At 66.3% G+C, this 54834-nt stretch carries 60 protein-coding genes (1 of these 60 only partly in view); 33 read left to right on the top strand and 27 right to left on the bottom strand.

Going from position 1 to position 54834, the window contains the following annotated elements; genetic code table 11:
* The 6 genes from V5A38_RS01360 to V5A38_RS01335 form a co-directional block, all read left to right on the top strand.
* Positions 1–1501, top strand: partial view of an FAD-dependent oxidoreductase gene (locus tag V5A38_RS01360; RefSeq protein WP_332323950.1) — the 3' portion only. Its footprint begins 440 nt before the window's first position; 1501 of the gene's 1941 nt are visible here — the last part of the coding sequence; the start codon falls outside the window, past its left edge; its stop codon occupies positions 1499–1501.
* The gene (locus V5A38_RS01355; protein ID WP_332323949.1) at positions 1498–2523 is read left to right on the top strand and encodes an electron transfer flavoprotein subunit alpha/FixB family protein; all 1026 of its coding nucleotides are present in this window, start codon (positions 1498–1500) and stop codon (positions 2521–2523) included. The genes V5A38_RS01360 and V5A38_RS01355 overlap by 4 nt, the downstream gene beginning before the upstream one ends.
* The gene (locus V5A38_RS01350; protein ID WP_332323948.1) at positions 2520–3833 is read left to right on the top strand and encodes an FAD-dependent oxidoreductase; all 1314 of its coding nucleotides are present in this window, start codon (positions 2520–2522) and stop codon (positions 3831–3833) included. Before V5A38_RS01355 ends, V5A38_RS01350 begins: the two co-directional genes overlap by 4 nt.
* Positions 3834–4008: 175 nt before the next feature.
* Positions 4009–4299: a hypothetical protein gene (locus V5A38_RS01345; protein ID WP_332323947.1), complete on the top strand. Its 291-nt coding sequence runs from the start codon at positions 4009–4011 to the stop codon at positions 4297–4299.
* Between the two features lie 2 nt (positions 4300–4301).
* Positions 4302–5084, top strand: a complete 783-nt coding sequence (locus V5A38_RS01340) for an SDR family oxidoreductase (RefSeq protein ID WP_332323946.1) — start codon at positions 4302–4304, stop codon at positions 5082–5084.
* On the top strand, positions 5081–5944 hold the full coding sequence (locus V5A38_RS01335; RefSeq protein WP_332323945.1) for a hypothetical protein: 864 nt from the start codon (positions 5081–5083) through the stop codon (positions 5942–5944). Before V5A38_RS01340 ends, V5A38_RS01335 begins: the two co-directional genes overlap by 4 nt.
* Positions 5945–5974: 30 nt before the next feature.
* Here the strand turns inward: V5A38_RS01335 and V5A38_RS01330 are convergent, their stop codons facing one another.
* The 5 genes from V5A38_RS01330 to V5A38_RS01310 form a co-directional block, all read right to left on the bottom strand.
* Positions 5975–7537, bottom strand: a complete 1563-nt coding sequence (locus V5A38_RS01330; protein WP_332323944.1) for a glycosyltransferase — start codon at positions 7535–7537, stop codon at positions 5975–5977.
* 30 nt (positions 7538–7567) lie between these two features.
* A complete protein-coding gene (mftC, locus tag V5A38_RS01325) occupies positions 7568–8527 on the bottom strand; it encodes a mycofactocin radical SAM maturase (RefSeq protein ID WP_332323943.1) in 960 nt (319 codons plus the stop codon).
* Positions 8517–8756: a mycofactocin biosynthesis chaperone MftB2 gene (gene mftB2, locus V5A38_RS01320; RefSeq protein ID WP_332323942.1), complete on the bottom strand. Its 240-nt coding sequence runs from the start codon at positions 8754–8756 to the stop codon at positions 8517–8519. Before mftB2 ends, mftC begins: the two co-directional genes overlap by 11 nt.
* Before the next feature lies 1 nt (position 8757).
* A complete protein-coding gene (mftA, locus tag V5A38_RS01315) occupies positions 8758–8901 on the bottom strand; it encodes a mycofactocin precursor MftA (RefSeq protein WP_332323941.1) in 144 nt (47 codons plus the stop codon).
* Between the two features lie 139 nt (positions 8902–9040).
* On the bottom strand, positions 9041–9460 hold the full coding sequence (locus V5A38_RS01310; protein WP_332323940.1) for a VOC family protein: 420 nt from the start codon (positions 9458–9460) through the stop codon (positions 9041–9043).
* A gap of 140 nt (positions 9461–9600) precedes the next feature.
* Here V5A38_RS01310 and V5A38_RS01305 point away from each other — a divergent pair, with 140 nt between their 5' ends.
* Positions 9601–10128, top strand: coding sequence for a YfcE family phosphodiesterase (locus V5A38_RS01305; RefSeq protein WP_332323939.1), 528 nt, complete (start codon positions 9601–9603; stop codon positions 10126–10128).
* A gap of 24 nt (positions 10129–10152) precedes the next feature.
* Here the strand turns inward: V5A38_RS01305 and V5A38_RS01300 are convergent, their stop codons facing one another.
* Positions 10153–11331 (bottom strand): aspartate kinase, encoded by a 1179-nt coding sequence (locus V5A38_RS01300; RefSeq protein WP_332323938.1) that lies wholly within the window; start codon positions 11329–11331, stop codon positions 10153–10155.
* Positions 11332–11485: 154 nt separating this feature from the next.
* Between V5A38_RS01300 and V5A38_RS01295 the strand changes: the two genes are divergently transcribed.
* The 3 genes from V5A38_RS01295 to V5A38_RS01285 all read left to right on the top strand — a co-directional run bounded on the left by V5A38_RS01295 (position 11486) and on the right by V5A38_RS01285 (position 14815).
* The gene (locus tag V5A38_RS01295) at positions 11486–11926 is read left to right on the top strand and encodes a hypothetical protein (RefSeq protein WP_332323937.1); all 441 of its coding nucleotides are present in this window, start codon (positions 11486–11488) and stop codon (positions 11924–11926) included.
* Positions 11927–12003: 77 nt separating this feature from the next.
* Positions 12004–13188, top strand: a complete 1185-nt coding sequence (locus V5A38_RS01290) for an MFS transporter (RefSeq protein ID WP_332323936.1) — start codon at positions 12004–12006, stop codon at positions 13186–13188.
* A gap of 79 nt (positions 13189–13267) precedes the next feature.
* Complete coding sequence (locus tag V5A38_RS01285) at positions 13268–14815, top strand: TrkH family potassium uptake protein (RefSeq protein ID WP_332323935.1); 1548 nt, start codon at positions 13268–13270, stop codon at positions 14813–14815.
* 36 nt (positions 14816–14851) lie between these two features.
* Here V5A38_RS01285 and citZ read toward each other — a convergent pair whose 3' ends face one another.
* Positions 14852–16003: a citrate synthase gene (gene citZ, locus V5A38_RS01280; RefSeq protein WP_332323934.1), complete on the bottom strand. Its 1152-nt coding sequence runs from the start codon at positions 16001–16003 to the stop codon at positions 14852–14854.
* Between the two features lie 104 nt (positions 16004–16107).
* On the opposite strand from citZ, the gene V5A38_RS01275 reads away from it, so the two are divergent.
* Positions 16108–17334 (top strand): TrkA C-terminal domain-containing protein, encoded by a 1227-nt coding sequence (locus V5A38_RS01275; RefSeq protein ID WP_332323933.1) that lies wholly within the window; start codon positions 16108–16110, stop codon positions 17332–17334.
* On the opposite strand, the gene V5A38_RS01270 is transcribed toward V5A38_RS01275, so the two are convergent.
* Genes V5A38_RS01270 through V5A38_RS01260 form a run of 3 tightly spaced genes read right to left on the bottom strand, consistent with a single transcriptional unit; the run spans position 17335 to position 18467 of the window.
* Entirely contained in the window at positions 17335–17634 is a 300-nt protein-coding gene (locus tag V5A38_RS01270) for a hypothetical protein (protein WP_332323932.1), read from the bottom strand.
* A 40-nt stretch (positions 17635–17674) separates the two neighbouring features.
* A complete protein-coding gene (locus V5A38_RS01265) occupies positions 17675–18298 on the bottom strand; it encodes a DUF99 family protein (RefSeq protein WP_332323954.1) in 624 nt (207 codons plus the stop codon).
* On the bottom strand, positions 18294–18467 hold the full coding sequence (locus V5A38_RS01260; protein ID WP_332323931.1) for a DUF5786 family protein: 174 nt from the start codon (positions 18465–18467) through the stop codon (positions 18294–18296). Before V5A38_RS01260 ends, V5A38_RS01265 begins: the two co-directional genes overlap by 5 nt.
* A gap of 105 nt (positions 18468–18572) precedes the next feature.
* Here V5A38_RS01260 and V5A38_RS01255 point away from each other — a divergent pair, with 105 nt between their 5' ends.
* The 3 genes from V5A38_RS01255 (at position 18573) to V5A38_RS01245 (ending at position 22071) form a co-directional block, all read left to right on the top strand.
* Positions 18573–19079, top strand: coding sequence for an LUD domain-containing protein (locus V5A38_RS01255; RefSeq protein WP_332323930.1), 507 nt, complete (start codon positions 18573–18575; stop codon positions 19077–19079).
* Positions 19076–21364 (top strand): LUD domain-containing protein, encoded by a 2289-nt coding sequence (locus V5A38_RS01250; RefSeq protein WP_332323929.1) that lies wholly within the window; start codon positions 19076–19078, stop codon positions 21362–21364. Before V5A38_RS01255 ends, V5A38_RS01250 begins: the two co-directional genes overlap by 4 nt.
* Positions 21365–21447: 83 nt before the next feature.
* Complete coding sequence (locus tag V5A38_RS01245; protein WP_332323928.1) at positions 21448–22071, top strand: MBL fold metallo-hydrolase; 624 nt, start codon at positions 21448–21450, stop codon at positions 22069–22071.
* Positions 22072–22145: 74 nt separating this feature from the next.
* On the opposite strand, the gene V5A38_RS01240 is transcribed toward V5A38_RS01245, so the two are convergent.
* Both V5A38_RS01240 and trxA read right to left on the bottom strand, forming a co-directional pair.
* Positions 22146–22295 (bottom strand): 50S ribosomal protein L40e, encoded by a 150-nt coding sequence (locus V5A38_RS01240; protein ID WP_332323927.1) that lies wholly within the window; start codon positions 22293–22295, stop codon positions 22146–22148.
* A 98-nt stretch (positions 22296–22393) separates the two neighbouring features.
* Positions 22394–22660: a thioredoxin gene (gene trxA / locus V5A38_RS01235; protein ID WP_332323926.1), complete on the bottom strand. Its 267-nt coding sequence runs from the start codon at positions 22658–22660 to the stop codon at positions 22394–22396.
* Positions 22661–22774: 114 nt separating this feature from the next.
* Here trxA and V5A38_RS01230 point away from each other — a divergent pair, with 114 nt between their 5' ends.
* From V5A38_RS01230 to hisE, 4 genes are all read left to right on the top strand, one after another.
* Positions 22775–22927 (top strand): preprotein translocase subunit Sec61beta, encoded by a 153-nt coding sequence (locus V5A38_RS01230; protein WP_332323925.1) that lies wholly within the window; start codon positions 22775–22777, stop codon positions 22925–22927.
* A gap of 144 nt (positions 22928–23071) precedes the next feature.
* Positions 23072–23935: a flavin reductase family protein gene (locus V5A38_RS01225; protein ID WP_332323924.1), complete on the top strand. Its 864-nt coding sequence runs from the start codon at positions 23072–23074 to the stop codon at positions 23933–23935.
* 107 nt (positions 23936–24042) lie between these two features.
* On the top strand, positions 24043–24636 hold the full coding sequence (gene pdxT / locus V5A38_RS01220) for a pyridoxal 5'-phosphate synthase glutaminase subunit PdxT (RefSeq protein WP_332323923.1): 594 nt from the start codon (positions 24043–24045) through the stop codon (positions 24634–24636).
* Complete coding sequence (gene hisE / locus V5A38_RS01215; RefSeq protein WP_332323922.1) at positions 24633–24965, top strand: phosphoribosyl-ATP diphosphatase; 333 nt, start codon at positions 24633–24635, stop codon at positions 24963–24965. The genes pdxT and hisE overlap by 4 nt, the downstream gene beginning before the upstream one ends.
* 246 nt (positions 24966–25211) lie before the next feature.
* Here hisE and npdG read toward each other — a convergent pair whose 3' ends face one another.
* The 3 genes from npdG to V5A38_RS01200 all read right to left on the bottom strand — a co-directional run bounded on the left by npdG (position 25212) and on the right by V5A38_RS01200 (position 27471).
* On the bottom strand, positions 25212–25880 hold the full coding sequence (npdG, locus tag V5A38_RS01210) for an NADPH-dependent F420 reductase (protein ID WP_332323921.1): 669 nt from the start codon (positions 25878–25880) through the stop codon (positions 25212–25214).
* A gap of 60 nt (positions 25881–25940) precedes the next feature.
* Positions 25941–26861, bottom strand: a complete 921-nt coding sequence (locus V5A38_RS01205; protein ID WP_332323920.1) for a TIGR01548 family HAD-type hydrolase — start codon at positions 26859–26861, stop codon at positions 25941–25943.
* A gap of 160 nt (positions 26862–27021) precedes the next feature.
* Positions 27022–27471: a UPF0146 family protein gene (locus V5A38_RS01200; protein ID WP_332323919.1), complete on the bottom strand. Its 450-nt coding sequence runs from the start codon at positions 27469–27471 to the stop codon at positions 27022–27024.
* A 39-nt stretch (positions 27472–27510) separates the two neighbouring features.
* On the opposite strand from V5A38_RS01200, the gene V5A38_RS01195 reads away from it, so the two are divergent.
* A complete protein-coding gene (locus V5A38_RS01195; protein WP_332323918.1) occupies positions 27511–28032 on the top strand; it encodes an archaemetzincin family Zn-dependent metalloprotease in 522 nt (173 codons plus the stop codon).
* Positions 28033–28081: 49 nt separating this feature from the next.
* Here the strand turns inward: V5A38_RS01195 and V5A38_RS01190 are convergent, their stop codons facing one another.
* Together V5A38_RS01190 and V5A38_RS01185 are read right to left on the bottom strand one after the other, a co-directional pair.
* A complete protein-coding gene (locus V5A38_RS01190) occupies positions 28082–29386 on the bottom strand; it encodes a M28 family peptidase (RefSeq protein WP_332323917.1) in 1305 nt (434 codons plus the stop codon).
* Positions 29387–29469: 83 nt separating this feature from the next.
* Complete coding sequence (locus V5A38_RS01185; RefSeq protein WP_332323916.1) at positions 29470–29937, bottom strand: hypothetical protein; 468 nt, start codon at positions 29935–29937, stop codon at positions 29470–29472.
* Positions 29938–30072: 135 nt separating this feature from the next.
* Between V5A38_RS01185 and V5A38_RS01180 the strand changes: the two genes are divergently transcribed.
* Together V5A38_RS01180 and V5A38_RS01175 are read left to right on the top strand one after the other, a co-directional pair.
* Entirely contained in the window at positions 30073–31209 is a 1137-nt protein-coding gene (locus V5A38_RS01180; protein WP_332323915.1) for an alanine racemase, read from the top strand.
* Positions 31210–31807: 598 nt separating this feature from the next.
* Positions 31808–32722, top strand: coding sequence for a YncE family protein (locus tag V5A38_RS01175; protein ID WP_332323914.1), 915 nt, complete (start codon positions 31808–31810; stop codon positions 32720–32722).
* Positions 32723–32734: 12 nt separating this feature from the next.
* Here V5A38_RS01175 and V5A38_RS01170 read toward each other — a convergent pair whose 3' ends face one another.
* Together V5A38_RS01170 and V5A38_RS01165 are read right to left on the bottom strand one after the other, a co-directional pair.
* Positions 32735–33403: a DUF2848 family protein gene (locus V5A38_RS01170; protein WP_332323913.1), complete on the bottom strand. Its 669-nt coding sequence runs from the start codon at positions 33401–33403 to the stop codon at positions 32735–32737.
* Between the two features lie 40 nt (positions 33404–33443).
* Positions 33444–33962: a redoxin domain-containing protein gene (locus tag V5A38_RS01165; protein WP_332323912.1), complete on the bottom strand. Its 519-nt coding sequence runs from the start codon at positions 33960–33962 to the stop codon at positions 33444–33446.
* A 93-nt stretch (positions 33963–34055) separates the two neighbouring features.
* Between V5A38_RS01165 and V5A38_RS01160 the strand changes: the two genes are divergently transcribed.
* The 3 genes from V5A38_RS01160 (at position 34056) to V5A38_RS01150 (ending at position 37180) form a co-directional block, all read left to right on the top strand.
* Positions 34056–35000 carry a prenyltransferase gene (locus V5A38_RS01160; protein ID WP_332323911.1) on the top strand — a complete coding sequence of 315 codons (945 nt, stop codon included), beginning with the start codon at positions 34056–34058 and terminating at the stop codon, positions 34998–35000.
* A gap of 146 nt (positions 35001–35146) precedes the next feature.
* Positions 35147–36397 (top strand): transposase, encoded by a 1251-nt coding sequence (locus V5A38_RS01155; protein WP_332323910.1) that lies wholly within the window; start codon positions 35147–35149, stop codon positions 36395–36397.
* A 90-nt stretch (positions 36398–36487) separates the two neighbouring features.
* Positions 36488–37180 (top strand): DUF547 domain-containing protein, encoded by a 693-nt coding sequence (locus tag V5A38_RS01150; protein ID WP_332323909.1) that lies wholly within the window; start codon positions 36488–36490, stop codon positions 37178–37180.
* On the opposite strand, the gene V5A38_RS01145 is transcribed toward V5A38_RS01150, so the two are convergent.
* The 5 genes from V5A38_RS01145 to V5A38_RS01125 all read right to left on the bottom strand — a co-directional run bounded on the left by V5A38_RS01145 (position 37135) and on the right by V5A38_RS01125 (position 42428).
* Entirely contained in the window at positions 37135–37323 is a 189-nt protein-coding gene (locus V5A38_RS01145) for a hypothetical protein (RefSeq protein ID WP_332323908.1), read from the bottom strand. The two genes, V5A38_RS01150 and V5A38_RS01145, sit on opposite strands and share 46 nt — an antisense overlap.
* 148 nt (positions 37324–37471) lie before the next feature.
* On the bottom strand, positions 37472–38530 hold the full coding sequence (locus V5A38_RS01140; RefSeq protein ID WP_332323907.1) for a dipeptide epimerase: 1059 nt from the start codon (positions 38528–38530) through the stop codon (positions 37472–37474).
* Positions 38527–39609: a DUF1611 domain-containing protein gene (locus V5A38_RS01135; protein WP_332323906.1), complete on the bottom strand. Its 1083-nt coding sequence runs from the start codon at positions 39607–39609 to the stop codon at positions 38527–38529. The genes V5A38_RS01140 and V5A38_RS01135 overlap by 4 nt, the downstream gene beginning before the upstream one ends.
* A 90-nt stretch (positions 39610–39699) precedes the next feature.
* A complete protein-coding gene (locus V5A38_RS01130; RefSeq protein ID WP_332323905.1) occupies positions 39700–40836 on the bottom strand; it encodes an enolase C-terminal domain-like protein in 1137 nt (378 codons plus the stop codon).
* Positions 40833–42428, bottom strand: coding sequence for a D-aminoacylase (locus tag V5A38_RS01125; protein ID WP_332323904.1), 1596 nt, complete (start codon positions 42426–42428; stop codon positions 40833–40835). The genes V5A38_RS01130 and V5A38_RS01125 overlap by 4 nt, the downstream gene beginning before the upstream one ends.
* A 150-nt stretch (positions 42429–42578) precedes the next feature.
* Between V5A38_RS01125 and V5A38_RS01120 the strand changes: the two genes are divergently transcribed.
* Positions 42579–44141: an FAD-dependent oxidoreductase gene (locus V5A38_RS01120; protein ID WP_332323903.1), complete on the top strand. Its 1563-nt coding sequence runs from the start codon at positions 42579–42581 to the stop codon at positions 44139–44141.
* A gap of 106 nt (positions 44142–44247) precedes the next feature.
* On the opposite strand, the gene V5A38_RS01115 is transcribed toward V5A38_RS01120, so the two are convergent.
* Both V5A38_RS01115 and V5A38_RS01110 read right to left on the bottom strand, forming a co-directional pair.
* Positions 44248–44565, bottom strand: a complete 318-nt coding sequence (locus tag V5A38_RS01115) for a hypothetical protein (RefSeq protein ID WP_332323902.1) — start codon at positions 44563–44565, stop codon at positions 44248–44250.
* On the bottom strand, positions 44562–45005 hold the full coding sequence (locus V5A38_RS01110) for a hypothetical protein (protein WP_332323901.1): 444 nt from the start codon (positions 45003–45005) through the stop codon (positions 44562–44564). Before V5A38_RS01110 ends, V5A38_RS01115 begins: the two co-directional genes overlap by 4 nt.
* A gap of 326 nt (positions 45006–45331) precedes the next feature.
* Here V5A38_RS01110 and V5A38_RS01105 point away from each other — a divergent pair, with 326 nt between their 5' ends.
* The 7 genes from V5A38_RS01105 to V5A38_RS01075 all read left to right on the top strand — a co-directional run bounded on the left by V5A38_RS01105 (position 45332) and on the right by V5A38_RS01075 (position 52330).
* The gene (locus tag V5A38_RS01105; RefSeq protein WP_332323900.1) at positions 45332–45832 is read left to right on the top strand and encodes a hypothetical protein; all 501 of its coding nucleotides are present in this window, start codon (positions 45332–45334) and stop codon (positions 45830–45832) included.
* 82 nt (positions 45833–45914) lie between these two features.
* Positions 45915–47684 (top strand): ABC transporter substrate-binding protein, encoded by a 1770-nt coding sequence (locus tag V5A38_RS01100; RefSeq protein ID WP_332323899.1) that lies wholly within the window; start codon positions 45915–45917, stop codon positions 47682–47684.
* Positions 47685–47735: 51 nt separating this feature from the next.
* Positions 47736–48719, top strand: coding sequence for an ABC transporter permease (locus V5A38_RS01095; protein ID WP_332323898.1), 984 nt, complete (start codon positions 47736–47738; stop codon positions 48717–48719).
* 1 nt (position 48720) lies between these two features.
* Positions 48721–49662, top strand: a complete 942-nt coding sequence (locus V5A38_RS01090; RefSeq protein ID WP_332323897.1) for an ABC transporter permease — start codon at positions 48721–48723, stop codon at positions 49660–49662.
* Positions 49662–50750 (top strand): ABC transporter ATP-binding protein, encoded by a 1089-nt coding sequence (locus tag V5A38_RS01085; protein ID WP_332323896.1) that lies wholly within the window; start codon positions 49662–49664, stop codon positions 50748–50750. Before V5A38_RS01090 ends, V5A38_RS01085 begins: the two co-directional genes overlap by 1 nt.
* Positions 50743–51879 carry an ABC transporter ATP-binding protein gene (locus tag V5A38_RS01080; RefSeq protein ID WP_332323895.1) on the top strand — a complete coding sequence of 379 codons (1137 nt, stop codon included), beginning with the start codon at positions 50743–50745 and terminating at the stop codon, positions 51877–51879. The genes V5A38_RS01085 and V5A38_RS01080 overlap by 8 nt, the downstream gene beginning before the upstream one ends.
* A 1-nt stretch (position 51880) precedes the next feature.
* Entirely contained in the window at positions 51881–52330 is a 450-nt protein-coding gene (locus V5A38_RS01075; RefSeq protein WP_332323894.1) for a hypothetical protein, read from the top strand.
* Positions 52331–52363: 33 nt separating this feature from the next.
* Here V5A38_RS01075 and V5A38_RS01070 read toward each other — a convergent pair whose 3' ends face one another.
* A complete protein-coding gene (locus V5A38_RS01070) occupies positions 52364–53902 on the bottom strand; it encodes a M81 family metallopeptidase (RefSeq protein ID WP_332323893.1) in 1539 nt (512 codons plus the stop codon).
* A 215-nt stretch (positions 53903–54117) separates the two neighbouring features.
* On the opposite strand from V5A38_RS01070, the gene V5A38_RS01065 reads away from it, so the two are divergent.
* A partial coding sequence (locus V5A38_RS01065; protein ID WP_332323892.1) for an amidohydrolase family protein occupies positions 54118–54834 on the top strand: 717 nt, incomplete at its 3' end.

The following is a 54834-nucleotide window of genomic DNA, read 5'->3' as shown; positions in this document are numbered from 1 at the left end:
CGCCAAGACGGCCGAACACGTCAAGCGGGGGAACCTCGACGGCCTCGAACTCAAAGCCGGCCACGACGGGATTCTCCGGCAGTTCCTCTCGCCGAAGTACAACAACCGCTCGGACAAGTACGGCGGCTCAATCGACAACCGGGTCCGCCTGGTGAACGAAGTCGTCGACGCCATCCGTGACCGGGTCGGCGAGATGTTCCCCGTCGGCATCCGGCTCACCCTCGACGAGATGGAGGAGGGCGGCTACGACTACGACTACGCTGTCGAGGTCATCCGCCGGCTCCACCCCAGCATCGACTTCATCGACTCGGATATCGCAACCATCTCGAAGCTCTACATCACCGACGCGCCGATGCACGCCCCGCTTGGCTACACCGCCGAGTACTACGGCGCCGCCCGCGAACTGGTCGATATTCCCGTCATCGCGGCCGGCCGCATCAACGACCTCACGAAAGCTAACGATATCCTCGAGGAGGGGCGTGCGGACTTCATCGGCATGTGCCGCCAGCTCATCTGTGACGCTGATACGGTCCGGAAGGTGCGCCGCGGCGACGACCAGGAGGTGACCCACTGCATCGCCTGCAACCAGAACTGTCTCGGCGGCATCCACACTAACGGCCACGTGGGCTGCATCCAGACGCCACGCTCGGGCCGGGAAACGAAGATCCCCCACCTGGAGGAGACGAGCGAGGCGCCGACGCCGCGGGAGGTACTCGTTGTCGGTGGCGGCCCGGCAGGGCTCTCCTTCGCGGTGACGGCGGCGGACCTCGGCCACCGGGTGACGATTCGGGAGCGGGAGGACGAACTCGGCGGCCAGTCGAACATCGCCACCCAGGTCGACTCACGGCGGGAGTTCGGCGACGCCGTCCGGAACCTGCTGAACCAGCTCGACAACCGTGATGTGACCGTCGAGACGGGGACAGAGGTCGTTCCCGATGACGTGACCGTCGAGGCGTGGGACGACGTGATCGTCGCCACCGGCGCCCGCGAACAGGATCCGGGCCTTGGCAGCGCCGACGTCCACCGGTCGTGGGACGTGCTGCAGGGCGAGGACGTTGGCGAGTCGGTCATCGTCTTCGACAACAACAAACACGCCGCGGGCGTCAGCGTCGCCGAATACCTGGCCGACGACGGCCACGACGTGTCGTTCGTCACGACGTCCTACCATCCCGGCGACCAACTGGAAGGGACGAACGTTCCGCCGTTCCTCGAAACGCTGTACGAGCACGACGTGGATCTGACGACCCACACGACCATCATCGGCTTCGAGGAGAACCAGGCCCAGTTGCTCAACGTCTACTCCGAGGAGCTGACGATGGAGGAGGCGGATTCGCTCGTCGTCGCGGAGCGGCGTGAAGCACGGACCGGCCTCGCAGAGGCGCTTCAGGAGCGCGGCTTCGCCGACGACTCGGTCCACCGCATCGGCGACTGCGTGGCGCCGCGGCTCATCGACAAAGCGATCTACGACGGTGAGATGCTCGCGAGGGAGCTGTCGGCATGACGGGGGCACTGCTCACCGTTCCGGGCGGGGAGAATCCAGCGTTGCTCGACGAAGCCCACCGGCTGGCCGAGGAACTCACCACCTCGGATGGGGAGTCACCATCAGTCGTCGCCGTCGCGTTCGACGGGGTCGTCGATCCGGAGTCGGCCGCGGTCGGGACTCCCGACGAACTGGTTCACGTCGTCCGAGAGAATGGATCTGAGACGTTCGCCGCCGGCGCCGCGGGCGTTCGGACACGCGCGGCGGCGCTCGCACAGGTCGCCGAGGACCCGCGCGCGATCTTGCTCCCTGATACAGCCGACGGCGCGGACCTCGCGGCGCTGACAGCGAGACGGCTTCGAGGTGGCTGCGTGACAGATTGCCTGCTCAGAGTCCGGGACGGCGACCTGCTCGCCGGCCGGCAGGTGTACGGCGGCCGGGCCTACGCCGAACTCTCCTTCGAGCGTGGGCCATCGGTGGTGACGCTGAACACGGAAGCGCTCGGGACGCCCGACGAACCGCCTGCCGACTCCCCGGACGAGCGAACCGTCGAGGTCAGCGTCGCGGACGACGACCGGGTGCGCCACCTCGAAACGTTCGACGTGCCGGAGGACGACCTCGCGAAGGCGCGTCGCATCGTCGCTGGCGGCCAGGGGCTCGGCAACCCCGACGGGTTCAGTCTCATCGAGGACCTCGCGGACGCGTTCGGTGCGGCGGTCGGCTCGTCCAGGCCACCCGCTGACGACGGCTGGGTGCCCTACGACCGCCAGATCGGCGTGACCGGCAAGGAGATCGACGTCGAACTGTACGTCCCCAGTGCGATTTCGGGGGATTCCTACCACATGCGATCGGTGAACGCCGAGTACCTCGTGCCCATCAACACCGACCCGGACGCTCGCATCTTCACGTTCGCCGATATCGGCATCGTCGGGGACGTCTACGAGTACGCCCCCGCACTGGCGGAAGCCATCCGGGAAGCCACGGACAGCCAGGGGGCTGAAGAGACGACAGACGGCGACGAGGCCGAGGAGGTGGCGGAATGACCGAGAACGACTTCGACGTGGTTGTGGTCGGCGCCGGCCGGGCGGGCACTGCAGCAGCGTACAAACTCGCCACCGAAGGGTTCGACGTGGCGCTGGTCGAGCGCGCGAAGCAACCGGGAATGAAGAACGTCACTGGCGGCGTGCTCTACGGGCAGATCCTCGACGAACTCGTGCCCGAGTTCCCGGAGGAGGCGCCGCTGGAACGCCACGTCGTCGAGCACAACATCAAACTGCTCCACGACGACGCCGAGGTGTCCATCGGCTACCGGGACCTGGCGCTGCGGGAGGAGCCCAACTACACGCTGATGCTCGGCAAGTTCGACCGCTGGTTCGTCGACCGAGCAGTCGACGAGGGAGTGCTGTTCATCCCGGAAACGACCGTCATGGACGTCTCGCAGAACGATGACCACGCCGTTGTCCACACCGACCGGGAGAACGGCGATCTGGCGTGTCACGCCGTCATCGGCGCTGACGGCGTGAACACCACCGTCGGGCGGCAGACGGGGATCCAGCGCACGATGCGCAACGAGGACATGGCGCTGTCGGTGAAGAAGGTCATCGACGTTGGCCGGAACACGATCGACGAGCGGTTCAATCTCGATAGCGACGAGGGCGCGGCGTACATCTACACCGGCTTCCCGACTGGTGCACCAACCATCGGCTACTTCATCTACACGTTCGACGAGTACATTTCGGTCGGCGCCGTCGGCGGATTAGAGACACTCCGATACCTCGGCAACGAGGGGTACGGCGACTCCGGGACGCCGCTGTACTCACTGCTTGAGGAGTTCATGCAGTTGGATCCGGTCCGGCCGTACGTCCAGGGTGACGACGTCGAGGAGTACCAGGGGATTCTCGTCCCGGAGCACTCCTACGATTCGCTGCCGGAGCGCCACGACCGGCGGGTCGCGCTCATCGGCGACGCCGCAGGGCTCGTCCTCAACAAGGGATACACGTTCCGAGGGCTGGATTACGGCATCAAGAGCGGTCTCGTCGCGGCGGAGGCAGCGATGGCCTGCGACGTCGACGCTGACTGGGACGCGTTCGGCCGGCGATACGACGACGGCCTCGAGGACTCCTACGTTCTCCAGGACATGAAACAGCACCGACATCTCCCGAAGTTCCTGAAGAACGAGCGGATGTACGACGCGTACCCCGGCGTCGCCGCGGACACGCTGCGGGGGATGTACTCCGCCGGGAGCGATGCACAGGGGCTGACGTGGCGGCAGGCGTACCGGGCGTTCCGACGGAGCGATGCGGGCGTGTTCGATCTCGTGAAGGACGGCTACCGTGCGCTGCGCTCGTTATGAGCGGTCCTTCTCCCACGACTCCGCATCCCACTGGGCCCTGATCTCGCCACCGGCCCCTCCACTACGCTCCCACCTCTCCCCGGTGCCTCCACCGAAACAGCAATGAGGGTTGACACTAACAGCAACAACACGTCATGAGTATCCATAGCACAATCGCGATGCGGAGGACCGGCAGATGAGCGTCCAGGACGACCTCGAGACCGTCACCTGGGACGTGAGCGAGACGGCCCACATCACGGTGAACAACGAGGAGTGTGTCACCTGCGAGGACAAGCCGTGTCTCCATCTCTGTCCCGCGGAGTGTTTCGACTACCAGGAGGACCAGCAAGGTGGCATCTACTTCGCGTACGAGCCGTGTGTGGAGTGTGGCGCCTGCATGGTGTTCTGTGCGAACGACCCCGAGAAGGGCGCCGTCTCCTGGTCCAAAGCAGAGGGCGGTAAGGGGGTCGAGTTCGACTTCGGTTAAGCATGGCTCTCGACAACCGAACGGCGATCGTCACGGGGGGCGGAAGTGGTATCGGCGCCGCGACGTGTCGCGTCCTCGCCGAGCGCGGCGCGGACGTGGTCGTCGCGGACGTGGACACGGAAGGCGGCAACAAGACGGTCCACGCGATCGAGCAGGCGGACGACGCCGGCGGCGCCTCGTTCGTAGAAACCGACGTCAGCGACGAGGACGACATTACGGCGATGATCGACCACGCCGAAGCCGAGTTCGGGAGCGTCGACGTGCTCGTGAACAACGCCGCCGTCGCCTCCCGCGACGCGGATGGACCGATCACGGAGTTCTCCGGCGAGGCCTACGAGTTCCTCACCGGCGTGAACCTCCGTGGCCCGATGTACGCCTGCAAGCACGGCGTCGCCGCGATGCTCGACACCGGCGACGGCACCGGCGTCGTCGTCAACAACGCCTCGATCGCGGCGCTCGTGGCTGAGCCGGGGATGGATATCTACACGGCGACCAAGGGGGCGCTGGTATCGCTCACGCGCTCCATCGCCGTGGAGTACGCGCCGGAGGTTCGGGCGAACACCATCTGTCCGGGCGTCGTAGAGACACCGATGCTGGAGGAGGCGATGGATGCGGCGGACGACGACGCCGTCCCGGAGACGCTCGAACGGATGGTCGAAGAGACACCGCTCGGGATGGCCGACCCGCAGGATATCGCCCAGGCCATCGCCTTCCTGGCCTCGGACGACGCGGCGTTCGTCACCGGCGCGACCGTCCCTGTCGACGGAGGGTACACCGCCCGATGAATGCCCTCGTCGCGGTCCGGCCGGAACCCCACCGCGTCGTCGACGCCGACGGCAACGCCGAGCCGTACCGCTACCAGCTCAGCATCGACGACCGGGTAGCACTGGAGGCGGCGCTCGGCGTCGCCGACGAGGTGACCGCGGTCGGAATCGGCGGCAACGCGGCTCAGCGATGCGTTCGCTCCGCGCTCGAGCGCGGCGCCGACAGCGGGACCCACGTCACGTTCGAGCCGATCGAAGGCATCGCCGGTGAGAAGTACGCCACCGTCCTGGCCCGCGTCGTGGGCCGAGAGGCTCCAGAGGCCGTCTTCATCGGGGAAGCCTCGTCGCTCGACGGGCCCGAAGTCGCAGGGCTCGCGGCCGCCAAACTCGACTGGCCGAGCGCGACGCAGGTGACCGAACTCGGGCGCGAGAGCCTCGATGTGACGGTGGAGACAGATTTCGGTGACGACGAACTGGCCGTCCAGCGGAAACTCGCCATCGGCCGGCAGGAGGCCGTCGTCGTCTCGCTTCCAGCGGTGTTCGGCGTCGACAGCGGGTTTACGAACCCGGACCGCGCCTCGATGGCGACCCTCATCGCCGGGCGGCGGGCGACCATCGAAACTGTCGAACTGGCCGACGTCGCGCCGAGGGAGTCCCGGTTCTCCATGAGTGTCGGGAACGCCACTGTCGAGCAGGTGACACCGAACGAGCGGTGGGGGCGTGGCCGTCCGCCACGGACGGGAACGGTCGAAGAGCGCATCTACCGGATGCTCGGCCGCGGCAGCGGGGAGAGCGGGGGTGCGGGCGAGCGCATCGACGCCCCGCCTGAGGAGGCCGCCGAGCGCGTGGTAGCGTTTCTCCGGCAGAACGACCTGCTGTGACAGCGGTCCGTATTTCGAGCCCACTCACCGTCAGGACGCTCGGCCGTGCCCAACCAGTCTGAACCGCGTCAGGGGGTTCAGATGGGCGAGCGTCCGGTGGATGACCGCGCCGCGATAGAGGCCGTACTGGTAGCCGAGATGGTCGGCGAGGTAGTAGCCGGCGTAGGCGAGCGCGGAGACCGACGGGTCGTGAACGCGATGCTCGACGACCAGCGGCAGGGCGACTGCCGCGACGACGAGGAGCAGGAGGGTTGCGCCGAGCACACCTGCGCCGGCGACCACGCCGATACCGCCGATGAGCGCGAGCGGCGCCGCGTAGTAACGGGTCAGTTCCCGGGCGAACGCGTACGCGGTCGAAAGTCGTTCCCGCCCCCAACTGCGTGCCAGGTCGTCGGCCGAAACTACCGACGGAAACCGCCGGTATCGTCGCCAGAGTCCGAGCCCTCCGGTCCCCAATGCGACGCCTGCGACCCCGACGAATCCGGCGGAGGCGAGCGACGAGGCGACCCCACCGAGCAGGAGACCGAGACCCGCCAGCACGACAGCGAGAACTGCGGTGACCGGCACGTCGACACTCGCCGTCTCTTCGCGGCCGCGGTTTCGGGCGAGCAGCGCCTCCGAAGCGCCGTACGCCGACCGCCGGCTGGCGAACGCGCGAACGCCGGAACGGTAGACGTGTTCGACGACGCCCGAGGGCGCGTAGACGACGCTGAACCCGTCATCCAGCGCGTCCCAACAGAGTGCCACGTCCTCCGCGACGTTGCGCTCGGGGAATCCGACGGCCTCGAACAGCGCTCGCCGGCCGACGAGGTTCGCCGTGGGGAGATACGGCGTCTCCCCTCCGGGATCGACCCGGGCTGCGTGGCGCCCCATGTCCAGCGACGAGTTACTTCTCTCGTAGGCGCTCGCCGCGGACTCGCGGGCCGGACGAACCCGGCCGCCCACCAGGTCGTGAGATGCGAGCACGGGGACGAGTTCCGAGAGCCAGTCCTGTCGGGGGCGGCAGTCGGCGTCAGTGAACGCGATCACGTCGTGTGCGGCGGCGTCGACGCCGCGGTTTCGCGACGCGCCGATGCCCAGCGGGTCGGCGGCGCTGCCGACCGAGAGGCTTCGGAGGGCGTCCGCGTCAGCGAGTGAGTGGGTCCCCGCAACGTCGCTGGTCCCATCTGTCGAGCCGTCGTCCACGACGACGACCTCGTACGCCGGGTAGTCGAGTGCAGCGAGGGCGTCCAGGCAGGCCTGGAGGTGGTCTCTTCCGTTCCGAACGGTGACGACGACCGAAACTGGGGGTCGGTCAGCCGGGTCACGGCTCGGCCGCCACTCCAGAAACCTGCGGTCGTGTAACCGCTCGAACAGCCGTTCGACGCTCTCCGGCTCCTGGTTCGTCTCCCGGGCGACGGCCGCGGGGGTCCGGAAACCGTCGCTCTCGAGTGCGTCGACAGTGTCGACCGCGGCAGCGTTGAGCCGCGTCGCCGCGAGCGGCCGGGTGGACAGGAGCACGTCGTCGGCCAGCCGGACGCCGTCCCACCGCCGGTACTCGCCGGCGGCCGATCCGTCGCTATCCGGGTTCTCGAGGGCCGCGGTCCCCGTCATCGATGTATCGACGGGACCCATCGCGGGGAGTCAGTCACCCGAGAGGATGGCTCGGAGCTGCGGGTCCTCCCCGTTCGGGTCCGAGCTCCCCATCGCCACTGCCGGACAGCCTTCGTGGTCGTCGATCTGGCTCCGGAGGTTGGCGATCTCGTCCCACGCTGTCTGGAAGCCGTCCGCCGTGACGTTCCCCGACGCGAGGTGGTCCCACTGGGTGAACGCACAGGGGAACACGTCGCCGGCCGGGTCGACCAGGCAGGTCATCGAGCCAGCGCCGCACTGTTTGAGCGTGTCGTTGCGTACCTCCCCCAGCGCGTTGAGGTAAAAAAACGAGTCTCCCGTCCGCACGTCGGGGTGGTCATCCAGCCAGCCGTGGAGGAAGCGAATCTGCGCCTCGGTGAGTCGGAACTCCTCCCACGTGTCCTCGCCGCGGCCGCTCGGCCGGAACCGATTGAGCCGGAGCCCCGCGCCGTGTGCCTCGGCGAGGTCGTAGATCTCCGGGAGGTCGTGGACGTTCTGCCGAGTGACCACCGTGTTGACCGTCGTCCCGATGTCCCGGTCCTCCAGTCTGGTCAGGGCGTCCAGCACCTGGTCGTAGACGCCCTCGCCGCGGATGGCATCGTTTTCGGCCCGCAAGCCATCCATGCTCACCTGGAGGAACAGTGGGTCCATCGCCTCGATGCTGTCGAGTGTTTCCCCGTCGAGTTGGGTGCCGTTCGTGCTCACGCAGGTGGAGATGTTCCGGTCGGTGAGGTCGCCGAGCAGTTCCAGCATGTCCGGGCGGACGAACGGCTCCCCGCCGCCGATGTTCACCTGGAACACGTCCATCTCGTCGAGTTCGGCGATGAACGCTTTCGCCTCCGCGGTCGAGAGCTCGTTCGGGAGCTGGTGCCCCGGTCCGCTGCCGGAGAGACAGTGGTCACAGTGGAGGTTACAGCCGAGAGTGACCTCCCACGTGATGGTCACCGGCGCCGAAAGCGGATCAGTCGACATCTAACACCCCCTTCTCGACGAGCGAGTCGACGACAGCTTCGGAGAACGCCGTTTCGACCTCCGTCCGGGAGCGCTGGCCGTCGACGAACTCGAGCACGTCGATGACCGTATCACTGACGGCGTACATTGAGGCGTCCTCGTAGCCGTAGTTCGCGTGGTCGTAGACGAGTCCGCCATCCGCCTCCCGCCGGTACTTGATATACGAGGGAGTGATCACAGTCGGCGGCATCTCAGTACACGCCACAGATGCCGTCGATGCGGAGCTCCTCCTCGAAGAGGTCCTCCTCGATGTCCGGTTCCTCGGCCGGGGACTCCTCGATGTCCGGTTCCTCGGCCGGGGACTCCTCGATGTCCGCGTCCGTAGAGTGTGACATACGGTATCACGAAGACAGTAGACCGACATATACGTTTGGATGCCCAGAGAGGGTAGCTGGCTCTGGGGCCGCGTTCGCCAATGCGGCCGCTTTCCGCCCAGGGAGCCACGTTCCGCCCCGCGTCAGCCACCCTCCGGGGTCACGCCTCGACGATTTCCACGAAGTTGCCGTCGGGGTCCCGGAAGAACAGGATCGAGGTTCCCAGTTCGATTTCCTGTGGCGGGCTACCCGTCTCCACGTCATCCGGGAGGCCTTCGTAGAAGTCGTCGAGGTCCTCGACGGCGAATCCGACGTGTTTGGCCCCGTGGGCGTTGATGACGTCCGAACCGCCGTTCCCATGGACTGCGTCGTACTCGATGAGTTCGACCAGGGCTCCGTGGCCTTCGAGGTGGACGAACTCCCCCGTTATCTCGTCCGCTCCGATCGCGGTGGCGATACCGTCGCCGGAGAGCGTGAACTCCTCGGCCACGGAGAGGCCGAGAACGTCCCCGTAGAACGAGACGGCCTCCTCGAGGTCGCTGACGACGATACCGACGTGATGCATCGATAGCTCGGCCATGGAACGACGTTACACACCCAGTTGCTTAACTATTCACTCGGAGGTGGTGCTCAGACGTGCTCTGTCTGAGTGCACAGGGGCGAGACCGCCAACGGTCGTGTGGCCGGTGGCCTTTTGCGGCTCCACTGGCTTCCTCCCCTATGCGCCTCGGGGTGCTCTCGGATATCCACGGGAACCGCATCGCCCTGGATGCCGTGCTGGCGGATATGCCGCCGGTCGAGGGGCTCGTCTGTGCCGGCGACGTGGTCGGCTACAACCCCTGGCCGCAGGCGTGCGTCGACAGCGTCCGGGACCACGACATGGCGATGGTCCTGGGGAATCACGACCGCGCGGTCGCCGGCGCACTCGGCTGGCTCGGGAGCCTGTCGACCGAACGCCGCGTGGCTGACGGCCGGGTGAAACTGGTTCACGGCCACCCCGACGACCCCGACCACTACACCCACCCCGACGAGTTCAGCGCTGCCCTCCTCGGCGACGAGGAGCTCCTCGTCATGGGTCACACCCACCACCAGTATCACGAGCGCGACGACGAGGGCATCGTGCTCAATCCGGGGAGCGTCGGCCAGCCCCGCGACGGCGACCCGGACGCGACCTACGCGGTCGTCGACGCCGTCGTGGACGCTGGGCTCCCCGAGCGGGTCGGCACGCGGCTGAGAGAGGGTCGATAAGAGAAGACCAGCCGACTCGACGGCTTAGAACAGGTCGTGGACGATATCCAGCGTCTCCTCGCGGTCCTCCCACGCGACGAAGATGGCGACCGATGTCGCGGACGTGATGAGGTCGTGGATGTTGATGCCCGCCTCCGCCAGCGGGTTGACCAGCGTCCGAATAACGCCCGGCTGGTTGGGCAGTTCGCCGCCGGTGACCCGGATGACGGCGATGTCGTCCTCCACGGTGATGGAGGAGAGCGAATCGTCGACGACCACCTCGTCGTGGAGCGTCGCCTCGGCGAGTTCGGCCACGCTCCTCTCGACGTAGTACGTCACCGAGTCCATCCCGCTGGCGACGGCGTCGATGTTGATACCCTCCTGCCTGAGCGCCTCCGAAAGGTCCGCGAGAATCCCCGGGCGGTTCCGGATTGCTCGGCCCGCGATGGTGAGACAGGAGAGGGGCACCTCCTCCATATCGATGAGATGCTCGAAGCTTCCCTCGATACTCGTGCCGCCGACGAGCAGGTCGCCGTGCTGGTAATGAACGACGCGAACGTCCAGGGATTTGTCCTTGTACACGAGCGCGGAGGGGGCGACGACCTCGGCCCCACGGAACGAGAGGTTTCGCAGTTCGTCGACGGTGATGCTGCCCACGTTACGCGCGCCCTCGACGACCCGGGGGTCGCCGGTCATCACACCCTCCACGTCGGTGACGATGACGACCTCGTCGGCGTCGAAATACTGGCCGAGCATCATCGCCGTCGTATCGGAGCCGCCCCGGCCCAGCGTCGCCACCTCGCCGTCGGGACCCTCTGCGAGAAAGCCCGTGATGACGGGAACGGTGTCGTCCAGCTGCTCCGCGAGCGCCTCGGCGCGGCGCTTGGTCGCCTCGACGTTGACCTCGCCGCGCTCGTTGGTCAGCACTGGCCAGTCGGGATGGCCCGGCTCGATGAACACGGCGTTAACCCCTCGTGCGCTCAGCGCGGCTTTCAGCATCCGGACGGAGGTGCGCTCGCCCATGGAGACAATCTCGGCGCGGTCCTCGGGTTCGGCCTCGAACGCGATCTCTTCGAGCAGATCGTCGGTCGTCGACCCCATGGCGCTGGCGACGACGGCGATTTCGTTGCCCGCCTCGACGGCGTCGGCGATGGAATCGGCGGCTCGGTCGATGCGGTCACCCGAGCCGAGCGACGTCCCGCCGAACTTCGCGACTACGCGCACTGTCGAACACCCACGGGGTCGTGCGTTCCGGTCATACCTCTCGTTGACGGAGGCGCCGGATAACTGTGTCTCTCGAAAAACCGCCGACAGGCCGACCGGTGCCCAACGGCGGTGACCCCCGCGCTTATGCTGCATCACCCGAAAGGATAGACCGATGAAAGTTCGTGATGCCGTCGAGGGCGACGCCCAGGCGCTCGCCGCGCTAACCGACGCACCGCCGACGGTGCTACGGAACGTCATTCACGACCGGAGCGTCCGTCTCCTCGTCGACGACAGCGACGAGGGCACGTGGGCGAGTGACGAGGACGAGGAGTCGACGCTCGACGGCGAGGTTCACGGCTTCGTGAGCTTCGACGTGCGGGACGGCGTCGTCCACCTGACTCAGTTCGGCGGCGACCGGGAGGCCTGCGAGCGCCTGCTGTCCGAGCCGCTTCGCTTCGCTCGGTCGGAGGGGTTTCCGGTCGAGGCGCTGGTCGGCGAGGGTGACGACGCGCTGCGGGCAGCACTGGAAGCCGCAGGCTTCGAGCATTTCGGACGCGGGCCGGCGTTTGGGGACAACCCGACCGACCGCTACCGGTTCGAGCACGGGGAGTAGCTGGGGGGTGACCGGAGCCCGACCGGAAATCACCGGAACGGACGCGTTCAAGTAGTCGGCGCGTCGCCCTCCGAACAGTGACAGAGAGCGAGGCGGTCAGTGAGGAACGGCTGTTCACCGGCTACTCCGGGCGGCTCCTGCTCGCAGTCTCCATCGGCTGGGCGTTCATCCAGGCTGGCCGGCTCCTGGTGTCGCCGCTGCTACCAGCGATCCGGAAGGATCTCGTGATCACGAGCACGGAGGCTGGCTTCGCCATCACAGTTATCTGGGGGATCTACGCGCTGCTCCAGTACCCGAGCGGCCGGCTCTCCGACCAGCTCTCCCGGACGACGTTACTTGTCGGCGGGCTCGCGCTCATTTCGGCGGGGTTTCTCGCGTTCTCGGGCGCACCGACGTATCTCACCTTCCTCGCGGGCGCCGTCGTCGTCGGGCTCGGCGCAGGACTCTATCCGACCCCGGCACGGGGACTCGTCTCGGACCTGTTCGTCGAGCGCCGCGGGCAAGCGTTCGGCCTCCACACCGCCTCGGGGGACGTGGGTGGCATCCTCGCCGCCGGGGCTGCGACCGTCGTGCTCGCCGTCGCGACGTGGCGGGACGCGTTCCTCCCCGTCGTCCTCGTGCTCCTCGCCGTCCTGCTCTCGCTCCACCTCTGGAGCCGTGAGGGCTACGATGTCTCCCGCGTCGACCTCGCCGTCGGGGAGACGCTCAAGCGGTTCCTCGCGGCACCCCAGCTCCGGTGGCTGCTGCTTGCGTACTCGCTCTACGCGTTCACCTGGCAGTCCGCGGTCGGCTTTCTCCCGACGTATCTGCTCTCGAAGGGGCTCCCGAGCGTCATCGCGAACGCCGGCTTCGCGGCGCTGTTCGTCGTCGGCGCCATCGTGAAACCGCTCGCTGGCGGGCTGGGTGACCGCGTCCCCCGAGGGTTGCTCGCACCGGCGGTGCTCGCCGTCGCCGCGGCGGCGCTCTCGGTGGTCGTGTTCTCGTCGACCTCGCTCGTCGTCCTGGCCGGCGTGGCGGTGTTCGCGGCCGGGCTGATGGCCTACCCGCCGGTGATGCAGGCGCACCTGATGGACTCGTTCCCCAGCGACAGCATGGGCGGGGACCTCGGCGCCATGCGCTCGCTCTACATCGGGATCGGCTCGCTGGGGTCGACGTACGTCGGCGCAGCCGGCCAGTTCCTCAGCTACGACATCGCCTTCACGGGGCTGATCGGCTGTCTGCTGCTGAGTAGCCTGGTCATCGTGACGCGCGGACGGGAGTAGGCGGGCATGGCGGTCGTCGTGCGCCGCCGCAGCGTGTCGAAACCACCATGCGTCTGGCAACAGTGGCTCCCGATAGCCAATGGTCCGTGACCTGAGCGCGTACGTAGCGTACCGGACGAGCCTGGCCTACGTCGGGACGACGCTCAAATACATCGGCATCACGACGCTGTTCCCGCTCGTTCTGGCGCTCTACTACGGGGAGAGCCTGCTCCCGTTCCTGGCTGGGGGGACCGTGATGGTCGGCGCCGGGAGCCTCCTGGAACGACTCGCCCACGACGGCGAACTGGGGAACCGGGAGGGGTTGCTCCTGGTGAGTCTCGCGTGGCTGTTCGTCCCCCTGGCCGGGACGGTGCCGTATCTCGTCGCCGGAACGGGCACCGTCGCGAACCCCGTCAACGCGCTCTTCGAGAGTATGAGCGGCTTCACGACGACGGGGGCCACAGTCCTCGGGGAGATCTCCGTGGCGCGCCACGGCCACGCGATGCTGATGTGGCGACAGCTCACCCAGTGGCTCGGTGGGATGGGGATTCTCGTGTTGATGGTCGCCATCCTCCCCAAGCTCTCCATCGGTGGCGCGCAGGTGATCCGGGAGGAGGCGCCCGGGCTCTCCCTTGAGAAGCTGACGCCGCGAATTCAGGAGACTGCACGGGCGCTGTGGAGCATCTACGCGGGGTTCACGCTCCTTGCTGTGGTCGTCTACTACGGGCTGCATCTGGCCGGCGTGGCGCCGGAGATGGACCTCTACAACGCCGTTGCCCACGCGCTCACGACGCTCCCCACCGGCGGGTTCTCACCCCAATCCCGGAGTGCGGAGGCGTTCGCACCGGCGATCCAGTGGGTAATGATGCCGTTCATGATCGTCGCGGGGACCAACTTCGCGCTGTTCTGGCACGTGCTCCGGGGCAACCCACGCCGGCTCACGGAGAACACCGAGTTCCGCGCGTATCTGCTCGCCATCACCGGCATCGGCGCCGTCATCTCGGCAGTGCTGTTCCTCGGCGTCGGCCTCGCCGAGTCGCCGGCGGCCCTCGACGTGATTCCCGGCAACCTCGAGAACTCGCTCCGGCAGGGGCTGTTTCAGGTTATCGCCATCGTGACCACGACGGGGTACGCCAGTATGGATTTCAACACCTGGGACGAGTCCGCACAGACCATCCTGCTGTTCGCGTTCTTCCTCGGCGGCTCCGCCGGCTCGGCCGCCGGTTCCATCAAAATCGTTCGCTGGGTGCTCGTCAAGCGGACTATCGGCCGCTCGCTGTTCCTGTCGGTCCACCCGGAAGCAGTCAGACCGATCCGCCTCGAGGAGGAGAGCGTCGACGACGACACCATCCGTGACGTGTTCGTGCTCATGACGGCCTTTTTCACGCTGTTTGCGCTCTCGACGGTGCTGCTCTATCTCGACACGCAGCGGGTGGCCGAGCTATCGATGACGGGGCTCGAGGCGATGAGCGTGGCGGCGGCGACGCTCGGCAACGTCGGCCCCGGCTTCGGTCCCGTCGGCCCGATGAACAGCTTCCTGCCGTTCTCGACCCCGGCCAAGCTCTACATGGTGTTCCTGATGTGGATCGGTCGACTGGAGGTGCTCTCGGTGCTGGTCATCTTCACGCCGGCGTTCTGGCAGCGCTGACAGGCGAGACAGAAAGCGGCGGCACAGACGGCACCCCTACCGCTCGTCGATGGGAACCCACTCGGCGTCCTGCTCGCCGGTATATTTCGCGCGCGGCCGCATGATGCGGTTGTCCTCTGTCTGTTCGAGCACGTGCGCCACCCAGCCGCCGACGCGGCTCATCGCGAAGATGGGGGTGAACATGTCGACGGGGATGCCCAGCTGGTAGTAGACCGTGCCGGAGTAGAAGTCGACGTTAGGCGCGAGCCCTTTCTCGTCGAATCCCTCCTCCTCGATCAGATAGTTCTCGATCTTGTTGGCGTATTCGTACCATTTCCCCTCGCCGGACACATCGCCGAGGTCACGGGATTTCTCCTCGAGAATCACTGCCCGCGGGTCCTTCACGTTGTAGACGCGGTGGCCGAAGCCGGGAATCTTGCGGCCCTCCTCGAGCGCGTCCTGGGCCCATTCGACCGGGTCCTTCTCCGAGCGGTCGACCTCGATGAGCGTCTCCATCACGTCCTGGTTGGCGCCGCCGTGGAGCGGCCCCGAGAGCGCGCCGACGCCGCCGGTGACGGCAGCGTACATATCCGACAGCGTGGAGGCGATAACTATCGACGTGAACGTCGAGGCGTTGAGCCCGTGGTCGGCGTGGAGCGTCAGCGCCATGTCCAGGGTCTCCTCGGCGACCTCGTCGGGCTCCTCGCCAGTGAGCATGTAGAGGAAGTTCCCCGAGTGGCTCAGCGCCGGACGTGGCTCGAGTGGCTCCTCGCCGTCGCGTAGGCGCTGATAGGCCGCCAGAATCGTCGGCACCTTGGCGGTGATTCGCCGGCCTTTCCTGAGGGCGGCGGCCTGATCCTGGGGGTCGGCGCCGGGCTCCTCGTCGCCGGCCGAGAGCATCGATACCGCGGTGCGAAGCGCCGCCATCGGCGTCTCGTCGACGGCGGCGAGCTCGGTGAGCGACTCCAGCACGTAGTCGTCGATATCGCGCTCCTCGGCCATCGCGGCCGTGAAGTTGTCGAGCTCTCCCGCCGTCGGGAGCGAGCCGTGCCAGAGCAGATAGAGCACCTCCTCGTAGGTCGCGTCCTCCGCGAGCTCCTCGATGGCATAGCCCCGGTAGACGAGCTTCCCGATATCGCCGTCGATATAGCTAAGCTCGGATTCGGCGACGACGACACCCTCCAGCCCTTCTTTTACATCCTCTGCCATGCCATAGCGTTTCCGCCGGTCACGAAAAAAGCGTTGTCGTTCCGTCTTTTCTGGCCGGGACGCCACGGGACAGCCTTTTCCCCCGCCCAACTGAATCCGCCAGTATGGATCCCGGTGACGTGGCGTACGAACCGGTCAGCGTCAAGGAGCTGCTGTCCGAGATGAAAGACACCTCCGAGCTACTGATCGACCTCTCGTACTCGGCGGTGCTCTCGGGGAGCGACGAGGTGGCCGAGGAGGTGCTGGCACTGGAAGAGCGGATGGACGTGCTCCAGCTGAAAGCCCGGATGAGCCTGCTGATGGCCGCGCGTAGCCCCGAGGACGCCGAGGCGCTGGCGCCGGTGCTCGGCGTCGTCAGCGCTGCCGAGAAGATCGCCAACGCAGCCGGCGATATCGCGAAGATCATCCTCGAGGATATCGGCCTCCCCGAGGCGATGCGGGCGGCCATCCCGGACGCGGCTGAGTCGCTGCTGCGCGCCCGAGTGCGACCCGACTCGTCGTACGTCGGGCGCACGCTCGGCGCGATCAACATGGAGACGGAGACGGGCGTTCGCGTCATCGCCATCCGGCGGGCGAGCGCGACGGGCAAGGAGTCGTGGAACACCCACCCCGGCGAGGAGACCGAAATCAACGCGGACGACGTGCTCCTCCTCCGAGGGTTCAGCGAGGGGCTGGCCGAGGTGTACGAGACGGCGACCGGCCAGCGTTACGAGCCTCCCGAACCGCCCGAGCAGCCGATCGAGGACCTCGAACGCGCGGTCGACTCCATCATCCTGATGAAGAACATGTCCGAGCTGGCGGTCGATCTGGCCTACGGCTCGGTGCTGTTCAACAGCCAGGGGGTCGCCGAGGAGGTCGCCGAGCTGGAAGCGGAAGTGGACGCGCTGAAATCCCGGTTCGAGGCGTGGACGCTCCGGGCTGCAAGCCGTGTCGACGACCCGGTGCGTCTTCGCGGGCTCGTCCATCTCGGCTCGGCGACGGAGGTTATCAGTGACGCCGCGCTGGAACTCAGCGAAGGGGTCCTTCGGGGGCTGACCGCTCACCCCGTCGTCGCCGCCGCCGTGGAGGAGAGCGACGAGGTCATCGTCCGGCTCACCGTCGCCGGGGACGCCGACATCACGGGGCAGACCCTCGGCGACCTGCAGCTCAAGACCGAAACGGGGATGCGCGTCATCGCGGTCCGCCGACCCGGCGAGGAGACCGAATGGGTGGTCTCTCCCGGTGCGGGGACGGCACTTCAGGCCGGCGACGTGCTCATCGCGAAAGGCACCCGCGCGGGAGCCGAGCGGCTCTCCGAGCTCGCCGGCGACCCACAGGAGTTCGAGGAGTAGCTACTCGATCGGTTCGGTGTTTTTCAGGAGTCGCGCAAGCGACACGACTGTCAGCAGCGACGTGACCAGTAGCGCCGTCGAACTCGCGAGCACGAACGAAAGCACCAGAAACCAGCCCGACTCCCCGAGCACCGGGAACTGCCGGGTTCCGCCGAACGGGCCGGCGAGTTCGAGCACGCGGAAGAGATACGCGACCGCCCCGAACAGGAGGCCGACGGCGACGCCGATGGCCGCGTTGCGCCGCACCGACAGCGCCGCCGCCATCGAGCCGACGGCCGACTCACGAGCGTCCTCGGACATTAGTGGACAGTTCGGCACGCCATGGCTTATCGGCGTCGCTCTACACGTCGTCGTTCAGCGCGAACTCCCGGCCCGCCCGGGCCGCGAGTCGAGCTACCCGGAGCGGTTCGGGTCGGCCGCCTTCCGGCGTGTGGCTCCGGACGATGCGAGCAGCTTCTGTGTCGGGTGCGAGCCGCGACGGAGCGCCGTCGGCATCCTCGTCGCTCGACGCCAAGTTGTCCGTCTCGGCCCCGATCGCGCGGACGAATAGCTGTTGGTCGTTCACCGACAGGGCGTCGCGTGGGGGGAGCGATTGGTACCGTTCGAGCCGCCACTGGCGTGCCTCGCCGTCGAACTGCTCCCGGATGGCAGAGGCGAGCCCCTCGCTTTGTTCGAAGGAGACCGACAGCACCGGGAGCCCAGTCTCCTCGTGGATTCGAGAGAGATCGAGCAGGTTGAACCAGGCGGGCGCGACGCCCGAAAGCAGCAGGGCTGAGACGTCAGGCCGGTCGAGGTGGGCGACGAGTCGCCAGACCGCGTCCGTCGCGTCCGCGCCGCCGACGGTACAGTCAGCGAAGGCGAACCCGTCGACGACCCGGTCGGCACGGACAACCGCCCCAGCACAGAGGCTCGTCGACCGGCTATCCGAAAAAGCGATGCCGAGCGCGCGACTTCCGGACTTAATGGTCCTTGATGTCTTGAAGCCGATCCAGTAGCTCGTCGTTACTGGCTCCGTTATCGAATTCGACGGAACCGTCGTGGGCCCCGCCGTCGGCGTCGACTGCGTCGTCGCCGTCGTTCATATCGAGCTGCTGATTCTCCTGCTCGGATTCATCGTAGCTCCCGAAGCCCATTACATTCAACTGTATTCCCTGGCTTGGCTTAAACCCTGGGGCAGAATCACATGCTATCGGTACCCTCGAGCCAGCTTTTATGAGTAGAACGCTCCAGATACGTCTATGGCTTCAGCGCTCGCGACGTTCGAGGAGTCACTCGCGTCGCTTTCCGTCGGCCGGACGCGAACGACCAGCGGGGAGTTCGCCGACGCGCTCGCCGGAGTAATCGACCTTCCAGCCGTTGGCACGCCACTGCCGTACGACGGTGTCTCGCTCGACGCGACCGACGTGCAGGTTGACCCGACGCCCGACCAGCTCCAGGCGGCGACCACCGGGGTGACACCCGTCGGCGGTGCGATTGCCGAGCACGGCACCGTGCTCGTCGAGTCCCGCCCCGACGGTGACGAGTTAGTGAGTCTCTACCCAGCCCGCCACGTTGCCGTCCTCCGGATGAGTGACCTCCGACAGGACGTGTCGGCGGCGATCCCCCGCCTCGGCGAGACACTCGCCGCCGGCACGGACAGCACGGTGCTCGCGACGGGCGCGAGCGCAACGGCCGACATGGGCGAAACCATCGAGGGCGTCCACGGGCCGACGGAAGTGCACGTCGTCGTTCTCACGGACCGATGAGCACGCGACGGGAGAAGGCCGAGCACATCCGGCACCTGCTCGAGACCGAAGGCGAGTCGGTTCGCGAGAACACGACGACGTTCAACGAGAGCCGATACGAGGCACTGGACGGGTTCGAGGAGTACGAAGACCTCCGCGACGAAGCCCGACTTATCAAAGAGGACGCTATCGAGCGCATCCCCGAACTGGTCGAGACGGTCACCGACGCCGTCGAGGCGAACGGCGGACACGTCTACCTCGCCGACGACGCCGCTGACGCGAACGCCTACATCGAGGGGGTCTGTGAGGATGAGAACGCCGAGACCCTCGTGAAGTCCAAATCCATGACGACGGAGGAGATCGAGGTCAACGAGTCTCTCGCGGAGCACGGCGTCGATGTCTACGAGACGGACCTCGGAGAGTTCGTGATTCAGGTCGCCGGCGAGGCCCCCTCCCACCTCGTCGGGCCGGGCATTCACAAGTCCCGCGAGGAGATTGCGGCCCTGTTCAACGAACAGTTCGAGCCCGAGGAGCCCCTGGAAACCGCCGAGGAACTGACCCAGTTCGCCCGGGACTACCTCGGCGAGCATATCCGCGAGGCCGACGTGGGGATGACTGGCGCGAACTTCATCGCCGCCGAGAGCGGCACCATCGCGCTCGTGACGAACGAGGGCAACGCACGGAAATCCGCAGTCACACCCGACACGCACGTCGCCGTCGCCGGCGTGGAGAAACTGATCCCGTCGCTCCGGGAACTCGCCCCGATGGTCGACCTCATCGCCAAGAGCGCGACCGGGCAGGATATCGCCCAGTACGTCTCGCTGTTCTCGCCGCCAACGGACTCCCCCACTGTGGATTTCCAGGAGGACAGCGACGTGCCGCTCTCGGAACAGGACGGCGAGCGCGACTTCCACCTGGTGCTCATCGACAACGGCCGGATGGAGATGCGGGAGGACGAGGACCTGCGGGAGACGCTCTACTGCATCCGGTGTGGCGCCTGCAGCAACTCCTGTGCGAACTTCCAGTTTTTTTTTTTTGATTCGTTGTGCTGCGAGATCTACACCGGCGGCATCGCCACGGGCTGGGAAGCCGGCATCGAAGGCGGAGCGTCGGCTTCGACCGACCCCGGTTCCATTTCGCCGGAGTCAGTCGAGTTCAACGACCTCTGTACGGGCTGCTCGCGGTGTGTGAACGCCTGTCCGGTGAAGATCGACATCCCGTGGATCAACACGGTGGTCCGGGACCGCATCAACCGCAGCGCCGAGCCCGACGGCATCGACACGCTGGTCGACGGCCTCGTTCCCGACGAGGAGTCCCCGGGGATGGACCCCAGCAAGCGCGTCTTCGGCAACATCGGGACGCTGGCGAAACTGGGCAGCGCAACGGCGCCCGTCTCGAACTGGCTGGCCGATAGCCGGCCCGTTCGGGCGGCGATGGACCGCTGGCTCGGCATCCACTCGGACCGGGAGCTCCCGACGTTCCAGCGCGAAACCTTCCGGGACTGGTTCGAGCAGCGGACGCCGACCGTCGAGACGTACGTTCCCGAGTCCGCGCCGGCCCGCGACGCCGTCCTGTTCCCCGACACCTACACCAACTACATCGACGTGGAGCGCGGCAAGGCCGCGGTCAGGACGCTGGAGGCCCTCGGCGTGGACGTTCGGCTGGCGGGCGTGACTGAGAGCGGCCGCGCGCCGCTCTCCCAGGGGATGGTGACGACCGCCGAGGCACGTGCCCGCGACGCCGCCGACGCGCTGGAACCGCACATCGAGGATGGGTGGGACATCGTCGTCGTCGAGCCCTCGGACGCGGCGATGTTCCGCGGCGACTACGAGAAACTGCTCGACGCTGACCGCGCCGAACGCATCGCGGAGCACAGCTACGATGTGATGGAGTACCTCTACGGCCTGCTGGAGAACGGCGCGGAGCTGAGCGCGCTCCAGTACGGCGCCACCGGGGTCACCTACCACAGCCACTGTCAGCAGCGTACGCTCGGGCTGGAGGTGTACACCGAGACGGTGCTCGAGCGGCTGGGTTACGACGTGGCGACGACGGACGCGGAGTGCTGCGGGATGGCGGGAAGCTTCGGCTACAAGTCCGAGTACTACGACCTCAGCACCGCCGTCGGAGACTCACTGGTCGAGGAAGTACGGGAGCTGGACAGCGTGGAACAGGAGACCACCGCCCCGAGCAGCGCACAGCGAAAGGTCGTCGCCAGCGGCACCTCCTGTCTCGATCAGCTCGAGGACCTGCTCGACCGACCGTCAACCCATCCGATCGAACTCGTCGCGCCGGATCCGAACCGATAGCTCTGGGGTGCGTGACACTCCCAGCGCTCGCCAGGGCTGGCGCTCCCACCGAGGTTTTTACCGCCCCCAATGAAATGCCGGGTATGGAACCGGTCAACGTCACTGCCGACGCCGAGGGGTTCACCTGTAACGCGTATCTGGTCGACGGCGAGACGCCGACGCTGGTTGACGCCGGCGCGATGTCGGGCGTCGTCGACGTGATCCACAGACACGTCGACGATATCGACCGCGTGGTGCTCACCCATCAACACGGCGACCACGTCGCCGAACTCGACGCCGTGCTCGACGCGTTCGATCCCGACTGCTACGCCTACGCCGAACACCCTCGCCGGACCCATGAACTGGCGGACGGCGACACCGTTGCCATCGGCGACGCCGCGTACGAGGTGGTCTACACGCCGGGCCACGCCTCCGACCACGTCTCGTTCCGCTCCGAGACGGCGCTGTTCAGTGGCGACGTGGTGGTGTACAACGACGGCGCGTTCGACGACGGGAGCTTCGGGCGGACCGACTCCCCAGGGCAGTCACGCGAACGGCTCATCGAGAGCCTGGAGGCGCTCCTCGACCGGCTGCCGGAGTCAGTCGGCGGGCTCTACGCGGGCCACGGCGACCCGTTCCAGCCCACCGAGAACGAGAGCGTCCGGGACGTCATCGAGCGTGCGCTCCGGCGGGCGAAGCGGCGGGAGGCGAAATACCCCCAGGAGTGAGCGCGCTGTAGATGCGGGGACATCGGCAACGTTCCCCGGACAGCGAATCGAAAAAGCTGCCGAACCGCCGGAGTTCAGACCGAGCGGGGCTCCTTCGCCTTCGGACGGAGGTTCCCGTAGCCGCATTTGCGGCATTCGTCCGCGCGCATGGGGTTGCGTGCGTTACAGCGCATGCAGATCTGCTTGTCCAGAATGCGTTCGGCTGCCTTGTCGAACTTGGCCATGGTCGAAGGTTTCGCCGGCGAGCGTTTAACCCTTGCCTTGCGGGGCGAAGCCGTCGCTGGTCGGTGCGTTCCGAAAACTGAGTACCGTCCGTGATAAATCAGGCGCCGGCCTGCTGCAGCGCCTTCTCGATCTGGTCGCGCTGGGTGACCCCGACGAATCGCTCGACGACGCCGTCCTCGTTCTCGATAACCAGCGTGGGCAGCGAGCGAACCGAGTACTCGTTCGCGGTCTCCTGGTCCTGGTCGACGTCGATCTTCTCGAACTGGACGTCGCCGTACTCCTCCGCCAGCTCGTCGAGGATCGGGTCCTGCGTTTTACAGGGGCCACACCAGTCCGCGTAGAAGTCCTTGAGTCGGACGCTCATATGTGCCCGGGAGTTGGCTATCCCTGCGCATAAGGGTTTCCCACAGGTGCGAACGGTGCGACCAACCGCTGCGCCGACCGGAAGATTTAGACCCGTTACGAACTCAGATGGACTATGAGCAGCGATAGCGGCGGACTGATGTCCAGTGCGGGGCTGGTTCGCTACTTCGACGCCGAGGACCGCAACGCGATCCGGATGGACCCCAAGAGCGTGGTCGCGTTCGGAATGCTGTTCGGTGTGCTGGTTATCCTCCTGAATGTAGTCTAAACGGCTCGCCAGCGCCGGTCGGGCGTCGTGGGAAAGTCGGTACCGTCCAGTGATGGCACGGTCCCTGTCTGATTTCGCGGGTATCAGTTTCCCAGGATTTCCGCTTGACACGTCGTTTTCCCTGTCTACGCCAACCGGGTGACCATGGAACTGGACCCGTCGGCGTACGAGGACTCGATGCACCGCATCATCACGACGCTCGTCTCCCCACGCCCCATCGGGTGGATCAGCACGCGGGACGACGAACGGGACAACCTCGCGCCCTACAGCTACTTCAACGTCGTCAGTACCTCGCCACCCGTGGTTATGTTCTCCGGGAGCACCGACGACGGTGAGCCGAAGGACGCCGGCCGGATGGCCGTCGAAACGGGCGAGTTCGTCGTCAACCTCGTCACCGAAGATCTCGCGAGCCAGATGGACGCGACGAGCGCCCCGCTCGACGACGTGAGCGAGTTCGATTTCGTCGGTCTCGAGCGCGCAGAGGCGAAGACCGTCGATGCCCCCCGCGTGGCTGCTGCCGCTGCCTGTCTCGAATGCACGCTCTACGACACGAAGGAGATCCACGACAACCTGGTCGTCTTCGGTGCCGTCGAGCACATCTCCGTCGACGAGCGGCTAACGACCGACGGCGTCGTCGACATGGAGAAGGCCGACTCTGTCGGCCGGCTCGGCGGGCCGTACTACACGCGCATCGACGTGCTCGACGTCGAGCGGACGAACTTCGGTCCCTGGGACGGCCAATCGCCGCCCGGGTTCACAGTCGACGACGAAACCGGGCGTCTTGTCGTCGACCCGGACAGGTTCCGAGAAATCCGATCCGCGCTCAGCCGGGTCGTCGAGGACGAGTCAGTCGGGGACGTGGTGGAGGCGACCGGACTCGATGCCGAGACGCTCGCTGAGAGCCGCGACCGGCGGGCGCTCTATCTCGACGGCTCCGCCGCGGACGAGCGCATCGAAGCAGCCCTCGCCGAAGCCGGCTTCGCGACCAGCTTCAGCTACGAATCGTGAACAGGCCGGTTACACACACTAACTACCGGGATCGTCGCTCACCCGTCCAGAGCTCTGAAGCGCTACCAAACGGACCTTTTTTGCGCGTCCCGCACCCATTACCAGCTATGCAAGCAGGCGTCATCGCGGTCCAGGGCGACGTGAGCGAACACGCCGCCGCCATCGAGCGCGCCGCGGCGGCCCACGGCGAGACGGCCGACGTGGTAGAAATCCGCCAATCCGGCATCGTCCCGGAGTGTGACGTGCTCCTCATGCCCGGCGGCGAGTCGACGGCCATCTCCCGGCTGCTCCAGTCCGAGGGGATCGCCCCGGAGATTCAGGCCCACGTCGACGCCGGCAAGCCCGTGCTGGCGACGTGTGCGGGGCTCATCGTCGCCGCCGAAGACGCGAAAGACGAGCGCGTCCAGAACCTCGACCTCATCGACGTGACCGTCGACCGCAACGCGTTCGGTCGGCAGAAGGACTCCTTCGAGGCACCCCTGGACGTGAAGGGGCTCGACGAGCCATTCCCGGCCGTCTTCATCCGCGCCCCGCTCATCGACGAGGTGGGCGAGGACGTCGAGGTACTCGCCACATGGGAGGGCGACCCGGTGGCCGTCAAACAGGGCCCCGTCGTGGGCACCTCGTTCCACCCCGAACTCACCTCGGACTCCCGAATCCACGACCTGGCCTTCTTCGACACCGTGGAGGCTCTACAGTGAGCGAAACCGGAGCCGACGAGCCGGAGACGGGGACGGAACGGGACGCTGAAGCCGTCATCGAGGAGCTGTTCGAGACCATCGAGGCCCGGAAGCGCGAACTACCCGAGGACAGCTACACTGCCTCGCTGTTCACCCACGAGAAGGGCGAGAACGCCGTCCTGGAGAAGCTGGGCGAGGAAGCAACCGAGATCCTGCTCGCCGCCAAGGACGACGACCGGTCGGAGCTGGCCCACGAGAGCGCGGATTTCCTCTATCACCTGCTCGTGCTGTTCTCGATGAAGGGGATGGAGCCCGAGGCGCTGCGCTCCGAACTCGAATCCCGGTTCTGATAGTGATTACGGCGAATAGGTTCGTCGACGGTGTCGAAAGACGCCGGTTCAGGGGCTCCCATCACCGACACGGATGGTCACGGCGGGACAGACTCGCAGTACTCACTATGAATGGGTCGGCGGGGACCCTCGATGTCCGAGTGGCTCGACCGGCTTCTCCGACGAAACCAGCAATAGGCTGACTCCGGTTCCTGTGGACGGTGGCGTTTCTGGGTTTTCGCCGTCCCCCGGACGGGCCGGAGATCCCTACTTCAGCTCGAGGCCGAGTTCGTGCAGCCCCTCGTTGTTCGCCGCAACGTTGATCAGCAGCGGCGTCAGCGACTCCACCTCGGCGGCGTTGGCGATGGAGCCGGCGTCGAGCACGCGCAGCCCCTCGATATCCTCGGTGAGCCAGGTGACGACGTCTTTCGCGTCCTCGTCGTCGCCGAGGACGAACGTGTCGATGCCCAGGTCGGCGTCGAGGTTCGCGAGTCGCCCCGCAGCGAGGTTGTGGTACGCGCCGACAAGTGGAATCCCCTCCGGCGCGGCGTTGGCCGCGTGGCGGGTGACGCTCCCGGCAGGTGGCGGGTGGTAGTGGAAACCGGCATCGTCGCGGTCCATTCCCGTGGCGGGCGAGACGAGAATGTCGCCCTCGTCGAGCGCGGCGGCGACGGTCTCGATGGTGTCGGCCACGTAGTATGGCGGCACTGCCAGTACAACCACGTCGGCGGCCGCAGCCACGGCCTCGTTCGACCCGCCCTCGATCATCGTGTCGACGCCGCGTGAGTCCAGTTCCGTCTCGTACTCCCTTGCTTTCCCCTCGGCGCGCTCGGGGTCGCGGGAGCCGATGAGCACCTCGTGGTTCGTATGGTAGGCGAAACGCAGTGCCAACCCCTCGCCGATGTCGCCAGTGCCGCCAAGTAACGCGATATCCATAGCTGTAGCTCGGGTCGGTTCGATGGTAAGCGTTGTGTGAGCGGAAAGCCTGATGACCCCTTACTCCAGCAGGTCGGGCAGATCGTTCACCGAGTCCATCACCGTCGCGGCGCCGGCTGCCTCGTACTTCCTGCGGCCAGACTCACCGGAGAGTCCGCCGGTGAGCACGCCGACACCGTGGTACGTCCGGTCCGGGTCCGCCTCGGCGGCGTTGACTGCAGTCCGAACGTCGTCGAGCGTGTCGCCGACGAACACCGTCGTCTCGGCGTCGAAGCGCGCGGCGAGCGTCGTCAGCGCATTCGGGTGAGGCTTGCCCTCCTCCCAGTCGTCCATCGTGAAACAGTGCGCCTCGGGAACTGAGAGCCCGGCCCGCTCGAGCGCGATTTCGGCCTCGGCCGCCGGGCGACCGGTGAGCACCCCAACGTCGTCTCGGGACTGGAGCGTCTCGATGGTGTCAGGTTCCACGATGACCGGTTCGTCGTGGATGTACCCCGGCGCCTCGAAAGGAGGCTCCGCGCCCTCGATCTCCCGGTAGAGCTCCGCGCCGAGATAGAGCGCCTGGAACGTCTCCCGGACGCCCTCCGGGTTCCACGCCGCCTCGACCTCGTCGGCGTCGAATCCCTGCTCGGCGGCGGCCTCGGCGACGACGGCGCGGGCCGCGGCGAGCCCGCGCTCCTCGTGGGCGGCGATGGCGTCAGTGAACTCGGCGGCGAGGTTGGACTGCGTCCGACTGGCAGCCGAGCGACGTTCGTCGACGTCGCCGTCGTAGCCCGCCTGCTGGGCGAGGACGAACAGCACTGCCGCGTCGGTGAGCTCCCAGTCGTTGTTGAACCCGCCCGCATCCTTGAACCGCTGGATCGTCGCGCGCTCGATGGTTGTCCCGTGACGCCGCTTGACGGTTTCGAGAATCGCCCGGCGGTAGGAGTCGGCCACGTCGACCAGCACTCCATCCACGTCGAGTACGACAGCGTCTGCCTGCATGGTGCGGCCTGGGCACCGGTCCGGGAAGGCGTTTCCGACTCATACTGCCGGACAGAACGATACAACCATCGCTCGCCGTGAGTCGGCCGTCAGCTCGTGTGAGAGCCAGAGACTGGTGAGCGAGTCTGTACTGACTTCTGTCCGGCAGTATCAGTGAGCCCTACGGGGGCCCGCGGCCTGTCGGCGCATCCAGCTTCGCAACGTAGAGCGTGACCCGAACCGTTCCGGCGGTGGGGTCGTGCTCGGCCAGGAGCGTCTCCCGGTCGACCGGGATTTCGGGCTGATCGAGGCCGAGCGTCGTGAAACAGAACGTCGCGTCAACCCGTTCGGCAAGCTCCCGAATCGGCTGGTGGAGCTCCGGCGGGCAGTTGAGCGCGTACACCGTCTCCACCTGGTGGAACGGTTCGATGGTGTCGACAGCGGTTACGTCCTCGAGGCGGAACCGGACGCCCTCGGGGATCTCGACCGGGTGAACGTCCGTTGTGCGTACGTCCGCACCCGCTCGAACGAGTCCGGCGGCGACGCCGGGACGGTCGCCGATACCGACCTCGAGCAGGCTGTCGGAATCGGACAATCGTCTGACGAGGAGACGGTCGGTCGGTCGGGTCATGGGCGAGGGTTTATGTCTTCTCTGGGTGTAGAAGTTGGTATGCTCGTCGACATCGTTCCTGTGGGAGGGGTCCCGAGCCAGGCAAAGCGTGAGGCGTCGGAGGCGCTACGTTCCGTGTACGACTGCGAAGTCGGCGTCAAGGACGAACAGCCGATTCCGGCCGGCGCGCTCGACCGCGGGCGCGACCAGTACCGCGCCGAGCAGTTCATCGAAGTCGCAAGCCAGACGGGGGAGGGCGACAAGAACATCGCCATCACGACGGAGGACCTCTACTACCGCCAGCGCAACTACGTGTTCGGGCTCGCCTATCTCAACGGGAAGGGGTCGGTCATCTCCACGCACCGGCTCAACACGTCCTCGGACGGCGGCATCTCCACCAAACCAACCTCGGAGGTGTTCGCCGACCGTATCCGGAAGGAAGTGGTCCACGAGATGGGTCACAACTTCGGGCTGGAACACTGCGACAACAGCAAATGCGTGATGTCGTTCTCGCCGACTGTCCGCGAAGTGGACGTCAAAGAGGAGAACCTGTGTGGCTCGTGTTCGCGGATGCTCCGGTAGGTCGCCTGCCTCACCTCAGCAGCACCCACAGGACGACGGCGGCGGCCGTTCAGAACGGCCAGTCGCCGATGATCTTCATTCCTTCCGCCTTGTTCTCGTCTTCGAGCGCCCGCGCGATCTCTTCGGGTGGTTGCTGTTCGACGGCAATCTCCTCGCGAGCAAGGTCGACCGCCATATCTGCGACCAGCATCGCGTGGCTCCGGATATCCCGTGTGTCGACCTTGTCGTACGTGTCGGCTTCGGTGTGCCCCCAGCCACGGCCGTCGTTGCCGGTGATGCTCCGAAGCTGCACCCCCGGGACACCGCGCTGGACGAACGGCCAGTGGTCGCTGTGGGCGCTCAGCCGCGGCACCGTATCCACCGGTGCGTCGAGGCGCTCGCTCGTCCGGTCGGCCGCGGCGCCGAGTTCGTCGAAGCGGTTGGTCACCATCCGCAGGTCACGCTCACGGCCCGAGCCGTCGTTGTTGAGTACGGCCTTTACCGAGTCGAGATCGATGGTCTTTGCAAGCTGCGTCGAGCCGACGAGCCCCACTTCCTCGCTGCCGAACGCGACGAAGCGGACCGCCGTTTCCAGTTCGTCCTCGCGGGCTGCGAGCGCGACGGCGGTCTGGACCAGCACGGCGGTTCCGGCGCCGTTGTCCAACGCACCCTCGGCGATGTCGTGGCTGTCGACGTGGCTGGTGACGAGCACCGCCTCCTCCGTGTCGGGGCCGAGCGCCGCGTGGACGTTCTGACTGGTCGCGTCGTGGATGTCACAGTCCACTCGAACGGTCACCTCGTCGCCTTCGAACAGTCGAGAGAGCCGAGCACCGTCCTCCTTGCTCACGCCGACGGCGGGGATGTCGCCGATGGGTGCCGCTTCGGAGCCGACGCTCCCCGTCGGCGGGAGCTGGCCGGGAACGTGGTTCCGGAAGAGGAACGCCTCGGCACCGCCTTCGACGGCGTAGTAGTACTTCTCGCGCCGGTGGATGAACCGGTCGTGGTAGTCAGGAACGTCGGTGTCGACGACGACCACCTTCCCGTCAATATCGGCGTCCTCGAAATCCGCGGGGAGCCCGTAGCCGAGGTCGACCAGCTCCGCGGTCACCTCACTGTCGGGCCCGCGCGGGAGCGCGAAGCCGCCGAAGGACTCGTCGCCGGCAGTAACCTCGCATGTGCCACGCGTCCAGCCCTGGATGTCGTACTCCTCCAACCGGGCGTTGCGGGCGCCGACGGCGTCCAGCGCGTCCCGGACCGCCTCCGCGCCCGCTCGCTCTCCCTCGCTGCCGGCGAGCCGGTTGCCGATATCGACCAGTTCCTCGTGGAGCGACGGGCCGGCGTCGCTCGTCAACGTCTCCGCGAGCCAATGACTCATGTGGGACAGTCACACAGCCGTGCTGCCTAACAGTTCGGACCGGCCACGCGGGTTGCCGGTGTTTCCGAGAGTACCGTCCCCGACTACAGCACCGTGGTCGCCCCACTGACCAGCAGGACGAGCACGAGCACGTACGCCGCCGCCGAGATACTCCAGGCACGGCGAATGCGCGGCACGCGGAGGTCGGCGACGCGCGAGCGCGGCAGAACGACGACCAGGAAGAAACCAACCATCAGGCCGTAGAGCAACAGCGTGGCAAGCACCGTCGCGACGAGAGTGGCGCCGCTCAGCAGTCCCTCGAACAGCAGCGTCAGCCAGACGAACAGCGGCCCGGTCAGCAGCCCCGCAGTGTAGTGTACCGCGTCGGCGACGCCGCTCGGCGCATCGGTTGGGCGTCTGCTCGTAAGCACGCCCGCGGCAACGTACGGTGGGAGTTCGCCGTCGGTGAACCGGGGCATGACGAGATCCATCACGAGTGTCGCGATACCCGCGGCGACCAAGCCGACGACGAACCGGAGCGGCACCGTGAGCGACGTGACGAGTGGGTCCATACCCCACTCTGCAGGGCCGGCATTATCCGTGTTACGTTCGCTCCGGCAGGAATCGGGCGACCGGAGCCCCGCCGCGCCGGGGCGGGTTCCCCGGGACCCTGGCGTTTAAGCGCTCCTCGGCCGCCACAGTACCCAATGACAAGTTGGACCACAGACGAGATGGGGCCGTCGCTCTACGAGCCGGTCGGGGAGCTGGAGACGCCCACGCTACTCGCGGACATCGACGCGATGGAGCGAAATATCGAGGAGTACGCCGCCGTCGCCGACGAACACGACGTGGCGCTGCGCTCGCACGTCAAAACCCACAAGAACGCGGAGCTGGCCGCGCGCGAAGTCGAGCTCACCGGCGGTCACGGCATCTGCTGTCAGACCCTCGGCGAGGTCGAGACGATGGCCCGCAACGGCATCGACGACATCTACCTCTCCTACCAGGTGGTCGGCGAGGGGAAGCTTGACCGGCTCTGCTGGCTCGACGGGAAGCTGGACGCGCTGGCGACGACCGTGGACTCGGCAGCGACGATCGAGATGCTGCAGGCGGCTGCCCAAACGCACGACCGGACGCTCCACGCGATCCTGGAGATCGACATGGGGCTACACCGCACCGGCGTCGACCCGAACAACGCCGTCGCGTTGGCCCGCCACGTCCAGCGCGCCGAGAACCTCGCGTTCGACGGGATTCTGGCCTACGACTCCCACGTTAAATCGATGTCCTCGACGGAGGAGGAGTTCGAGGAGAACTGCTGGGACGCGATGGAGCTTGCAGCGGAGGTGGCGGCCGCCATCGAAGCCGCGGGGGTCCCAGTCGAGGAGGTAAAAGTCGGGGGCACCGCCACCTCACGCTACAGCGCCGAGCACCCGGTGGTGACCGAGATCAACCCGGGGATGTACCCGTTCAACGACGTGGGCGAACTCTACCTCCGGCCCTGGGAGGTCAGCAAGGAGGACTGCACAGCAACGGTGGTGACGACGGTGATTTCGGTGCCCGAGGACGACCGACTGGTCGTCGACGGCGGCAGCAAGACGTTCTCGCTGGACAAGCCCGAGATGCCGGTTCCGAAGAACCGCGACGATATCGAGTACGTCAACGCCAGCGAGGAGCACGGCTGGATCGACACGAGCGACGCCGAGGACCCGTTCGAGGTCGGCGACCGGTTGGAGTTCATCGTCCCACACGTCTGTACGACGATCAATCTCCACGACCTGATTGTCGGTGTGCGGGACGGTCGGGTCGAGGAGTTGTGGGAGGTGCAGGCGCGGGGGAAGGTTCGGTAGGAGTACTGCGGTGAAACTGCTCGCTAAGTTCTTCATTGACCTCCTGATCGAGGGACAACACCAAGCTCAACAACACCAGGAAAGACACTGACCAGGCATGAATTCCGGCGCAGCATAGCGCCCTACACCTGCCAACACGTTCGCAGTTGACGAGCGCGCGCTGCAACCCGATCCGCGCAGCGGTGGCGCGAAGCGCGAGCGCCTCTGTGCGCGACGCAGTGCGAGGGACGACCGTGGGCGAAGCCCGCGGGAGTCGGCTGGGGAGGTCCGAGGATTGTGCGGTCGGGCGGGACTGAAAGGGGCTGCCTTCTCCGGGAAGGCGCGCGACGGAAGCACTGGAAGGAACGAGCGAAGCGAGTGACTGAAACGCGCAGCGAGCGCCCCGACCGGAGAAGGCAGGGGCTTTCACGGTGTTGGTGATCTCCGTCCCACTGTTACCAGCAGCTGACCAGCCAGCGAATGATCCAGCTGACAGGAAGTTCTCCGGTGTTGGTACCCCCTCTACCACCGTAGGTTCCGAAGTCAAACGTGTTCCAAAAACACCATCCAACTATCTCTACCCCAACCATTCATACAACTACCAACAAATCCACCTCGTATGGGAGAACTCATCGTCCTCAACAAGGACGCAGACACCGTCGACTACATCGACGCCGACACCGGCGAGCGCCTGGCGAGGGTCGAAACCGACTTTAACCCGCACGAGGTGACGCTCTCGCCCGACGGCGACACCGCCTACGTCACCTGCTCGCTCGGGGACTCGCTGCTCTTTTTCGACAACGAGCGTCGAGAGGTCCGGGACCGCTTCGAACACGAGCTGTTCGACTTCCCCCACGGGCTGGCAGTCCGGGAGTCGGCGGGCGAACTCTGGCTCGCCGCCACCTACAGCAGCCAGCTGTTCGTCTTCGATATCGAGACTGAGGAGCTCCTGACGACCTTCCCGACCCACCAGCAGCATTCCCACATGGTGACGTTCGGGCCCGACGAGAAGACCGCCTACATCGCCAACATCGGGAGCGACACCGTCACGGTTGTCGACGCAGACGAGCGCCGCGTCGTCGCCGACCCGCCCGTGGGCGAGGGGCCCGAAGGCATCGCCGTCGACCCCGACACGGGTGAAATTCTGGTCGCCAATCAAGACGACGGCCGGCTCTCTGTGCTCGACCCGGACTCGTTCGACGATATCGGCCCGGCGATTCTCGGGACCACGCCGATTCGAGTCGTCTTCGACCCGGCGGGGCGCTACGCGCTGGTTCCGAACCGGGAGTCCGACGACGTCTCCGTCATCGACACTGAGTTCACCCGCGACGGTGAGCGCCAGCCCTGGGAGATCAAGCGCATCCCCGTCGGCATCTGGCCCGGCGGGACCGTCTTCGAATCCTCGGGTGAGCGGGCGTTCGTCGCGAACAACAAAACCAACGACGTGTCGGTCATCGACGCCGACTCCTTCGAGGAGAGCGAGCGGTTCGAGACGGGCTACCACCCGGACGGAATTACCTACCGGTCGGACTGAGTCGCCTCGGCGCTACAGCGTCTCGACGTCGTACGCGACCGAGAGCGAGCGCTCACGAACCGGGTCGACGAGTTCGACTTCGAACCGCGACCCCGGCTGCACCTCGCCCTCGATGGTCGCGACGGTGCCAGAGAGCACGACCTCGCCACCATCCGCCGTGCCGTAGCGGCCGTGCACCACGTCGAGGATGTCCCCTGGCGCCAGGAGCGCAGCGAGCGGGTCCTCCTGATACCGCCGGCGCTCGCCGTCGACGGTGGTCCAGGCGCGAAGCTCGATCTCGTCCCAGTGCTGTTGCACGTCCGAGAGCCGCCACGCCTCCCGGGAGAGGACGTTCGGCGTGATCTGTTTGGCTTTCTGGACGCTCTCACGCTCGAGCGCGCGGTCGGTCTGGTCGCTTGCCGCGACGACGTACGTTTCGCCGCCGGCGAGGACGAGTCCGAACTCCGCCTCGCCCGCGGTGTCGTTTCCGACGACCTGTATCGCGTCGGGCTCCGCCCGCAGGCTGTTCGGCGCCACCGCGTAGGTCGCCGGCACCTGCTCGGGCGCTGCGATGCCATCGGCGACGAGTTCGTCGATATGTTCCTGTACCGCCGATTCGTCCCGGCCGCTGTAGCCGGCGTTGACCACCCGGGACACGGCGACCTGGACGAGTTCACCTGCAACGTCGATTTCGAGTCGCATACCGGGAGCACGGGTTCGGCTGCTGTAGTGCCATCGGCTGCTAGGCGGCGTCCGGCTCCGAGAGAGGCTCGCTCCGCAGCCGGTCCAGATCCGCCAGCAGCTCCTCGATGCTCGGCCGGTCGAACGTCGAGCGGCCGCGGTGGATCGCGGCGACCGTCGGCTCGGCCCCGCGGCGGTCGAGGATGATCACCGCGGGCATCCGACCGATGAAATCGCTCCAGTCGCCCAGGAAGCCGAACCGAACCGGTTGGTCGTAGGCGTCGCCGACCCTCGCGTCCGGGTCGGCAAGGAGAGGGAACGGAAGGTCGTACTCCTCCTGCCACGCCGCGACCCGGGATTCGGGCTCGGGAACGATTGAGACCACCTCGGCGTCACGCTCGTGGAACGCTTCGGTCTGTTCGGCCAGCTGTTGGACCTGTTTCCGACAGTTGGTACAGTGGTAGTCCCGCTGGAAACAGAGCACGACGAACGCCACGCCGTCGGGGAGCGCCGCCACCGAGAACGGGTCCGGTCCCTCCCCGACGTTTTGCAGCGAGAACGGAACGAAATCCCGAGCCATACTCACGGTACGGGGCGGTCAGGCAAAACGGTTCGGCCAGTCGAACCGGCTAACCGGCAGGTCTACCGGTCGGGAGTCGAAATACGACCAGTGATGGAGCTGTCTCGGACCGCCCGGACGCGTTCACCACGGCTGTGGGCGCTGTGGGCTGCAGCCCGGCCCAGTCAGGTCGCGCTCGTCCTGCTGCTCTACTTGCTCGGTGTGGGGATGGCGAGGGCTGGGTCGCCCGTCGCCACGAGCGGCGGCGAGGTCGTTCCCGGAGCGATCACCCTCGGGGCACTCACGCTGCTTCCGACGACAGTCGCGATTCACTACGCCAACGAGTACGCCGACGCTGACACCGACCGACTGACGGGGCGGACTCCGTTCTCCGGCGGGAGCGGCGCGCTCGTCGAGACTGGACTCCCGCGGGCGTTCCTGGGGCGTGCACTCGTCGTCACGCTCGTCGTGGCGGTCGTTACTTCCTCCGGCGCCGTCTTGGCCGGACTCGACGTGACGGCGATGGGGCTGCTGTCGGTGATCCTCGTCAGCGGGGTCGCCTACTCGCTCCCGCCGGTCGCGCTGGTTCGCCGCGGGGTCGGCGAACTCGTGAACGCGACGCTCGGTGGGTTGTTGCTCCCGCTGTACGGCGCTTCGGTCGTGTCGTCGCCGACCCCAGCCGCCGCGCTCGCCGTGGTGCCGTTTACACTGCTGGTCGGCTGTAACCTCCTCGCCACTCACTGGCCCGACCGCGAGGCTGACGCCGCAGTCGGAAAGCGGACGCTCGCAGTCAGGTGGTCACCGAGGCGGATTCGACGGGTGTACGTGCTCCTGGCGGTCGTCGCCGGGGGTGTCACTGCCGGGCTCTGGACCGCCGGACTCCTCCCGGCCGCGGTCGTCCTGGCTCACGTCGTCCCGGTGCCGTTTCTGGTGTGGGGCGGCCTCGTCCTGGCCCGCCAGCGCTCGCCGTTGCCAGCGGTGCTTTCGATGGTGTCGCTCGCGGTCGCGGAGACCGTCGCATGGTGGTGGATTGGCGGCGCGGGCGCCCTGCCGCCGTAGCTATCTTTCAACGAGGAGAGAATCCCGGCGTTTACGCCGGGAGTGAATCCGACACTTCCTCCACAGTCCACCGTCGATGGCAAGGCCGGATATTCAACGCTGCCGTAATCCCCACAATTAAGTAATTACTCTGATATAGGCTATGTATGGCGATTGAGGCCACCCGAACCTACGTTGGTTCCATCCAGAACCACAAACAGGTGTGTGATGGTCTCGATTCGCTCGGCGATTCCGCCTCGAAAATCTGGAACGTCGCCCGCTGGACAGCCGACCGCATCTGGAACCAAACCGGCGAAATCCCAGATGAAGGGACGCTGAAAGCGTACATGAAAAACCAGTCGTGCTGGAAAGAGTTGAACGCACAATCCAGTCAGAAAGTCATCGAAGAACTTTCTGACGCTTTCCAGTCCTGGTTCGACCTGCGACAGAAAGACCCAGAGGCGAACCCACCCGGTTACCGCAAACACGGCGATACCCGACCCCGAAGCACGGTCACGTTCAAAACAGATGGGTTCGAACACGATTCCGAGAACGACCGTCTCCGACTCTCAAAAGGCTCGAATCTGAAAGAACATTTCTCGGACTTCCTGCTCTGTGAGTACCAGACCCGGCCGGACGTTGACCTCTCGGAAGTCAACAAGGTGCAGAACGTTCGTGCCGTCTGGAACGGCGACGTGTGGGAACTGCACTTCGTCTGCAAAGTCAGCCTCAAAACGAATGACTCAGCAGGGGACGAAGCAGCAGGCATCGACCTCGGCATCACGAATCTCGCCACGGTCGCGTTTCCCGACGAATACGTCCTGTATCCTGGCAACTCGCTCAAGCAGGACAAGCACTACTTCACCCGTGCAGAGTACGATACTGAAGGCGAGAACGGCCCCTCCGAGAAGTCGATGTGGGCACGTCGGAAACTCGCTGACCGTGAGACACACTTCTACCATGTCCTCACGGACACCATCATCACGGAGTGTGTCGAACGCGGTGTCGGCACGCTCGCAGTGAGTTGGCCTGAAGACGTGCGTGAGTCCGATTGGGGCATGACAGGGAACAAGAAGTTGCACTCGTGGGCGTTCGACCGCATTTACCAGTACCTCGCGTACAAAGGCGAAATGCGTGGCGTCGAGGTACTGAAGAAGAATGAGTGGAACACTTCCAAAACATGTTCAAACTGTGGTGACGACACGAAATCGAACCGTGTCGAACGTGGCTTGTACGTCTGCTCGTCGTGCGAGTTGGTAGCCAACGCGGACTGTAACGGAGCAGAAAATATGCGTCAGAAGATAACTCCGAGTCCTCACGGCGAGGATAGGAGTAACGGCTGTGTGGCACAGCCATCGACATACCTGTTCGACCGCGAGAGCGGGACGTTCACCACGAGAGAACGGACTGTGCCGTAGACCGGCAAATATCCCACCTGCGGGACGGGAAGCCTCGCCGTTTACGGCGAGGAGGATGTCACTTGTCCACGGAGCCGCTTTCTCGGGATGATGAGCGACCGTGATCCCACGGAGCTCGCTTCGACGTTCCTCGCCGCGGTGAAGCGCGGAACGGGGACTGCGGGACTCCGGTCGACGCTGGCGGGACTTCCGGAAGCGGCCATGGCCGCCCTCGACGTATCGGCGGCGAAAGCGTTCTGGCTGAACACGTACAACGCCTACGCCCAGTACCATCTCGAACGGAAACCCGAACTCTACGACTCCAGGCGACGGTTCTTCGGCGGGAAGCGCCTTCGGATCGCCGGGAAACAGCTCAGTCTCGACGACGTGGAACACGGGATTCTGCGCGCCTCGGCGTCGAAGTACGGGCTCGGCTACCTTCCGCGGCCGTTCCCGAGCGCGTTCGAGCGCAGCCATCGGCTCCCGACGGTCGACCCACGCATCCACTTCGCGCTCAACTGCGGTGCCGAAAGCTGCCCGCCGATCCTGGCTTACAGCGCCGAGAGCGTCGACGAAGAACTGGAGTGGGCCACCGAGGGGTTCCTCGAATCCAACGCCTCTCGCGACGACGAGGGGGTGGTATGGCTCTCGCGGCTGTTTCTCTACTACAGGGGTGACTTCGGCGGGCGCTCTGGCATCTACGACTTCCTCGAACGGTACGCCGTCGTCCACCCCGGTGAGCGGCCGACGGTACGCTATCAGGAGTACGACTGGACGCTCAACAGGGGCATGTACCGGGAGTGAACGTACGGAACGAACGGTACGGCGAGCAGCACGAGCCCCGGGATGACGGCGATGGCGCCGACGCTGTCGCTCCCGAGGTGGGTGAATCCCTGAATCTCCCGGTCGGCGACGATGAGCTGTCGAAGCTCCAGCCACGTGCTCATCTCCCTGAACGACTAGCCCTCGACGGTGACGGTGTCACCGATGAGCCCCGGTCACCTCCTCGACGACCGCCATCGATGCCGGCGGGCGCTCCTCGAATGCCCGCGGCGTGCTAGAGCAGGAGACGACAAGAACGGGAAGGGGCCTAACTCACCAGTTCTCCGGCGTCACACCGTGGCCCGGTCCGGAGATCTCGTGCATCGGCCCCTCGCCGGAGTCGATGACGTCCTCCGCGAGCAGGCGGTTCCCGTCGAGGTCGACGTAGGAGAACGCCCCCGTCCCGGCGACAACGTGGGCGCTGGTGTGGATACCCACCGCGCTCTCGAGCATGCAGCCGACCATGCAGTCCAGGTTCGCCCCCTTTGCGATGCCGACGATCTCCGCGACCGCCAGCGGCCCGGATTTGCCGAGTTTGGCGTTGATGATGTCCGCAGCCTCTTCGCGGACGACGCGAACGGCGTCCGCAGGGGTGAATACCGCTTCGTCGGCGGCGATGGGGACGTCGACGCGCCGGCGCGTATCCGCGAGACCGGCGATATCGGCGGCGGCAACCGGCTGTTCGATGAGGTCGAGTTCGATGCCGCGCTCGGCGATTTCGTCGGCGAACTCGGCGGTCTCCTTCGGCGTCCAGCCCTGATTGGCGTCGATTTTGAGCGCCGCGTCCGGTGCCGCTTCGTGGATAGCGACGACGCGCTCCACGTCCTCGGTGACATCGTTGCCCGTCTTGATCTTCAGGTGTTCGTAGCCCCCCGTCGCGGCCGCCGTCGCCCGCCGCGTCGCGTCCTCGGGACCGACGATGGGGATGGTCATGTCCGTCTCGACCGGCTCGGGCGGCCCGCCGAACAGCTCCGACAGCGCAATCCCCTTCTCGCGACAGAAGGCGTCGAGCACCGCCGTTTCGACGGCGAACGTCGCCGACACCATCCCGGGGAACGTGCTCCGCAGTTCCTCGACGAGCGCGCGGTACCCCTCGACGGGGCGCCCCTCGACGATATCTGCGGCCGCCTGCGCTGTCGCGAGTGCGGCCTCCCGCGTCTCGCCGGTGACGGGCGCCAGGGGCGAGCCCTCGCCGTAGCCGGTCACACCGGATTCGGTCTCGACGGTCACGAGCACGTTCGCCGCCTCGTGCTGGACCCCGAGCGAGATCTCGAACGGCTCCGTCAGCGGCAAGTCGAGCGGTTCGGCAGTGAGCTCGGTGATTCGGCTCATTCGCTCCCACCTGCCGTGCTGCTCGGCGCACTGGCTCCAAGTGTCTCCCGAACCGCCACGAGCAGGTCGGCGGGGCCGTCCTCCTCGTAGACGTTCGCGACCGGGAGGTCGTAGCGCTCCCGTTCGACCTCCGGGTCCCCCCACGTCGAGATGGCTGCGACCTCGGCATCGGAAAGCTCCTCGATGAGGTCGGTCTCCGACTCGACGCCGTCGACGAGGAACTGCTCGAAGTGGGTTCGCTGCGTGCGCTCGGGCTCGTCAGCAAGCACGACGATGTCGGGCCACGAGCCGTGGAGAATCGAGAGTGTGACCCCGGAGTACGCCCGGTGGGTGAGCGACGCCTGCCCCTCGACGAAGACGAGGTCGTGGTCGGCGGCGACCGATTTCACCAGGTCCTCGACGACGCCTGCGGTGAAATCGGCGGGCACCCGGTCGATGACGACGCCTGCCTGCGCGCCGACCATGATGCCGGTCTGACCCGTCGCCACCCAGCCGGCGTCCAGCCCAGCCGCCTGGGCGGCCTGGTAGAGTTCGAACGTCGTCGTGCGTTTGCCGACCGCACAGTCCGTGCCGAGGGTCAACACCACGTCGGCATCGGCCTCGTCGACGGAGCCGTCGCCGACCCGGAGCGCGTCCTCCTCGGGCGGCTTGCGCACGTCGAAGATGCGGGCGTCGTGCGCTGCAGCGAGCTCGGACCAGTGGTCCTCGTCGCCGAGGAACGTGTGGAGGCCCGACACCACGTCACAGCCGGCGCGGACCGCGTCCTCGATGCCGCTGATCCAGGCTTCCGGGAGTTCGCCACCGGCGGGCGCGACGCCGATGACGAGCGCCTCCGCCTCTGGTGCCGTCTCCAGCGCGTCGGTCACGGACTCCACGATGGGGATCTCCGGAGCGTCCGGTCGCCGCAGGACATCAGCCGGCGACTTCCCGGCTGTGGTGGAGTCGACGACCGCACGGGCGTCGAACACCTCGCTGTGCATGACGACCCCGTTAGAGGTTTTCCCCCCGGTCCTGCCGAACTCCCCCTCCGCCAGGATGATGGCTGGGGCGGGCACGTCGAACGACTCTCGAAGGTTCATGATCTAACTGAACGTAATGAACTGGTCCACAAAACCTCACTACCTCACATGGGAGGGACGACGACGCCCGCAGAGACGGGTCGGTGGGGGCTAATCCACCCGATACCGGTCGACAGCATCCTCGTCCAGCGTCACACCCAGCCCCGGACTGTCCGGAACGGTGAAGCTGTCGCCGTCTGGCTCCCACGCCGCCCACTCCTCGACCAGCGTGGACGCTGCGTGGACGTTCAACACGCCCGAAGGATACTCGACAGCGGGCGACGACGCCGCGAAGTGGGCGTTCGCCGCGGTCCCGATGCCGAGTTCCAGCATGCTCCCCATGAAGCAGGGGAGGCCGTGGGCGCTCGCCACGGTTGCGACGTCCTGGCCACGGGACAGCCCCCCGGTCTTGGCGAGTTTGATGTTGACGATATCACAGGCGCCCTGTCGGGCGAGCGAGGCCACGTCTCGCGGCGAGAAACACGCCTCGTCGGCCAGCACGGGAACGCCGGTCGCCTCCCGAACCCGTCGGAGCCCAGCGGTGTCGTCGGACGGGACGGGCTGTTCGACCAGCACCAGCCCATCGGCCGCTTCGTCGAGTTCCGGGACCGCAGTCACGGCCTCCGCGGCCGTCCAGCCCTGGTTCGCGTCGACACGGATGCGAGCGTCCGGCACCGCCTCCGCGATTGCGGCGACGGCTTCGCGTTCGGCGGCGAAATCCGGCCCGCCGACCTTGAGTTTGAACGCGGTGAACCCCTCGGCGGCCGCCTCGGCCGCGCGCTCGCGTACCTCTTCGGGCGGACGGATCCCGATGGAGTAGTGGAGGTCGACGGTCGGCTCGCTGCCGGGCGCGCCGCCGAGCAGGTCGTATACCGGCTGATCCCGCAGCTTCCCGAGTGCGTCGTGAAGGGCCACGTCGACGCCATAGAGCGGGAACGGTTCCCCAGAGAGCGCCCGTTCGACCTCCGCAACCAGTCGCGGGATGTGGTGGAGCGGCTCCCCCTCGACGATCGGCGCGATGCGGTCGGCGATCAGGGCCAGCACCGCCGACTGGGTGAGCCCGTGGGGCCACGTGGAACTCGGTGCTATCTCGCCGACGCCGGTCACGCCGGCGTCCGTCTCGACCCGGACGATGACGTGGTTGTACGCCCCCTGGCCGCCGGTGTCGACGGAGAGGCTCGTCTCGTAGGACTCCTCGGCCGGCACGGAGACCGGAATCGTCTCGACGGCGGTGACGCGGGCGCTCATGTGCCGAGCACCTCGCCGGGCCGCGCGCCGGTGTGGTCGCCGTCTTCCACGACGAACTCGCCGTTGACGAGCACGTGGTCGATGCCGGCCGGGTAGTGCGCCGGGTCGAGGAAGTCGCCGGTCTGTTCGACGATCTCCGGGTCGAACACCGTGATATCGGCCTTGGCGTCGGCCTTCAGTACGCCGCGATCATCCAGCCCGAGCCGTGCCGCGGGCATCCCCGTCATCTTGTGGATCGCCCGTTCGAGCGAGAGCACCCCCTCCTCGCGGACGTAGTGGCCGAGGACGCGGGGGAACGTGCCGTAGTTGCGCGGGTGGGGAACCCCCTCGCCGAGCGGGCCGTGCTGGCAGAGCGAGGAACCGTCACTGCCGACCATCGTCAGGTCGTGACGCATCACCGTGCGCACATCGTCCTCGTCCATGCCGAAGTTGACGTGCATCGTGCGGTTCTCGTCCTCCAGGACGATGTCCAGCAGGATGTCCGCAGGCTCTCGGGTCCCGTCGTCAGCGGCGGCGATTTCGGCGATGGTCTGGCCCTCGTAGGCTTTCAACTCGGGGTTCTGGACCGCCGTGACGAGCACGCCGTCCCAGCTACTGTTGCGGTCGGTCTTGAGCTCCTCACGGATGCTGGCCCTGGCCTGCTCGTCCCGGAGCCGGTCGAGCAGCGCGTCGTCGCCGCCGTCGTGGGCCCAGTTGGGGAGCAACGCGCCAAGACTGGTCGAGGAGGCGACGTAGGGGTACTGGTCGCACTGCACGTCGATGCCCTCCGTCTCGCGGACGAGCTCCATCCGGCGCAGCGTGGCCCGCACTTTCCCCCAGTTGTCGGGCCCGATAGCCTTGTGATGGGAGATCTGGACGGGGATATCGGCCTGCCGCCCCACCTCGATGGTCTCCTCGACGCTCTCGATGAGTTCGTCGCTCTCCGAGCGCATGTGGGTGGCGTAGAACCCGCCGTGTTCGGCCGCCGTCTCCGCGAGTGCGATCACTTCGTCCGTGTCGGCGTAGGAACCTGGCGGGTAGAACAGCCCGGTCGAGAGGCCAACGGCGCCGTCCTCCATCGCTTCGGCGACCAGCGAACACATCTCGTCGAGTTCGTCGTCGGTCGGGGCGCGGTCGTCGTAGCCGATGACCGCGGCGCGGACGTTCCCGTGCCCCACGAGCGAGCCGGCGTTGAGTGAGAGGCCGTCACCGTCGAGATAGTCGAGATAGCCCGTCATCGACTCCCACTGGGTGGAGTCCACCTCCTCGCCGAGGCCACGGCCCTCGAACCAGTCGTCCACCGAGCGGGCGGCCTCGCCGTACCGTGGCGCCGCGCTCGTCCCGCAGTTGCCGACGATCTCGAGGGTCACGCCCTGCCGGACCTTGCTGTGGGCGTCGCGGTTCGCCGGAAGGGTGAAGTCAGAATGGGTGTGGATGTCGATGAATCCCGGCGCGACGACGCTGCCGTCGAGGGATCGTTCGGTGTCCCCCTCGCCGGCAACATCGCCGACAGCGGCGATTCTCCCGTCGGTGACAGCCACATCCCCGCGGTACCACGGCGAGCCCGTGCCGTCGACGATTCGTGCGTTTCGGAAGACGAGGTCGTAGCTCATCGTCCACTCCGACGCGGCGACTCGACAATAATCTACTCCCGCCAACGTGATGGCCAACCGAACCGTGTCGCCCGCCGACAGCGGGAGACACGCGGTTCGACTCCGGTTCGGCCAAAGACTAAAGAGCGACACACGCACAGGACGGGTGAGATGGGCAGTAACTCCGAACAGGTCGACTCGGTAACGGTCGTCGGGGGTGGAGACGTGGGGCTACTGACGGCCCTGGCTCTCGAGAAGGGGCTCGACTCGACCGACGTCGTCGTCGTCGACGACTTCGAGGAGTCCGTCCCGGAGGTCGGCAAGAGCACGCTCTCGTACGTCGTCGACTTCCTCCTCGACTCCCTCGAGATCGACGTCACCCGCCTGATATCCGACGTAAAGCTGGCGTGGAAGGCGACGGTCTACTTCGAGGACTGGTGTGGATCCGGGCCGTTCCACAGTCCGCTGGGCCAGCCGCTCCCGGTGGTTCGGGAGGAGGGAAACGGGAGCGGTGCCGAGCGGAACCGCCTCACGCCGACACACGAGGCTGAGTTCCAGGAGTGGCTCCACCGCTATCGGGAGGGAAACTTCGCGACCACGTACACCGAACTCGCCGAGACGCCGGGGGAAGCCCCCGTCATCGCCGAGGGGAGGGGGATCCGACGGCCGCTCCCCAGCACCTCCTATCACTTCGACTCCCGGAGCTTCAACGAGTTCCTGCGAACGCTCTGTGGGGAACGGGGGGTCCGCCTCGTCGACGACCGCATCACGGCGGTCGAGACCTCCGACGACCGCATCGACCGCGTCGCGGGCGACGAGACGACGTACGAGGCTGACCTGTACGTGGACGCCTCCGGCTTCGAGCGCGTGCTCATGGGCGAGCTCGACAACGAGTTCGTCGAATTCGACCTCCCGGTCGACTCGGCGGTCGTCACGAACGTCGACATCCCCTTCTCGGAGATCGTCTCCGCGACGGTGGTGACGACCGGGGACGCCGGCTGGTTCTGGCAGATCGACACCGCCGGCGACGGGGGCGGTGCCCGAGATCTCGGGTACGTTTACTCCTCGGAGCACATCTCCGATGAGGCCGCACGCCGGGAGTTCGTCGACACCCGCGACGAGGAGTTCGGGGCGGACGACACCCGGCTCTATCGCTTCGACTCTGGCGTCCTGGCGGAGCCGTGGTACAACAACTGCGTCGCGGCGGGGAACGCACTGGGGTTCGTCGAACCGCTGCAGTCGACGGCGCTGACGACCAGCTGTCTCCTCGCCGCCCGGCTCGCGCGGGCGCTCGGCCAGCACGCGCGAGTGAACCACGAGGGCGTGCGCCGGATGTTCAACCAGTCCGCGATGGCGACCTGGGAGGAGGTGTACGACTTCGTCAGCGTCTACTACAAGCACAACTCCGGCTCGACGCAGTTCTGGGAGGACGCCCGCTCGGTCAACCCCGGGGAGCTCGAGCACCACCGCTCGTACCAGGAGCTGGGATTCGCCGGATGGAAGGACGTCTACCGCCACACCCGCACCGGGACGGACCTGAACGAGTACTACCTCTACTACCTCGTCTACCGGAACCTCGGCGTCGAGTCGGCGTTCTACGAGGGCCTCGACTTGGAGGTCGACCAGGAGGTGATCGACCGCGTCGAGGAGTACACCGCCAGCCTCCCCGACCAGATCGACGACTACCTCGGCTACGAGGAGTTCCACGGAGAGTACCACCCCGGGTACGACTGACGGACGCGGGGGACGCCGACCGAGTTCCGAGACGGAACGGGCGTCGACCGCGACCGACGCGCCGCGAACCGGCGTGTGATCACCGCGCTGTCGGAGTGTGGGTGACTCAGGAGAGCAGACCCACGTACATCGCGACCAGCGAGTAGACCAGCGTGACGATCAGAAACAGCGTCTCGTTGACGCTGAACCGCAGGTAGACGACAACGAACACGGGGTACGGGGCGACCAGCAGGAACGTCTCGAGGACGAACCACTGTACCTCGGTGAGCCCGAGCCGGTCGCGGATGCGGTCGCGGAACAGCGGCTCCCGCATTGTCGGCGGCGGGTCCCACTCCTCGTCGTCCTCGTCCACCTCGTCTAGCTCGTCCGCGCCCGGCAGGCTCACGTCGGCGTACTCCTCCCGTCCGTCGTCCGGATCGGTCACAGCGTCACCTCCCGCTGCTCGATCGGAATTTCGAGGCGGTAGTCGTTGTACACCCGCACGGTGACGGTGCCTGTCACGGTGACGGCGTCCCCCTGTGAGAGGTTCCCGCTGATGAGCCGCGCCGGCACGTAGCCCTTCACCGTCCCGGTTCCCGGGGAGATCGAGTTGAACCCCTGGTACGGGGTGCTCGCCGAGCCGCGCCCGTCCTCGTGGGACAGGTCAACGTGGACGTACTGGACGCGAATCGGGCGGTTCATGGAGTTGTGGACCCGGACCGTCACCACGACGCCGTCGTCAAACTCGGCGTCGGCGACCGACGCGGTCGACTCCTCGAAAGTGATGACGTTCGCGTAGTTGCGCTCGGCCTCGGCGACGACCCCGACCGAGAGGAGCGTCAGCACAACGAGCGACACCGTGACGGTCCGACGACTGGGGCTCACCGGACCCCTCCCGTCACGCCCCCGGACGGCTCAGCGTTGACGTACCCGACTACGGTGACGTGATAGTCATAGGCGAGGGTCCCCGTTCGGTCGGGACCGTCACTGTCGGCCGTGGGGTCGGAGTTGTTGGAGAGCACGGCGGAGTCAGTACGGTTCCGTCGACGGTGCCGGGGCCGACGTTCGGCGGGCCAACGGCCGACGCGGGCGTCGGTTCGGGAACGGGGTTTCTCGGCGTCGAACGCGCACTGTAATGGGTACCCGACAGTGGAACATAAAGATTCGCCTGCGAGCCAAGGTTGATTGGGGAGGTGCACGAGAGACGTACCATGGGACTGGAAGAGATCATCGATGCGGCCGAACGAGTCGGCGATAACGACGAGGAGCGCCAGGAGGCGTTCCGGCAGGAGTTCGACGCTTACGAGGCGGCCGAGTCCGAGGCGTTCGAGGCGACGCGCGAGGCGCTGGCGGAGGAGCGGGAGGCCCTCGAGGCGCTCGACGAGCAACTGGAGTACGAGGAGGAGAACATCGAGGAGCTCGTCGCGAATACGGAGTTCCTGTCGGTCGACCAGGCCGTGCGCCACCGCGAGGCGACGATCGAGAAGCTCCGGACACACAACGACCACCTCCGGGAGTTCCACGACGCCATGACGGCCGCACTCGACACCGTGGAGCTGAATCTCGACGCGCTGGAGCGGGCGGGCCCGGAGGCCGTCGACGCCGACCCGGAACCGGATTTCGAGCGCGCCCACGAGGCGCTCGAGGCGCACAACGACACCATGAGAGGGTTGGACAGGAACATGATGATTCTCGACGCGTACCTCCGGTGACCACCGACGCCTCGGCCTCCAGTCGGAGGGCCCTACTATGATAGGCCGTGGATATAAGTGACGAGGTTTGTTGTATGAGGGCATGTCTCACGACAACAGGCGCGAGTTCATGCGAAAGATGGGCGCCACGGGCGCCGCAATCGGTGGCGTAAGCATCGCGGGTTGTTCCAGCGAAACTGGCGACGGTGAAGGTGGCGGCGGCGGCGGAGGCGGCGGGGAAGGCACAACAGCCACCGCCGAGAAGAATGTCGAGAGCGACCTGCCCGAGGAGCGGAAGATGGACACGATGGAACACGTGAGCAACACAGAGCGGTACTACGCCGCCCGCTACCAGGCCAACCGGCTGGTCGACAAGCGGCTCCGCGAGGACCTCGGTATCCCCGCCGAGACCCAGCCCATCGAGTTCACCGTGGTCACCGAGCGCGAGAGCAGCGGTGACTTCGACATGGTCACGTACAACTGGACCGCGAACAACGGCGAGCCCGACAGCGTCGTCGTCGACCGCTTCCACAAGGACGGCTCGACCAACTACGGGGGGTACAACAACGAGCGGGTGAACGAGCTGGCGATGGCACAGCGCGTGGAGCAGGACCCGGACACTCGGCAGGAACAGGTTAAGGAGATCCAGGACATCGTCGGCGAGGAGCGCCCCGAACAACAGTACCTGTACAACCTGAACACGTTCGCGATGAACACCGAGCGGTTCGACGAGGAGACGATGGTCAATGCCGGCACGGGCATCCGTAACATCTGGCATTACACGCAGGTCGAACCCCTGAACGACGAAGGGAAGACCATCGTCACGAACAACTGGGACCCCAGCGACCAGCTCAACATTCTGCACGCCAACGGGGTCGGTCCCAGCCGGAACTACGTGCCGGGGAGTTTCATGCACGACTTCCTCGTCCGGCCGGACCCGGACCTTCAGCCCGCGGCGTGGGCTGCGAAGGACTGGGAGTGGCAGGACGAGACGACGATCGACTTCACACTGGAAGAGGGGATGAAGTTCCACGACGGCGAGGACGTCACCGCCCAGGACGTGAAGTTCTCGTACGACCTCATCCTCGAGACGGAGCCGCCGGCGTACCTCAACAGCGTCGTCCAGATTGTCGAAAGCGTCGAGACGACCGGGGAGCTTTCGTTGACCTTCAACCTGCAGGACCCGTACGTCCCGTTCATCCTCATCACGGCCGCGACGACGCCCATCCTTCCCGAGCACTACTGGACCCAGCTCATCGAAGACAACGGCGGCACGGACCAGCCGTGGCAGATCAACATCAGCAACGACCAGCCGATCATCGGCTCGGGTCCGTTCCAGTGGGGCGAGTGGGACCAGGGGTCGCGCTTCGAGCTGCCGGCCTTCAAGGACCACCCGTTCGCCGCGCCGAACATCGACAAGCGGATCCAGCGACCGCTGTCGACGCGTGACGCCGAGATGCAGGCGATGATAAACGGCGACTACGACCAGCTCGACTACTGGTTCGGCGACCTCCAGCTCCTCAAGGACACGGCCGCCGAGCAGGACCACCTGACCCACGTCGAGTCTCTCGGCGACGGGCGGCAGGCGACCTGGCACAACACCCAGCGCCCGCCGGGCGACGACGTCGCGGTGCGGCAGGCGGTGAACGCCGTCGTCAGGGACATCCAGCCGGTGATCATCAACGAGCTGTACGACGGCTTCGGGCAGGAGGCGCACTCGCCGATCAACCCCTCGATGACGTTCTGGCACAACGAGGACGCCACCTCCTTCGACGGCGGCGTCCCCCAGGCAACCGAGATCTTGAAAGACGCCGGCTACGTGTGGGACGATAACGGGGACATCTACTACCCCGAAGGCAAGACCGGCAGGTAACGCCCACCCCAGTACCACCGTTCCAGTATTTCAATCACTCCATTCAGATTCATGGTCAACAAACGATACATACTCCGCCGCTTGCTGTTGATGTTGGTGTCCCTGTTCACGGTCATCACCATCCTGTTCTTCCTCTTCCGGTCGGTGCCCGGTGGCCCCATGGCGGCCATCACGAGCCCGCGAATGAACGAGGCGGCACGGCAGGCGGTCATCGAACAGTACGGTCTCAACGAACCGCTCTGGAAGCAGTACGGCCTCTACATATGGAACGTCCTGCATCTGGACTTCGGGCAGTCGTTCTACTACGGTGAGTCGGTGCAGTCACTCATCGCCGACCGATTCCTCAACACGATGAGCCTGATGATCACGGCGTTCATCATCTCCTACACGGTCGGCACCTACCTCGGCGCACAGCTCGGCTGGCTCCGCGGCTCCTCGAAGGAGCGCGTCGGCATGGTCATCGTCCTCCTTATCCGGTCGACCCCGGTGTTCTGGACGGGGATGATCGTGCTCTACCTGTTCTCGTTCCAGCTGGACCTCTTCCCGCTTGGCGGGATGCGCGGTATGCAGGCGTCGTACTCCACGAACGCGGAGAAGTTCTTGAGCGGCGACTTCCTCTATCACCTGGTGTTGCCGGTGTTCACGCTCTGTACGTTCTACGTGGGGCTCCCGCTGCTCCTGATGCGTAACAACCTGCTCGAGGTGCTCTCGGAGGACTACATCGACACCGCGCGCGCAAAGGGGCTGACGGACCGCCGCATCCTGCTCCGGCATGCGGCGCGGAACGCCATCCTCCCGGTCGTGACGGCGTTCGCCATCGCCATCGGCTTCGCCGTCGGCGGGCAGGTGCTCATCGAGACGGTGTACTCCTGGCCTGGACTGGGACGCGAGATGGTGAAGGCGTCCCTCCGGAGCGACTACCCGGTGGCACAGGGGGCGTTCACCCTGCTGTCGGTGATCGTCATCACGATGAACTTCGTGGCGGACCTGACGTACTCGTGGCTCGATCCGCGCGTCAGATTGGAGGGCAACTGAGATGAGCGAAGAAACCGCACGGCCGGTGGGTCACCGGGACGCGGAGCCCCAACACGGCTGGCGCCGGGCCGTCCAGAACCTGAAGCGGAGCTTCCTCGAACAGGGGCGCATCTTCGTGCGCTCGCGGCTGGCGGTCGCCGGGCTGGTCATCCTCGTGTTCTATGCCATCCTGGCGCTCATCTCGCCGTACATCGTCCCGTACGGACCGGCCGAGCGCATCTACATGGCCGACGGGACGTGGGCAAAGCTCCAGCCGCCGACGGCCGCGCATCCGCTCGGCACGACCGAGTCGGCCTACGACGTGCTCTCACAGCTTCTGCTGGGCTCGCGCATCGCCATGTTCGTCGGCCTGCTGGGCGCGTTCATGGTCGCGGTCATCGGGACGACCCTCGGCACGGTCGCCGGCTACTACGGTGGCTGGGTCGACGATATCATCATGCGTGTCGTGGACGTCCTCTACGGACTGCCGTTCATCCCGTTCGTCATCGTCCTCGTGACGGTGCTGGGCGCGAGCGTCTGGAACATCATCCTCGGCATCGCGCTGCTGTACTGGCTCTCGACGGCACGGGTGATACGCTCGGAGGTGTTGACGCTCCGCGAGCGACCGTATGTGGAGGCTGCAAAAGCCGCCGGTGCGAGTGACTTCCGCATCATGAGCGTCCACATCCTCCCGAACGTCATCCCGCTGTCGGCGCTGTACGCCGCTATCGCGGTCGGTTACTCCATCGTCGCACAGGCCAGCATCGCGTTCCTCGGATTCGGCGACCCGACCATCCCCTCGTGGGGCGTGATGCTCCAGCGCGCGTTCGTCACCCAGGCGTTCGGTACGGCGTGGTGGTGGGTCGTTCCCCCGGGACTGTCGATTACGCTCGTCGTGACGGGGGCGTACCTCGTCGGTCGTGGCTACGAGGAGGTCGTCAACCCGCAGCTCCGTGAAAAATAATGAAACAGGCAACTGCAGACTTCGACTTCGACGACGACGCACCGTTGCTCGACGTGACCGACGTAGAGGTCGTGTACGAGACGAGCGCCGGCGACCTGACCGCGGTCGATCACATCAGCTTCTCGGTCGACGAGAACGAGATATTCGGCCTCGTTGGCGAGTCCGGCTGTGGCAAGAGCACCGTCGCACAGGCGGTGCTCGGGCTACTCCCGTCCAACGGCCGTGTGAACGAAGGGTCGATCAAATACCGCGGCATCGAGATGACGGAACTCGAGAAACGCGAACTCGACGCGCTGCGCTGGGAGCATCTCTCGCTCATCAGCCAGGGGGCGATGAACGCCCTCAACCCGGTTCACCGGATCTCCAGTCAGATCGTCGAGGCCATCCAGGCCCACCGGGACGTGACGACCGACGAAGCGCGCGAGCGCGGCGCCGAGCTGTTCGAGACAGTCGGCCTCGACTCCGAGCGGATCGACGACTATCCACACCAGTTCTCGGGCGGCATGAAGCAGCGAGCGTATATCGCGATGTCGCTGGCACTGGACCCGGACCTCATCATCGCCGACGAGCCGACGACCGCGCTGGACGTCATCGTCCAGGACCAGATCCTCAAGCGGCTCAAGGAGCTCCGGGACGAGCTGAACATCTCGGTTATCATCATCTCTCACGACATCAGCGTCATCGCGGAGACGTGCAACCGCCTCGGCGTGATGTACTCGGGGAAGCTGATGGAGTACGGCAACCTGCGGGATATCTTCGCGAACCCGTTCAACCCCTACACGCTGGGGATGCAGAACGCGTTCCCGACGCTCCGGGGGGACCAGTCCGATCTCATCAGCATCCCGGGAAGCCCGCCGGATATCGCGGAGCTGCCGACTGGCTGTCGGTTCAAGGAACGGTGTCCGTTCGCCACCGAGCGGTGCGGTGATGCGCACCCACCGCTGGAACAGGTAGCTGAGGATCATTACTCCGCATGTTACCACCACGACCGAATCGAAACGATGCGGAGCGAGGCAGAGCGACGCTCGACCTGGAACCAAATGCAAGGCGATAGGCCTGCCGCCAGAGCGGAGGGAAGCGATGACTGATACCGACGAGGAGTACATCATGCAGTGTGACGGGCTGAAAAAGTACTTCGAAACCAATCAGGGGCTGCTCGACACCCTGCGGGGCAAAGAAGAACACGTCAAGGCCGTCGACGGCATCGACCTCCAGATTTCGGAGGGGGAGATCGTCGGACTGGCCGGCGAGTCCGGCTGTGGGAAGACCACCGCCGGGAAGACGCTCATCCGCCTCATCGACCCGACCGACGGCACCATCCGCTTCCATGGGGAGGACGTGACCGACATCTCGGGAACGGAGCTCCAGGAGTTCCGACGGGACGTCCAGATCATCTTCCAGGACCCGTTCGAGAGTCTGAACCCGCGAATGACCGTCTACGATACGGTGGTCGAGCCGCTGAAGATCCACGGCATCGGCACGCCCGAGGAGCGCTACAAGAAGGTCATCGAGGCACTCGAACGCGCAGAGCTGACCCCACCCGAGACGTGGCTGGAGAGCTACCCCCACCAGCTCTCTGGCGGGGAGAAACAGCGTGTCGCCATCGCGCGAGCGCTGGTCCTCGAGCCGGATTTCCTGCTCGCTGACGAGCCCGTCTCCATGCTCGACGTCTCCATCCGCGCCGGCGTCCTGAACCTGCTCCAGCGGCTCAACGAGGAGATGGGGCTGACGATCCTCTTCATCAGCCACGACCTCTCCTTGCTCAGGCAGGTGTGTGACCGCATCGGCATCATGTATCTCGGGCGCATCATCGAGTCCGGCGAGACCGAGACGGTGATCCAGGATCCGGTGCATCCGTACGCGAAAGCGCTGCTGGGGGCGGCGCCGGAGCCGGACCCGTTCCGAGAACGGGAACACGTGGAGATACGCGGCTCCATCCCCGATCCAATCAACCTTCCCAGTGGCTGCCGGTTCAAGGACCGGTGCCCCGAACGGGAGGCCATCTGTGACCACGTCGATCCGCTGCTACGGGGCATCGGCGACGAAGGGCGCCAAGTCGCCTGTCACGCGTACTACGAGGAGGAGGATATGACCGAGTTCGAGCAACAGCTCCAGACGATGGAGGACGTGCCTGCGGAAGTGAAATCCGCGCCCCATCGCAGTATCGAGTTCGAGGAGGAAGAGCAGATCTCCGACGCCGAGGGGGTCGCTGACTGACGTGTCGGGCACTGGGACCGCCGCCACGACACTCCAGCGGGCCGTTCGCGGGCAGCGTGGCAGCGCCCTCGCAACGCTGCTGATCGGGATAATCACCGGCTGCTGGGTCGCCTACGTGCTCATCTACCCCGTGTCGTCGCTGGGGCTCCCGAAGTACACCCTCGCGGGTGTGTTCGTCCTCGGCTTCTACGCCGACTTCTACGCCGAATCGATGCTCAACCGGCTGCTGACCGTGTTCGCGGCCTCCATCGTCGCCTACGTCGTCGGCTTCGTCGGCTACGCGTTCCCGGCACTCGTCGGGTGGTACAGCGACCCGTTCGTCCGGCGAGCGATCTACCTCTCGGGGCTCCGGGAGACGTTCCTGTTCAGCCTACTGGCGATGACGCTCCTGATCGTCGGGACGTTCGGGGCCTACGTTCTGCGGAACACCTACGAGGAAGCCACCCGGTGAGGTAGCCGAACACCCACCGGAGCGGAGCGGGGCCTACGATCCGTCCCAGTTCGGGTACTCGTCGTCGGCCATCTCGTCGAGCGGGAACTTGGGCCGCCGGAGGTGCGAGAACTCGAAGTTCCGCGGGTCCATGCTACAGAGCCCGATGCTGTTTATCGGGATGACCTCACTCGACATCGGCTCGTAGTCGGCGCGGAAGTGGTTCATACTCTTGACAACCAGCACGTCCAGTCGTTCGGGCTGAATCCCTGCGTGGCGCCAGATTTCGGCGTCCAGGGGCTGCAGGCGGTTCTCGGTGAGGAGCACGCTCACCCCGTCCTCGGAGCCACATTTCATGTGGACCGTCCGGCCGAGGTGGTTCTCGCTGCCGGTCCCCATCGGGCCGGTGTTGGTGAACTCCCCATCCGTGATGGCGGTCACGTAGCCGTCCACATCCTCGATGGGGGCACCGTGGAGGTCGTCCGTCTTCCCACCCACCGTCGCAGTGACCCGTTCGCCGACGCCGGCCTCGATACACTGGTCGACGACCTCCGGGTCACACATGATGGCGAAGCCCGCGTTCGTCAGGTTCTGGTCGAGCAGCTCCCGGAGAACGGTCGTGCCGTCGGCGGCGCCGCCGCCACCGGGGTTGTCGCCGACGTCGGCGAGCACGATCGGGCCATCGTCCTCCTCGAGGTCCGGTGCACGTTCCCTGGCCGTCGCGACGGCTTCGGCAGGCTCGGGGTAGTCGCCGATGAAGTCGTGCCGGCGCTCCCAGATGTGGGCGGCCATCTCGCGGGACACCTCCGTGGCGGCGTCGGCGTCCGTGGCGACGACCGGGACCGAACAGCCGACTGAGGGAACGTCTGCCTGGTGGAACCCGGGGAAGACGTTCACCTTCACGATGTCGTCGCGCTCCTCGTACTCGCGGGCTTTGGTCATCACCTCGGCCATCGGGCCCTCGCGGGTGTTCTGTTTCGGCCCCATCGCCAGCACCGGCGGGCGCTCGATATGCATCTCCGGGTCGAGTTCGTCCCGCATCGTTCGGGTGAGGTATCGCATGGCTCGGCGGCCGGTGTCACCGGTATCGGTGTGGGGGTACTCCTCGTAGGCGACGAGGAGATCCGCCGCCTCGACGAGTTCGTCGGTGATGTTGCCGTGGAGGTCGAGCGTCACCGCGATCGGGACGTCCGGGCCGACGGCCTCACGCACCATCGACGCCAGCGGCCCTTCCCCGTCGTCCATCCCTTCGGGCACCATCGCCCCGTGGAGACAGAGAATCACGCCGTCGAGGTCGTCGCCGTGCTCTTCGACGCCGGTCAGAATCTGTTCGGTGTAGAACTCGTAGGCGTCGGCTGCCACGATACCGCTCGGCGTCGCGGACGCTGTGACGGAGTAGACGAGGTCGACCCCCTCGTTTTCGGCGACGTCGATGGCCCCGCCCTCGCAGCTGTTGGTGCCCCGCATCTTTTCGGGAATCTCGTCGCCGAAGTACTCACGTCGTTGCTGGAACAGGGGACGGCCTGTCGTCCCGCTCGCGAACGTGTTGGTCTCGTGGGAGAACCCACCGAGAAGTACAGTTTCGTCTGCCATGGGCTGACGTTTCGCTCCAGTTCTGTTAAATGGGGCCCCTAACATGCACTGGGGTACCAACGATCGTGGTACCGACTGTGAGCGGGACCCGTCCACCGTCTCACCCGCCACGTGAGGGGGCAGGCTTACTGTGACACGCCCGAGAGAAGTGGTATGCACGCACGTCCCATGGTTCAGGTCCGACTCTACCCAACCGCTGACGCGGAGCGGGCACGATGACCGTCGACCTGCTTCTCGAGAACGCCCGCGTCGTCGACGGGACGGGGGCGCCGTGGTTCCGCGGGAACGTCGCCGTCTCGGACGGCCGGATCCAGCGCGTCGTCCGCGGCGACGCCGACGTGGACGCGGAGACGACGGTGGATATCGACGGGAACGTGGTCTGTCCCGGCTTCGTCGACACCCACTCGCATTCGGATCTCGAACTGTTCGCCGATCCCGCGCTGGCACCGAAGATTCAACAGGGCATCACGACGGAGATTCTCGGGCAGGACGGCTTCTCGATGGCGCCGATGTATCGTGAGGGCGGCGCCGAAGAGTGGGCACGCCATCTCTCGGGACTCGCCGGCGACGTCGATGTGGACTGGGACTGGGACGACACCACCGGCTACCTCGACGCCGTGGTGGCAAACGGCATCGGCCCGAACGTCGCGACGCTCGTCGGCCATGGGACCGTTCGGTTCAACGTGCTCGGCATGGCCGACCGCGCCCCGACCGAGGACGATCTCGCCAAGATGGCGTCGCTCGTCGACGACGCGCTCGAGGCAGGGGCGATTGGCTTCTCCACGGGACTCGTTTACTCGCCACAGGTGAACGCCACGACGGCGGAGGTGCAGCGACTGGCAGCAGCGCTCGCCCCGTACGGCCGGCCCTTCGTCGCCCACATCCGCAGTGAGGGGCGGTGGATCTGGGCGGCCCTGGACGAGTTCGTCGAC

Origin of the sequence: Halolamina sp. (assembly GCF_036626355.1) — an archaeon.
Taxonomy (GTDB): domain Archaea; phylum Halobacteriota; class Halobacteria; order Halobacteriales; family Haloferacaceae; genus Halolamina.
The sequence above is the reverse complement of the archived record's forward strand: the minus strand, read 5'-3'. Positions and strand labels throughout refer to the sequence as shown.

What these genes read in the sequence shown, in the direction of transcription:
- V5A38_RS01340 (WP_332323946.1), top strand. Translation starts at nt 4,302, where the DNA reads ATGGCTCTCGACAACCGAACGGCGATCGTCACGGGGGGCGGAAGTGGT.
- V5A38_RS01135 (WP_332323906.1), bottom strand. Translation starts at nt 39,609, where the DNA reads ATGAACCTTCGAGAGTCGTTCGACGTGCCCGCCCCAGCCATCATCCTG.
- V5A38_RS01250 (WP_332323929.1), top strand. Translation starts at nt 19,076, where the DNA reads ATGAGCACGCGACGGGAGAAGGCCGAGCACATCCGGCACCTGCTCGAG.
- V5A38_RS01080 (WP_332323895.1), top strand. Translation starts at nt 50,743, where the DNA reads ATGACTGATACCGACGAGGAGTACATCATGCAGTGTGACGGGCTGAAA.
- V5A38_RS01270 (WP_332323932.1), bottom strand. Translation starts at nt 17,634, where the DNA reads ATGTCCGAGGACGCTCGTGAGTCGGCCGTCGGCTCGATGGCGGCGGCG.
- V5A38_RS01105 (WP_332323900.1), top strand. Translation starts at nt 45,332, where the DNA reads ATGGGACTGGAAGAGATCATCGATGCGGCCGAACGAGTCGGCGATAAC.
- V5A38_RS01275 (WP_332323933.1), top strand. Translation starts at nt 16,108, where the DNA reads ATGGATCCCGGTGACGTGGCGTACGAACCGGTCAGCGTCAAGGAGCTG.
- V5A38_RS01230 (WP_332323925.1), top strand. Translation starts at nt 22,775, where the DNA reads ATGAGCAGCGATAGCGGCGGACTGATGTCCAGTGCGGGGCTGGTTCGC.
- V5A38_RS01305 (WP_332323939.1), top strand. Translation starts at nt 9,601, where the DNA reads ATGCGCCTCGGGGTGCTCTCGGATATCCACGGGAACCGCATCGCCCTG.
- V5A38_RS01350 (WP_332323948.1), top strand. Translation starts at nt 2,520, where the DNA reads ATGACCGAGAACGACTTCGACGTGGTTGTGGTCGGCGCCGGCCGGGCG.
- V5A38_RS01335 (WP_332323945.1), top strand. Translation starts at nt 5,081, where the DNA reads ATGAATGCCCTCGTCGCGGTCCGGCCGGAACCCCACCGCGTCGTCGAC.
- V5A38_RS01355 (WP_332323949.1), top strand. Translation starts at nt 1,498, where the DNA reads ATGACGGGGGCACTGCTCACCGTTCCGGGCGGGGAGAATCCAGCGTTG.
- V5A38_RS01185 (WP_332323916.1), bottom strand. Translation starts at nt 29,937, where the DNA reads ATGGACCCACTCGTCACGTCGCTCACGGTGCCGCTCCGGTTCGTCGTC.
- V5A38_RS01285 (WP_332323935.1), top strand. Translation starts at nt 13,268, where the DNA reads ATGGTCCGTGACCTGAGCGCGTACGTAGCGTACCGGACGAGCCTGGCC.
- V5A38_RS01090 (WP_332323897.1), top strand. Translation starts at nt 48,721, where the DNA reads ATGAGCGAAGAAACCGCACGGCCGGTGGGTCACCGGGACGCGGAGCCC.
- citZ (WP_332323934.1), bottom strand. Translation starts at nt 16,003, where the DNA reads ATGGCAGAGGATGTAAAAGAAGGGCTGGAGGGTGTCGTCGTCGCCGAA.
- V5A38_RS01240 (WP_332323927.1), bottom strand. Translation starts at nt 22,295, where the DNA reads ATGGCCAAGTTCGACAAGGCAGCCGAACGCATTCTGGACAAGCAGATC.
- V5A38_RS01085 (WP_332323896.1), top strand. Translation starts at nt 49,662, where the DNA reads ATGAAACAGGCAACTGCAGACTTCGACTTCGACGACGACGCACCGTTG.
- V5A38_RS01195 (WP_332323918.1), top strand. Translation starts at nt 27,511, where the DNA reads ATGCTCGTCGACATCGTTCCTGTGGGAGGGGTCCCGAGCCAGGCAAAG.
- V5A38_RS01225 (WP_332323924.1), top strand. Translation starts at nt 23,072, where the DNA reads ATGGAACTGGACCCGTCGGCGTACGAGGACTCGATGCACCGCATCATC.
- V5A38_RS01120 (WP_332323903.1), top strand. Translation starts at nt 42,579, where the DNA reads ATGGGCAGTAACTCCGAACAGGTCGACTCGGTAACGGTCGTCGGGGGT.
- V5A38_RS01130 (WP_332323905.1), bottom strand. Translation starts at nt 40,836, where the DNA reads ATGAGCGCCCGCGTCACCGCCGTCGAGACGATTCCGGTCTCCGTGCCG.
- trxA (WP_332323926.1), bottom strand. Translation starts at nt 22,660, where the DNA reads ATGAGCGTCCGACTCAAGGACTTCTACGCGGACTGGTGTGGCCCCTGT.
- V5A38_RS01180 (WP_332323915.1), top strand. Translation starts at nt 30,073, where the DNA reads ATGACAAGTTGGACCACAGACGAGATGGGGCCGTCGCTCTACGAGCCG.
- V5A38_RS01255 (WP_332323930.1), top strand. Translation starts at nt 18,573, where the DNA reads ATGGCTTCAGCGCTCGCGACGTTCGAGGAGTCACTCGCGTCGCTTTCC.
- V5A38_RS01170 (WP_332323913.1), bottom strand. Translation starts at nt 33,403, where the DNA reads ATGCGACTCGAAATCGACGTTGCAGGTGAACTCGTCCAGGTCGCCGTG.
- V5A38_RS01200 (WP_332323919.1), bottom strand. Translation starts at nt 27,471, where the DNA reads ATGACCCGACCGACCGACCGTCTCCTCGTCAGACGATTGTCCGATTCC.
- V5A38_RS01160 (WP_332323911.1), top strand. Translation starts at nt 34,056, where the DNA reads ATGGAGCTGTCTCGGACCGCCCGGACGCGTTCACCACGGCTGTGGGCG.
- V5A38_RS01295 (WP_332323937.1), top strand. Translation starts at nt 11,486, where the DNA reads ATGAAAGTTCGTGATGCCGTCGAGGGCGACGCCCAGGCGCTCGCCGCG.
- V5A38_RS01260 (WP_332323931.1), bottom strand. Translation starts at nt 18,467, where the DNA reads ATGGGCTTCGGGAGCTACGATGAATCCGAGCAGGAGAATCAGCAGCTC.
- V5A38_RS01150 (WP_332323909.1), top strand. Translation starts at nt 36,488, where the DNA reads ATGAGCGACCGTGATCCCACGGAGCTCGCTTCGACGTTCCTCGCCGCG.
- V5A38_RS01070 (WP_332323893.1), bottom strand. Translation starts at nt 53,902, where the DNA reads ATGGCAGACGAAACTGTACTTCTCGGTGGGTTCTCCCACGAGACCAAC.
- mftA (WP_332323941.1), bottom strand. Translation starts at nt 8,901, where the DNA reads ATGTCACACTCTACGGACGCGGACATCGAGGAGTCCCCGGCCGAGGAA.
- V5A38_RS01100 (WP_332323899.1), top strand. Translation starts at nt 45,915, where the DNA reads ATGTCTCACGACAACAGGCGCGAGTTCATGCGAAAGATGGGCGCCACG.
- V5A38_RS01175 (WP_332323914.1), top strand. Translation starts at nt 31,808, where the DNA reads ATGGGAGAACTCATCGTCCTCAACAAGGACGCAGACACCGTCGACTAC.
- V5A38_RS01245 (WP_332323928.1), top strand. Translation starts at nt 21,448, where the DNA reads ATGGAACCGGTCAACGTCACTGCCGACGCCGAGGGGTTCACCTGTAAC.
- V5A38_RS01140 (WP_332323907.1), bottom strand. Translation starts at nt 38,530, where the DNA reads ATGAGCCGAATCACCGAGCTCACTGCCGAACCGCTCGACTTGCCGCTG.
- V5A38_RS01310 (WP_332323940.1), bottom strand. Translation starts at nt 9,460, where the DNA reads ATGGCCGAGCTATCGATGCATCACGTCGGTATCGTCGTCAGCGACCTC.
- V5A38_RS01145 (WP_332323908.1), bottom strand. Translation starts at nt 37,323, where the DNA reads ATGAGCACGTGGCTGGAGCTTCGACAGCTCATCGTCGCCGACCGGGAG.
- V5A38_RS01165 (WP_332323912.1), bottom strand. Translation starts at nt 33,962, where the DNA reads ATGGCTCGGGATTTCGTTCCGTTCTCGCTGCAAAACGTCGGGGAGGGA.
- V5A38_RS01095 (WP_332323898.1), top strand. Translation starts at nt 47,736, where the DNA reads ATGGTCAACAAACGATACATACTCCGCCGCTTGCTGTTGATGTTGGTG.
- V5A38_RS01190 (WP_332323917.1), bottom strand. Translation starts at nt 29,386, where the DNA reads ATGAGTCATTGGCTCGCGGAGACGTTGACGAGCGACGCCGGCCCGTCG.
- mftB2 (WP_332323942.1), bottom strand. Translation starts at nt 8,756, where the DNA reads ATGCCGCCGACTGTGATCACTCCCTCGTATATCAAGTACCGGCGGGAG.
- pdxT (WP_332323923.1), top strand. Translation starts at nt 24,043, where the DNA reads ATGCAAGCAGGCGTCATCGCGGTCCAGGGCGACGTGAGCGAACACGCC.
- npdG (WP_332323921.1), bottom strand. Translation starts at nt 25,880, where the DNA reads ATGGATATCGCGTTACTTGGCGGCACTGGCGACATCGGCGAGGGGTTG.
- V5A38_RS01345 (WP_332323947.1), top strand. Translation starts at nt 4,009, where the DNA reads ATGAGCGTCCAGGACGACCTCGAGACCGTCACCTGGGACGTGAGCGAG.
- V5A38_RS01155 (WP_332323910.1), top strand. Translation starts at nt 35,147, where the DNA reads ATGGCGATTGAGGCCACCCGAACCTACGTTGGTTCCATCCAGAACCAC.
- V5A38_RS01125 (WP_332323904.1), bottom strand. Translation starts at nt 42,428, where the DNA reads ATGAGCTACGACCTCGTCTTCCGAAACGCACGAATCGTCGACGGCACG.
- mftC (WP_332323943.1), bottom strand. Translation starts at nt 8,527, where the DNA reads ATGTCGACTGATCCGCTTTCGGCGCCGGTGACCATCACGTGGGAGGTC.
- V5A38_RS01330 (WP_332323944.1), bottom strand. Translation starts at nt 7,537, where the DNA reads ATGACGGGGACCGCGGCCCTCGAGAACCCGGATAGCGACGGATCGGCC.
- V5A38_RS01205 (WP_332323920.1), bottom strand. Translation starts at nt 26,861, where the DNA reads ATGCAGGCAGACGCTGTCGTACTCGACGTGGATGGAGTGCTGGTCGAC.